Source organism: Thauera sp. SDU_THAU2 (assembly GCF_038260575.1).
Lineage (GTDB): Bacteria > Pseudomonadota > Gammaproteobacteria > Burkholderiales > Rhodocyclaceae > Thauera.
In genome coordinates this window covers 2987081-3042411 of sequence record NZ_JBBWUN010000003.1, presented here as the reverse complement: position 1 = coordinate 3042411, position 55331 = coordinate 2987081, and the positions used below count along the sequence as shown (strand labels likewise).

The 55331-nt window shown below is 67.4% G+C and carries 54 protein-coding genes (2 of these 54 running past the window's edge); 27 read left to right on the top strand and 27 right to left on the bottom strand.

What is annotated here, in order from left to right; all coding sequences use genetic code 11:
* The 5 genes from grxD to AAFL97_RS15885 form a co-directional block, all read left to right on the top strand.
* Window positions 1–178, top strand: the 3' portion of a protein-coding gene (gene grxD / locus AAFL97_RS15905) for a Grx4 family monothiol glutaredoxin (protein ID WP_341645747.1). It extends 152 nt beyond the left edge of the window; only the last 178 of its 330 coding nucleotides appear in the window; the start codon falls outside the window, past its left edge; it ends in the stop codon at window positions 176–178.
* A 257-nt stretch (window positions 179–435) separates the two neighbouring features.
* The gene (locus AAFL97_RS15900) at window positions 436–900 is read left to right on the top strand and encodes a hypothetical protein (RefSeq protein ID WP_341645746.1); all 465 of its coding nucleotides are present in this window, start codon (window positions 436–438) and stop codon (window positions 898–900) included.
* A 51-nt stretch (window positions 901–951) separates the two neighbouring features.
* Window positions 952–1203 carry an HPr-rel-A system PqqD family peptide chaperone gene (locus tag AAFL97_RS15895; RefSeq protein ID WP_341645745.1) on the top strand — a complete coding sequence of 84 codons (252 nt, stop codon included), beginning with the start codon at window positions 952–954 and terminating at the stop codon, window positions 1201–1203.
* Window positions 1204–1350: 147 nt separating this feature from the next.
* On the top strand, window positions 1351–2148 hold the full coding sequence (locus tag AAFL97_RS15890) for an HprK-related kinase A (RefSeq protein WP_341645744.1): 798 nt from the start codon (window positions 1351–1353) through the stop codon (window positions 2146–2148).
* Window positions 2149–2186: 38 nt separating this feature from the next.
* Window positions 2187–3236 carry a nucleotidyltransferase domain-containing protein gene (locus tag AAFL97_RS15885; RefSeq protein WP_341645743.1) on the top strand — a complete coding sequence of 350 codons (1050 nt, stop codon included), beginning with the start codon at window positions 2187–2189 and terminating at the stop codon, window positions 3234–3236.
* 10 nt (window positions 3237–3246) lie between these two features.
* Here AAFL97_RS15885 and AAFL97_RS15880 read toward each other — a convergent pair whose 3' ends face one another.
* The 3 genes from AAFL97_RS15880 to argH are packed head-to-tail and all read right to left on the bottom strand — an operon-like array spanning window position 3247 to window position 6887.
* The gene (locus AAFL97_RS15880; RefSeq protein WP_341645742.1) at window positions 3247–4161 is read right to left on the bottom strand and encodes a fructosamine kinase family protein; all 915 of its coding nucleotides are present in this window, start codon (window positions 4159–4161) and stop codon (window positions 3247–3249) included.
* Window positions 4158–5444, bottom strand: a complete 1287-nt coding sequence (locus AAFL97_RS15875; protein WP_341645741.1) for a serine/threonine protein kinase — start codon at window positions 5442–5444, stop codon at window positions 4158–4160. The genes AAFL97_RS15880 and AAFL97_RS15875 overlap by 4 nt, the downstream gene beginning before the upstream one ends.
* 9 nt (window positions 5445–5453) lie before the next feature.
* Window positions 5454–6887: an argininosuccinate lyase gene (gene argH, locus AAFL97_RS15870; protein ID WP_341645740.1), complete on the bottom strand. Its 1434-nt coding sequence runs from the start codon at window positions 6885–6887 to the stop codon at window positions 5454–5456.
* Window positions 6888–6982: 95 nt separating this feature from the next.
* Between argH and AAFL97_RS15865 the strand changes: the two genes are divergently transcribed.
* Complete coding sequence (locus tag AAFL97_RS15865; RefSeq protein ID WP_341645739.1) at window positions 6983–8008, top strand: sensor histidine kinase; 1026 nt, start codon at window positions 6983–6985, stop codon at window positions 8006–8008.
* A complete protein-coding gene (locus AAFL97_RS15860; RefSeq protein WP_341645738.1) occupies window positions 8005–8790 on the top strand; it encodes a LytR/AlgR family response regulator transcription factor in 786 nt (261 codons plus the stop codon). The genes AAFL97_RS15865 and AAFL97_RS15860 overlap by 4 nt, the downstream gene beginning before the upstream one ends.
* Here the strand turns inward: AAFL97_RS15860 and ppc are convergent, their stop codons facing one another.
* Complete coding sequence (ppc, locus tag AAFL97_RS15855; RefSeq protein WP_341645737.1) at window positions 8791–11541, bottom strand: phosphoenolpyruvate carboxylase; 2751 nt, start codon at window positions 11539–11541, stop codon at window positions 8791–8793.
* A 101-nt stretch (window positions 11542–11642) separates the two neighbouring features.
* On the bottom strand, window positions 11643–12068 hold the full coding sequence (locus AAFL97_RS15850; RefSeq protein ID WP_341645736.1) for a thioredoxin fold domain-containing protein: 426 nt from the start codon (window positions 12066–12068) through the stop codon (window positions 11643–11645).
* A 115-nt stretch (window positions 12069–12183) separates the two neighbouring features.
* Between AAFL97_RS15850 and hemC the strand changes: the two genes are divergently transcribed.
* The 5 genes from hemC to AAFL97_RS15825 are packed head-to-tail and all read left to right on the top strand — an operon-like array spanning window position 12184 to window position 16519.
* Entirely contained in the window at window positions 12184–13116 is a 933-nt protein-coding gene (gene hemC / locus AAFL97_RS15845; protein ID WP_341645735.1) for a hydroxymethylbilane synthase, read from the top strand.
* Between the two features lie 56 nt (window positions 13117–13172).
* Window positions 13173–13970 (top strand): uroporphyrinogen-III synthase, encoded by a 798-nt coding sequence (locus AAFL97_RS15840; RefSeq protein WP_341645734.1) that lies wholly within the window; start codon window positions 13173–13175, stop codon window positions 13968–13970.
* Between the two features lie 11 nt (window positions 13971–13981).
* A complete protein-coding gene (locus AAFL97_RS15835; protein ID WP_341645733.1) occupies window positions 13982–14494 on the top strand; it encodes a hypothetical protein in 513 nt (170 codons plus the stop codon).
* Entirely contained in the window at window positions 14461–15285 is an 825-nt protein-coding gene (locus AAFL97_RS15830; protein ID WP_341645732.1) for a uroporphyrinogen-III C-methyltransferase, read from the top strand. The genes AAFL97_RS15835 and AAFL97_RS15830 overlap by 34 nt, the downstream gene beginning before the upstream one ends.
* A 10-nt stretch (window positions 15286–15295) precedes the next feature.
* Window positions 15296–16519: a heme biosynthesis HemY N-terminal domain-containing protein gene (locus AAFL97_RS15825; protein ID WP_341645731.1), complete on the top strand. Its 1224-nt coding sequence runs from the start codon at window positions 15296–15298 to the stop codon at window positions 16517–16519.
* A 54-nt stretch (window positions 16520–16573) separates the two neighbouring features.
* On the opposite strand, the gene AAFL97_RS15820 is transcribed toward AAFL97_RS15825, so the two are convergent.
* Window positions 16574–16954: a DUF1428 domain-containing protein gene (locus AAFL97_RS15820; RefSeq protein WP_341645730.1), complete on the bottom strand. Its 381-nt coding sequence runs from the start codon at window positions 16952–16954 to the stop codon at window positions 16574–16576.
* Window positions 16955–17038: 84 nt separating this feature from the next.
* Window positions 17039–17476, bottom strand: a complete 438-nt coding sequence (locus AAFL97_RS15815; protein ID WP_341645729.1) for a VOC family protein — start codon at window positions 17474–17476, stop codon at window positions 17039–17041.
* A gap of 169 nt (window positions 17477–17645) precedes the next feature.
* Here AAFL97_RS15815 and AAFL97_RS15810 point away from each other — a divergent pair, with 169 nt between their 5' ends.
* Complete coding sequence (locus tag AAFL97_RS15810) at window positions 17646–18278, top strand: TetR/AcrR family transcriptional regulator (protein WP_341645728.1); 633 nt, start codon at window positions 17646–17648, stop codon at window positions 18276–18278.
* A 39-nt stretch (window positions 18279–18317) separates the two neighbouring features.
* On the opposite strand, the gene arsC is transcribed toward AAFL97_RS15810, so the two are convergent.
* From arsC to AAFL97_RS15770, 8 genes are all read right to left on the bottom strand, one after another.
* Entirely contained in the window at window positions 18318–18683 is a 366-nt protein-coding gene (gene arsC / locus AAFL97_RS15805) for an arsenate reductase (glutaredoxin) (protein WP_341645727.1), read from the bottom strand.
* A gap of 51 nt (window positions 18684–18734) precedes the next feature.
* Entirely contained in the window at window positions 18735–19643 is a 909-nt protein-coding gene (gene hemF, locus AAFL97_RS15800; RefSeq protein ID WP_341645726.1) for an oxygen-dependent coproporphyrinogen oxidase, read from the bottom strand.
* Between the two features lie 6 nt (window positions 19644–19649).
* Entirely contained in the window at window positions 19650–19982 is a 333-nt protein-coding gene (locus AAFL97_RS15795) for a YegP family protein (protein WP_263462145.1), read from the bottom strand.
* Between the two features lie 129 nt (window positions 19983–20111).
* Window positions 20112–21407 (bottom strand): phosphoribosylamine--glycine ligase, encoded by a 1296-nt coding sequence (gene purD / locus AAFL97_RS15790; protein WP_341645725.1) that lies wholly within the window; start codon window positions 21405–21407, stop codon window positions 20112–20114.
* A gap of 141 nt (window positions 21408–21548) precedes the next feature.
* The gene (purH, locus tag AAFL97_RS15785) at window positions 21549–23144 is read right to left on the bottom strand and encodes a bifunctional phosphoribosylaminoimidazolecarboxamide formyltransferase/IMP cyclohydrolase (protein WP_341645724.1); all 1596 of its coding nucleotides are present in this window, start codon (window positions 23142–23144) and stop codon (window positions 21549–21551) included.
* Window positions 23145–23238: 94 nt separating this feature from the next.
* Window positions 23239–23478, bottom strand: a complete 240-nt coding sequence (locus tag AAFL97_RS15780) for a helix-turn-helix domain-containing protein (RefSeq protein WP_263462148.1) — start codon at window positions 23476–23478, stop codon at window positions 23239–23241.
* A complete protein-coding gene (gene dusB, locus AAFL97_RS15775) occupies window positions 23475–24497 on the bottom strand; it encodes a tRNA dihydrouridine synthase DusB (protein ID WP_341647182.1) in 1023 nt (340 codons plus the stop codon). The genes AAFL97_RS15780 and dusB overlap by 4 nt, the downstream gene beginning before the upstream one ends.
* 120 nt (window positions 24498–24617) lie before the next feature.
* Window positions 24618–25556: a LysR substrate-binding domain-containing protein gene (locus tag AAFL97_RS15770; protein ID WP_263462149.1), complete on the bottom strand. Its 939-nt coding sequence runs from the start codon at window positions 25554–25556 to the stop codon at window positions 24618–24620.
* A 139-nt stretch (window positions 25557–25695) separates the two neighbouring features.
* On the opposite strand from AAFL97_RS15770, the gene AAFL97_RS15765 reads away from it, so the two are divergent.
* The 6 genes from AAFL97_RS15765 to AAFL97_RS15740 all read left to right on the top strand — a co-directional run bounded on the left by AAFL97_RS15765 (window position 25696) and on the right by AAFL97_RS15740 (window position 33666).
* Window positions 25696–27075, top strand: coding sequence for an L-serine ammonia-lyase (locus AAFL97_RS15765; RefSeq protein ID WP_341645723.1), 1380 nt, complete (start codon window positions 25696–25698; stop codon window positions 27073–27075).
* 142 nt (window positions 27076–27217) lie between these two features.
* Window positions 27218–28456: a serine/threonine transporter SstT gene (sstT, locus tag AAFL97_RS15760; protein WP_341645722.1), complete on the top strand. Its 1239-nt coding sequence runs from the start codon at window positions 27218–27220 to the stop codon at window positions 28454–28456.
* A 4-nt stretch (window positions 28457–28460) separates the two neighbouring features.
* A complete protein-coding gene (locus AAFL97_RS15755; protein WP_341645721.1) occupies window positions 28461–29486 on the top strand; it encodes a threonine aldolase family protein in 1026 nt (341 codons plus the stop codon).
* 344 nt (window positions 29487–29830) lie between these two features.
* Window positions 29831–30934, top strand: a complete 1104-nt coding sequence (locus AAFL97_RS15750; protein WP_341645720.1) for a sigma-70 family RNA polymerase sigma factor — start codon at window positions 29831–29833, stop codon at window positions 30932–30934.
* Window positions 30931–31161 (top strand): hypothetical protein, encoded by a 231-nt coding sequence (locus AAFL97_RS15745; RefSeq protein WP_341645719.1) that lies wholly within the window; start codon window positions 30931–30933, stop codon window positions 31159–31161. Before AAFL97_RS15750 ends, AAFL97_RS15745 begins: the two co-directional genes overlap by 4 nt.
* 96 nt (window positions 31162–31257) lie before the next feature.
* Window positions 31258–33666, top strand: a complete 2409-nt coding sequence (locus AAFL97_RS15740; protein ID WP_341645718.1) for a TonB-dependent siderophore receptor — start codon at window positions 31258–31260, stop codon at window positions 33664–33666.
* A gap of 54 nt (window positions 33667–33720) precedes the next feature.
* Here AAFL97_RS15740 and AAFL97_RS15735 read toward each other — a convergent pair whose 3' ends face one another.
* Genes AAFL97_RS15735 through AAFL97_RS15720 form a run of 4 tightly spaced genes read right to left on the bottom strand, consistent with a single transcriptional unit; the run spans window position 33721 to window position 38092 of the window.
* The gene (locus AAFL97_RS15735) at window positions 33721–34941 is read right to left on the bottom strand and encodes an FAD-dependent monooxygenase (protein WP_341645717.1); all 1221 of its coding nucleotides are present in this window, start codon (window positions 34939–34941) and stop codon (window positions 33721–33723) included.
* On the bottom strand, window positions 34934–36289 hold the full coding sequence (gene pepP, locus AAFL97_RS15730) for a Xaa-Pro aminopeptidase (RefSeq protein ID WP_341645716.1): 1356 nt from the start codon (window positions 36287–36289) through the stop codon (window positions 34934–34936). Before pepP ends, AAFL97_RS15735 begins: the two co-directional genes overlap by 8 nt.
* The gene (gene murU / locus AAFL97_RS15725) at window positions 36286–37047 is read right to left on the bottom strand and encodes an N-acetylmuramate alpha-1-phosphate uridylyltransferase MurU (RefSeq protein WP_341645715.1); all 762 of its coding nucleotides are present in this window, start codon (window positions 37045–37047) and stop codon (window positions 36286–36288) included. The genes pepP and murU overlap by 4 nt, the downstream gene beginning before the upstream one ends.
* 1 nt (window position 37048) lies before the next feature.
* Window positions 37049–38092 carry an aminoglycoside phosphotransferase family protein gene (locus tag AAFL97_RS15720; protein WP_341645714.1) on the bottom strand — a complete coding sequence of 348 codons (1044 nt, stop codon included), beginning with the start codon at window positions 38090–38092 and terminating at the stop codon, window positions 37049–37051.
* A gap of 118 nt (window positions 38093–38210) precedes the next feature.
* Here AAFL97_RS15720 and AAFL97_RS15715 point away from each other — a divergent pair, with 118 nt between their 5' ends.
* Genes AAFL97_RS15715 through rsmA form a run of 4 tightly spaced genes read left to right on the top strand, consistent with a single transcriptional unit; the run spans window position 38211 to window position 43947 of the window.
* A complete protein-coding gene (locus AAFL97_RS15715) occupies window positions 38211–40739 on the top strand; it encodes an LPS-assembly protein LptD (protein WP_341645713.1) in 2529 nt (842 codons plus the stop codon).
* 31 nt (window positions 40740–40770) lie between these two features.
* Entirely contained in the window at window positions 40771–42087 is a 1317-nt protein-coding gene (locus tag AAFL97_RS15710) for a peptidylprolyl isomerase (protein ID WP_341645712.1), read from the top strand.
* Window positions 42084–43112: a 4-hydroxythreonine-4-phosphate dehydrogenase PdxA gene (gene pdxA, locus AAFL97_RS15705; protein ID WP_341645711.1), complete on the top strand. Its 1029-nt coding sequence runs from the start codon at window positions 42084–42086 to the stop codon at window positions 43110–43112. The genes AAFL97_RS15710 and pdxA overlap by 4 nt, the downstream gene beginning before the upstream one ends.
* Before the next feature lie 31 nt (window positions 43113–43143).
* Window positions 43144–43947 (top strand): 16S rRNA (adenine(1518)-N(6)/adenine(1519)-N(6))-dimethyltransferase RsmA, encoded by an 804-nt coding sequence (rsmA, locus tag AAFL97_RS15700; RefSeq protein WP_341645710.1) that lies wholly within the window; start codon window positions 43144–43146, stop codon window positions 43945–43947.
* A gap of 143 nt (window positions 43948–44090) precedes the next feature.
* On the opposite strand, the gene AAFL97_RS15695 is transcribed toward rsmA, so the two are convergent.
* From AAFL97_RS15695 to xth, 3 genes are all read right to left on the bottom strand, one after another.
* Window positions 44091–44282, bottom strand: coding sequence for a YgaP family membrane protein (locus AAFL97_RS15695; protein WP_263462164.1), 192 nt, complete (start codon window positions 44280–44282; stop codon window positions 44091–44093).
* Window positions 44283–44402: 120 nt separating this feature from the next.
* Window positions 44403–45077 (bottom strand): Crp/Fnr family transcriptional regulator, encoded by a 675-nt coding sequence (locus AAFL97_RS15690; protein ID WP_341645709.1) that lies wholly within the window; start codon window positions 45075–45077, stop codon window positions 44403–44405.
* 4 nt (window positions 45078–45081) lie between these two features.
* Entirely contained in the window at window positions 45082–45846 is a 765-nt protein-coding gene (gene xth, locus AAFL97_RS15685) for an exodeoxyribonuclease III (RefSeq protein ID WP_341645708.1), read from the bottom strand.
* A 317-nt stretch (window positions 45847–46163) separates the two neighbouring features.
* Here xth and AAFL97_RS15680 point away from each other — a divergent pair, with 317 nt between their 5' ends.
* The 3 genes from AAFL97_RS15680 to AAFL97_RS15670 all read left to right on the top strand — a co-directional run bounded on the left by AAFL97_RS15680 (window position 46164) and on the right by AAFL97_RS15670 (window position 48434).
* Complete coding sequence (locus AAFL97_RS15680; protein WP_341645707.1) at window positions 46164–46805, top strand: DUF2325 domain-containing protein; 642 nt, start codon at window positions 46164–46166, stop codon at window positions 46803–46805.
* 71 nt (window positions 46806–46876) lie between these two features.
* Window positions 46877–47500, top strand: coding sequence for a superoxide dismutase (locus AAFL97_RS15675; RefSeq protein WP_341645706.1), 624 nt, complete (start codon window positions 46877–46879; stop codon window positions 47498–47500).
* A gap of 16 nt (window positions 47501–47516) precedes the next feature.
* Window positions 47517–48434, top strand: coding sequence for a ZIP family metal transporter (locus AAFL97_RS15670; protein WP_341645705.1), 918 nt, complete (start codon window positions 47517–47519; stop codon window positions 48432–48434).
* 56 nt (window positions 48435–48490) lie between these two features.
* On the opposite strand, the gene AAFL97_RS15665 is transcribed toward AAFL97_RS15670, so the two are convergent.
* From AAFL97_RS15665 to AAFL97_RS15645, 5 genes are all read right to left on the bottom strand, one after another.
* Window positions 48491–50560 (bottom strand): M3 family metallopeptidase, encoded by a 2070-nt coding sequence (locus AAFL97_RS15665; protein WP_341645704.1) that lies wholly within the window; start codon window positions 50558–50560, stop codon window positions 48491–48493.
* A 113-nt stretch (window positions 50561–50673) separates the two neighbouring features.
* Window positions 50674–51447, bottom strand: coding sequence for a DUF2189 domain-containing protein (locus AAFL97_RS15660; protein ID WP_341645703.1), 774 nt, complete (start codon window positions 51445–51447; stop codon window positions 50674–50676).
* A 170-nt stretch (window positions 51448–51617) separates the two neighbouring features.
* Window positions 51618–52553: a phosphoribosylaminoimidazolesuccinocarboxamide synthase gene (locus tag AAFL97_RS15655; protein WP_341645702.1), complete on the bottom strand. Its 936-nt coding sequence runs from the start codon at window positions 52551–52553 to the stop codon at window positions 51618–51620.
* A gap of 31 nt (window positions 52554–52584) precedes the next feature.
* Window positions 52585–52815, bottom strand: coding sequence for a hypothetical protein (locus tag AAFL97_RS15650; RefSeq protein ID WP_341645701.1), 231 nt, complete (start codon window positions 52813–52815; stop codon window positions 52585–52587).
* Between the two features lie 101 nt (window positions 52816–52916).
* A complete protein-coding gene (locus AAFL97_RS15645; RefSeq protein WP_341645700.1) occupies window positions 52917–54215 on the bottom strand; it encodes a DUF3422 family protein in 1299 nt (432 codons plus the stop codon).
* Between the two features lie 230 nt (window positions 54216–54445).
* Between AAFL97_RS15645 and AAFL97_RS15640 the strand changes: the two genes are divergently transcribed.
* Window positions 54446–55331, top strand: partial view of an NfeD family protein gene (locus tag AAFL97_RS15640; RefSeq protein ID WP_341645699.1) — the 5' portion only. Its footprint extends 530 nt past the window's final position; 886 of the gene's 1416 nt are visible here — the first part of the coding sequence; the start codon lies at window positions 54446–54448; its stop codon lies off the right edge, out of view.

Genomic DNA, 55331 nt, shown 5'->3' with positions numbered 1-55331 from the left:
TGTGCTGGCCGATGACGAGATCCGCCAGGGCATCAAGGAATTCTCCAACTGGCCGACCATTCCGCAGCTCTACATCAAGGGCGAATTCGTCGGCGGTAGCGACATCATGCGCGAGATGTACCAGAACGGCGAGCTGCAGCAGATGCTGAAGGATGCAGGGGTGGCGCGGGACGCCTGATGTAGGCGTGCTTGCGGGCACATTTGCCGATAAAGCCCGGCGGGAATCTGTCGGAACTTTTTACACCGTTGTTCAGACTTTGTCGCCGAATGGCGGGTGCAGACGGACAGGTCGTTGAAAAAAGGACGCTTTGCGGGTGCAGGGCACTGATGGTTTGATTCTTGCTTTGATAGCTCAATGTGATGAAATTCCGGTACTTGGGAACTCTGGCGGATTAAGCTGTGTCCCTCGTCCGATATTGGGCAAAGAGGTTCTTCATGTCAGTTGATGACAAATCCCGCAATGAAGCGCGCAGGCGCCTGATCAAGTCGGCCGCTGCTGCGCCGGTCGTTTTCACGCTGCCGAGTGGGGCTGCGCTTGCCGCGACCAGTTCGAGCTGCGAGGCCAATAGCTCTGGACTGTTCGGCAGGGAGACTCCGCGTGCGGTGGAAATGGGAACTGACAAATGGGTACGCGCCCGAGTCCAAGCGTTGAAATTCAAGGCGGTGAAAGCGGCTGGCAACGGGTCCGAGAACGTGAACGGCTTCATGTATGGCGATAGCTATTACAAGGTGTCGAACGGCGGCGCGGAGGAGGTGACCCTGAAGTTTGGGAGTCAGCCGACCCTTTACCCCAATCAGTATTATTATGTTCTGGTCAACTATCCCGACCGCACGCCGATACTCGATGTCTCGGCAATCGGTGCGACGCCGATGGCGGGGGGTCGTGCTGGAACTCCCTGATGCCGGACAGCGTCTCTGGCGACAACACCCTCATTTCCTGATCACGACGCGGTGCTTCGCCCCCGTTCCATCGTTCGCCCCTTGGGTGAAGCCGCACTTGTGTTCGATCCCCTGACGTGGCAGACGCATCTGCTGCCCGCCGAACTTGCGGCGGTTGCTGCGGTTGCGGAAGAACTCGCACTAGATGGACCGGTTACTGCAACATGGCTTCGGCAGGCGCTTGCCGCCGAGGCAGATGAATCGGAAGCGACGTTCGACGACGTAGTCGCAGCCTTGGCCGATGTCGGCCTGGTGGAGACATGACGAGCGGTGATCCGTTTACCACGGTAGGTGATTGGTCTCAAAAGGAGCTTGTCCGTACACTGCGCGGCGATGGCCTTTACATCGACTACGGTGCTTGCACGGTTCGGGTGTGCAGCCGGGCTTCAGGCTTCGCCGCTGCTTTTCGCCATGTCCTACCGGCATTTCGCACCGGTCCGCCGCGCTGATTTCACGGATTTTCATGTTGATATCGAGCCAGGCAAGGGTGCGCGGCGCTGGTTGAAGCCGCAGTCCCGGTTTCTGATCGACCGCGTCCAGCCTTTCGAGCCCTTTGCGGCAAGCCATGCTTTGCCGCACTACGAATGGGGTCTGAACTGGAGTTTCGGTCAACGCTTCAATCAATATGTGCTGCTGCATGCTGGCGTGCTCGCCCAAGCGGATCGTGCATTGTTGCTTCCTGCCACACCTGGTTCAGGCAAGAGTACGCTGACTGCGGCGATGATGCTTGCCGGCTTTCGGCTGCTGTCGGATGAGTTTGGCGTATTGCGGCCCCAATCTGGCGATCTGCTGCCGATGCTCAAGCCGGTGGCGCTCAAGAATGCATCGATCGGCGTGATCCGCGGTTTCTCGGCGCAAGCCGAACTGGGGCCGACCTTTACTGCCACGCGCAAGGGCGACGTTGCCCATCTTGCGCCGGACGCGGCGAGCGTTGCCTTGGTTCACCGTCCGGCGCGTCCGGGGCTGATCGTCTTTCCGGCCTGGCGTCCGGGCGTACCGTTGCAACTCGAGCCGCAAGCGCCCGAGCAGGCTTTCACCCGGCTTGCCTTCAACAGTTTCAACTACGGCGTGCTCGGAAGGATTTCGTTCGAGGCGGTGGCCGATCTCGCTGCCGCCTGTCCAGCCTACCAACTGGTTTATGGCCGGCTTGATGAGGCTGTGGCCTGCCTGCGGCAATTGCTCGATGCTCAGGGGAGCGGGCCGGCATGAGCGCCAACTTGCAGAACGCTGTATCCTGCCTGCTCGGTGTGCTGCGCGAGCCGGCGAGCGCTCATGCCATGGGCCTGGGCGATTGGGAGGGGGTGATCCGTCTCGCGCGCGCGGCGCGCCTACATGCGACGCTGGGCTGTCGCCTGATGGTCAATCCGGCGCTGTGGGCGGCGGTGCCGGAACAGCCGCGCGGCCACTTGCAGGCGGCGATGAATTTTGCTGCCCACCGTCGCCATCTGCTCGAACTCGAACTGCGTACGCTCGCCGATGTGCTGCCGCCCGGTATCGATGTCGTGCTGCTGAAGGGCGCGGCCTACCAGATGCAGGGCTTGCCGAGCGCCGACGGGCGGATTGCCGCCGACATCGACCTGCTGGTGCGGCGTGCCGATCTCGATGCGGTGGAAGCGGCACTCGCGGCCGAGGGTTGGGCGTCCACGGTCAGCGATGAATACGATCAGCGCTACTATCGCGAGTGGAGCCACGAGTTGCCGCCAATGCGTGCAGAAGGGCATGCGCTCGAACTCGACCTGCATCATGCGATCGCGCCGGTGACCAGCCGGTGTACTCCGGATGTGGAGATGTTGTTTGCTGCTCTGCTGCCTTTGCCGGGTTTGCGTTTCAGCGTCCTGAGCCCGGCGGATCAACTCGTGCATGCAGTCGTGCATTTGTTCCAGGATACGGAGCTCGATGGGCGTCTGCGCGATCTTGTCGATATCGATGGCTTGCTGCGCATGCTGCCTGCCGATGATGGCTCGATGCGTGCCTTGGCCGCGCGCGTGAGGCAGCATGGCGCCGATCGCCTGTTCTGGTACGCCCTGCATTACTGCGAGCGCTGGCTGGGCACGTCCGTGCCGGCCGTGCTCTGGCCCTCGCCGCCGCCGCGGCCGGTTCGACGGGTGATGGACTGGATGGTGGCGCATACCTTGCTGCCGCGTCTGCCGGAAGCCCGCAGCCCCCTGGGCTGGAGAGCGGCGGGCGGACTGGCCCGCCTGCGCTATCACCGCATGCGCATGCCTGTCTCTCTGCTGGCGCGCCATGCGGCAATCAAGACCTGGCGAAATGTGCGGCAGCTGGCACGGAGCCAGTGAGCGCGCTTTCTCAATCGCGCCGCAGCGAAAGCGCCTGATTCAAGCGCGTCGCCAGCCGCAGCGCCTCGCCCAGATACCCCCGTCCGAACAGGTTCAGATGGTTCAGCATGTGGTACAGACCATAGAGCTGCTTGCGGGTCTCGTAGCCTTCGTCGAGTGCCCAGCCGGTACGGTAGCGGGCATAGAAGCTGCCCGGAAAGCCGCCGAACAGCTCGCTCATGGCGAGATCGGACGCGCGGTCGCCGTAATGCACGGCGGGGTCGTAGATCGTCGGTGTGCCATCGGCGAGCATCGCGGCGTTGCCGTGCCAGAGGTCGCCGTGCAGCAGGCTTGCGCGCGGGCGGTAATCGAGGAACAGTGCCGGCACGCGGTCGAACAGGCGTTCGCCCTGCTTCTGGAGTTCGCCGCCGAAGCCTTTGCTGCGGGCGAGGGCGAATTGCGGGCGCAAGCGGTGTTCGGTGAAGAACAGCGCCCAGTTGTCGGCGAAGGGGTTGCGTTGCGGCGTGCTGCCGATGAAGTTGTCGCGCCGCCAGCCGAAGTGCGGGCCGGTGGCCTGGTGCAGTGCGATCAGGGCATCGGCGAAGCGGACGCCGTCCTCGGCAGATTGCAGCGGATGCAATTCGAGATGTTCCAGCACCAGGAAAGCATGTGCGTCGCTGCCGTTGCCGGTGCTGCCGCTGGCGATCGGAGTCGGCGTGCGGAAGCTGCCGGCTGCTGCGAGCGCGAGCAGGCCGTCGATTTCGGCTTCGAACATCGGCAGCCGGTCGGCGCTGGCGAGCTTGACGAAGAAGCGTTCGCTGGCGCCGGCGACGACCATCGTGGTGCTGAGGCCTGTACCGGTCGCCTGGGCGCTGCGGATGCTGAAACGGTTGCCGAAGCGCTGGCGAATTGCGGCCTCGATCGCGGGCAGGGCTGGATGTGTCACAGGTTGGCGATCCGGGCGCTGGCCAGCGACAGGCGGGTGGCCAGGACTTCGAGAAAGGCTTTGTAGAAGTGCATGCGACAGGTGTCGCTGGCACGGCGCAAGGCGCGGGCGCGCAACGTGACGAGGCTGGTCGCCGTGCTTGCCGTGACCGAGGCCGAGCGTATGCCCGCAGCGGCCGAGAAGACGGCGATTTCGCCGAAGCATTCGCCTGCCGTCAGCACGTTGAGCAGGCGGCCGCGTTTCTTGACCTGCGCTTCGCCGTCGATGATGAAGCAGATCGAGTCGCCGCCTTCGTCCTCCTTCATGATCACAGTGCCGGGCTGCACCTGGCTGAACTGCGACAGGCGGAGCACTTCCCACAGCTCGGCGTCCGAGAACTCGCGGAAAAAGCGCATCGCGCGCAAGGCCTCGAAGCGTTCGGCTTCGGGTATCGAGCCGCGTGCGACTTCCACGCTGCGGTTGCGGAAGGCGAGCGCCAGGTCGTGCGAGAACTCGGCCCAGCTCTGGTAGCGGTGATCGACGTCGCGCTCGGTGGCGCGGCGGACGATGGCGTCGAGCGCTTCGGGGACCTCGGGGCGCAGTTCGGACGGGCGCGGCACGAGGTCGTGGGCGATGCGGTACAGCAGGCTGTAGTTGTTGCTGGTTTCGAAGGGCAGGCGGCCGGTCAGCAGTTCGAACATCACCACACCGAGCGAATAGATGTCGGTGCGATGGTCGAGCGGCACTTCCCGAACCTGCTGGGGCGACATGTAGGCCGGCGAGCCGATGCCCGAGATCTGCGTGGTCTCGCGCGCCGTGGCCAGTGCCGAGCCGAAGTCGGAGATGCGGATGTCGCTGCTTTCCGGCGTCATCAGCAGGATGTTGGCCGGCTTGATGTCGCGATGGGTGATGCCCTGGTGGAAAGCGTAGTCCAGCGCGCGGGTGGCCTTGAAGACGATTTCGATGATGCGTTCGAAGCTGGCCAGCGAGCCGGGGCGGGTCAGCTGCTCCAGGGTGCCGCCGGGCACGTAGTCCATGACGACGTAGGCGTTGTCGTCGTCCACCGCGGCGTCGTGGATCTGGACGATGTGCGGATGGTGCAGGCGGCCGGAGAAGGCGGATTCGTTGAGGAAGAGCTGGCGGTAGAGCCGTCCGCGGTTGCGATCGTTGAGCACGTCGCGGCGCAGCTGCTTGATCGCCACTTCCCGCTGGTTGAAGGGGTCCCAGGCCAGGAAGACGACGCTGGTGGCCCCTTCGCCGAGCTGGCGGCGAATCTCGTACTTGCCTATCCGCTCCACCGCCATGGGGTTCGGTCAGCCTCGCAGCTTGCGCGCGCGCGCGATCGCCGCCCGCACCTGCTCCGGCGCGGTGCCGCCGACGTGCTTGCGCGAGGCGAGCGAGCCTTCGACGGTCAGCACGCCGAACACGTCCTCGCCCAGGCGCTCGGCGGCGCCCGGTACGTGCGCCATGGCGATGCGCAGTTCGTCGAGCGAGAACTGCGGCAGGTCGCAGTCCTTGACGTCGGCTGCGCGCACCGCCAGCGCCACGGCTTCGTGGGCGTCGCGGAAAGGCAGGCCTTGCTTCACCAGGTAGTCGGCGAGGTCGGTGGCGGTGGCATAGCCCTGGCTCAGCGCGCCGCGCATGGCCTCGGCCTTGACCCGGATGCCGGTGATCATGTCGGCGTAGATGCGCAGCGTGTCGATGACCGTGTCGGCGGTATCGAACAGCGGTTCCTTGTCTTCCTGGTTGTCCTTGTTGTAGGCCAGCGGCTGGCCCTTCATCAGCGTCAGCAGCGCGATCAGGCTGCCGTTGACGCGGCCGGTCTTGCCGCGCACCAGCTCGGGCACGTCGGGGTTCTTCTTCTGCGGCATGATCGAGCTGCCGGTGCAGAAGCGGTCGGCGAGGTCGATGAAGCCCACGCGCGGGCTCATCCACAGGATCAGCTCTTCCGACAGGCGCGACAGGTGGGACATCAGCAGCGCGGCGGCGGCGCAGAACTCGATGGCGAAGTCGCGGTCGCTGACGGCGTCGAGCGAGTTGAAGCAGACTTCGTCGAAGCCGAGTTCGGCGGCGACGAATTCGCGGTCGATCGGATAGCTGGTGCCGGCCAGCGCGGCGGCGCCGAGCGGCAGGCGGTTGACGCGCTTGCGGCAGTCGGCGAAGCGCTCGGCGTCGCGCCGGCTCATCTCGTAGTAGGCCATCAGGTGGTGGCCGAAGGTGACCGGCTGGGCGACCTGCAGATGGGTGAAGCCGGGCATCGGCGTGTCGGCATTGGCTTCGGCGACGTCGAGCAGCCTGTCCTGGAATTCGGCGATCAGCGCCAGGATCTGGTCGATCGCATCGCGCAGCCACAGGCGGATGTCGGTGGCGACCTGGTCGTTGCGGCTGCGGCCGGTGTGCAGGCGCTTGCCGGCGTCGCCGACCAGCGCGGTCAGGCGCTTCTCGATGTTGAGGTGGACGTCCTCGTCGTCGAGGTTCCAGGCGAATTCGCCGCGCTCGATCTCGCCGGCGATCTGCGCCATGCCGCGTTCGATGTCGGCGAGGTCGGCGGCGGCGATGATGCCCTGCTTGGCCAGCATCCTGGCGTGGGCGAGCGAGCCGCGGATGTCCTGGCGGGCCATGCGCTGGTCGAACATGACCGAGGCGGTGTAGCGTTTGACGAGGTCGGAAACGGGTTCGGTGAAGCGGCCGGACCAGGCCTTGGCGGGTTCGCCATTGCCGGCAGCCGGCATCGTGGTGTCTGTCATAATGCGTGTCGGAGGGTGTCGGCCCGCGTATTCGGCGGGTCTTGCATGGGGACTTGTCTTGCTGGGGAGCGATCGCTGGCGCGGCGCCAAAAACGATGGAAAGTATAAAGCAAAAGCCCGTGCCGCTCGGCGCCCCGGCGCTGCCGGATTTCCGCAATCTGGGCGTCATCCTGCGCCTGCTGGTGCTGGTGAACCTGTTCGCGCTGGCCACGCTGCTGGTTCGCGTCGACGAAGGGGAGCGGCTGCTCGCCGAGGCGGTGCTGATGGCCGGCCGCCTCGAACTTCCGCTGCTGCTGGTCGTGCTGCTGCTGTATCTCGCTTCGCCCCGGCTCAGGACGGTGTCCCCCCGCATCGCGCTGGGCGGCCTGCTGGCGCTGGTGGTGTTCGCGGTGGCGCTCAGCTATCCGCTGACCGAAGGCGGCAGCCTGTTCCGCCGCCTTGCCTGGGCGCTGGCGGCGGCCATGATCTGCCTGACTTACTTCGACTATCGCAGCCGGCGCTATTCCCCGGCGCTGGCCGAGGCGCGGCTGCAGGCGCTGAGCGCGCGCATCCGCCCCCATTTCCTGTTCAACAGCCTGAACGGCGTGCTGGGCGTGATCCGTTCCGACCCCCGGCGGGCCGAACGGGCACTCGAGGAACTGGCCGATCTGTTCCGCGTGCTGATGCGGGAGAACCGCGAACTGGTGCCGCTGGGCGACGAGGTGGCGCTGTGCGAGCGCTACGTCGATCTCGAACGCCTGCGTCTCGACGAGCGCCTGGCCGTGCGCTGGGAGCTGCCGGCGGCGGGAACGCCCGCGCATGCCGAGCTGATGCATGCCCGCGTCCCTGCGCTGCTGCTGCAGCCGCTGCTGGAGAATGCCGTCTACCACGGCATCGAGCCGTCCAGCGAGCCGGGGGAGGTCGTCGTGCGCATCGAGCGCCGCGGAGGCGAACTGAGGCTGGAAGTCGATAACCCGGTGTGCGATGCCGAGCGCCATCGCGCCGGCAATCGCATGGCGCTGGACAACATCCGCGAGCGCCTGATGCTGTTCTTCGATCTGGAGGCGGGGCTGGACAGCGATAGCGACGAGGGCCGCTATCGCGTCCGCATCCGCCTGCCCTACAGGAGCTCGGAAACATGAATCCTGCTGCCGGCCAGGCGGCTGCACTGCGGGTACTGATCGTCGATGACGAAGCGCCCGCCCGTTCCCGCCTGCGCGACCTGCTCGGCGACATCGCCCGGACCTGCCCGAACGCCGTGGCCGGCATGGCCGCCAACGGCGTCGAGGCCTTGCGTCTGCTCGAAACCGAAGAGGCCGACGTGGTGCTCGCCGACATCCGCATGCCGGCGATGGACGGCGTCGAGCTTGCCCGCCATCTGGCCCGCTGCACGCCGCCGCTGCCGGTGATCTTCGTCACCGCCTACGACCAGTACGCGGTCGAGGCTTTCGAGCTGGCGGCGGTGGATTACCTGCTCAAGCCGGTGCGTGCCGAGCGGCTGGCGGCTGCGCTGGGCAAGCTGCGCAGCCGCCAGCCGCCAGCCGATCCGGTGTTGGCGAGCCTGGCGCCGAACGAGCGCCGCCATTTCAGCGTCAGCGAGCGCGGCCGCATCCTGCTGCTGCCGGTGGCCGAAGTGCTCTACCTGAAGGCCGAGCTGAAATACGTCACCGCGCGCACCGCCGAACGCGACTACCTGCTCGACGAATCCCTGGTGCAGCTCGAACAGGAGTTCCCCCGGCGCCTGCTGCGGGTGCACCGCAGCTGCCTGGTGGCGCGCGACGCGGTGCTGGGTGTCGAGCGTGTCGGCGAGGCCGACGGCGAAGGGCGCTGGGAAGTGCTGCTGAGAGGGTTGGAAGGTCCGGACGGTCGCCTGCCGGTCAGCCGCCGGCAATGGCCGGCGGTGAAGCAGGCGCTCGGACGCTGATCAGCCGCTGTTGCGCAGGCCGGCGGCGATGCCGTTGATCGAGATGTGGATGCCGTTGCGGATGCGCGGATCTTCCCCTTGTTCGCGATGGCGGCGCAGCAGTTCGACCTGCACGTGGTTGAGCGGATCGAGATAGGGGAAGCGGTTGCGGATCGAGCGCTTCAGCAGCGGGTTGTCGTCGAGCAGTTCGTTCTGGCCGGTGATCTGCAGCAGCGCGCCGACGGTGGCCTGGTGCTCGGCGCGGATGCGGCCGAAGATTTCTTCCCGTAGCGCGACGTCCTTGACCAGGCCGGCGTAGCGGCTGGCGATCGCCAGGTCGCTCTTGGCCAGCACCATGTCCATGTTCGACAACAGCGTGGCGAAGAAGGACCACTCGCGGTACATGCGCTGCAGCAGTGCCAGGCCGTCGTCCGGATGCTTTTCCAGGAAAGCGCGCACCGCGCTGCCGAAACCGTACCAGCCCGGCAGCATCACCCGGCACTGCGCCCAACTGAATACCCACGGAATCGCGCGCAGATCGTCGATCGCGGTGCTCTTCTTGCGCGAGGCCGGTCGCGAGCCGATGTTCAGCGCGGCGATCTCGCTGATCACGGTGGATTCCCAGAAATAGCGCTCGAAGCCTTCGGTGTCGTAGACCAGGCCGCGATAGGCGGCGAAGGCAGTATCGGACAGTGCCTGCATGGCGCCGAGGAAGGCGGCCGGCGTGGGTTCGGCATCGGCCGGGCGCAGGCTGGTCTCGAGCGTGGCAGCGACCAGCACTTCGAGGTTGCGGCGGCCGACTTCCGGGTTGCCGTACTTGGCGCCGATGACTTCGCCCTGTTCGGTGAGGCGGATCTGGCCCTGCACGGCGCCGTCGGGCTGGGCCAGGATGGCCTGGTAGCTCGGCCCGCCGCCGCGGCCGACCGAGCCGCCGCGGCCGTGGAACAGGCGCAAGCGGACGTCGTGGCGGGCGAACGCGGCGACGAGTTCGCCTTCGGCCTTGTACAGCGCCCAGCCCGAAGTCAGGAAGCCGCCGTCCTTGTTGCTGTCCGAATAACCCAGCATCACTTCCTGGGTCTGACCGCGCGCGGCCAGCAGTTCGCGGTAGATCGGCAGCGAGAACAGCCGGTCCATGACGCCGGCGGCGTTCTCCAGGTCGCCGATGGTCTCGAACAGCGGCACGATGTTGACGTCGAGCGCCTTCTCCAGCGGCCGCAGCAGGCCGGCTTCCTTCAGCAGCACCGCCAGCTCGAGCAGGTCGGAGACGTCGTCGGTCTTGGAGATGATGCAGTTGCGGATCGCTGCCGTGCCGTAGCGCAGGTGGGCGCGGCGGGCAGTGCGGAAGATCGCCAACTCGCCTTCGGTCTCTTCCGAATAGCGCAGGTGCGGCGAGGCCAGCGGGCGGGCGGTGGCCAGTTCCTCGAGCAGCAGCGCACAGCGGCCGGTCTCGTCGAGGGCACGGTAATCGGTGCCGGGGCAGGCGGTTTCGAGCAGTTCGGCGACGACGCGTTCATGCACGTCGGAGTTCTGGCGCAGGTCGATCGGCGCCAGGTGGAAGCCGAACACCTTCACTGCGCGGCGCAACTGGCGCAGGCGGCCGCGGGTGAGCGCAGCGGAGCCGTTGGCGAGCAGCGAGCGGTGCAGGATGTCGAGATCGTCGGCCAGTTCCGCCGCATCGGCATACGGCGCGGCTTCGGCGACGGCGTGGCGGGTGGGCTCATGGCCCAGCAGTGCGCGATAGCTGGCGGCCAGCCGGGCGTAGATGCCCGACACGGCCAGGCGATAGGGTTCGTCGCTGCGGTGCGGCGAGTTGTCCGGCGAGCGTTCGGCCAGCGCCAGCAGCGCGTCCGAGGCGCCGGCGAAACCGTGGCTCATCGACAGTTGCGAGCCCAGGCGGTGCAACTGGTCGAGGTAGTGGTCGAGCACCACGGTGGCCTGCATCGACAAGGCCTTGTCGAGCACTTCGGCAGTGACGAAGGGGTTGCCGTCGCGGTCGCCGCCGATCCAGCTGCCGACCTGCAGGAAGGCGGCGAGTTCGACGCCGTCGAGGCCGGGGCTCGCCGCGGCCAGGCGGTCTTCCAGGCTGGCGTAGAGCCGCGGCAGTTCGTGCAGGAAAGTCGTGTCGAAGTAGGACAGGCCGTTGGTGACCTCGTCGATCACCGACAGCTTGGCGGTGCGCAGCATGCGTGTCTGCCACAGCGTGAGCACGGCGCGGCGCAAGGCTTCGAGGCTGGCTTCGGTTTCCTCGGGGGTCAATTGCATGCGGTCGCGCTCGTCGAGCAGGCGCGCGATCACCGTCTCGCAGTTGAGGATGCTCTTGCGCTGGACTTCGGTGGGGTGGGCGGTCAGCACCGGCGACACCAGCGCGGTGTCGAAGAATTCGGCCAGCCCGGCGGCATCGGCCGCGCCGCTGTCCAGCACGCTGGCCACGGCGTGGGCGAGACTGCCTTCGCGCGGCGCGGAGCCGGCGATCAGGTGGGCCCGCGAGCGGCGGATGTGGTGCTGGTCCTCGGCGATGTTCGCCAGGTGCGAGAAGTAGCTGAAGGCGCGCACGACCTGGATGGTCTGGTCGCGCGACAGGGCGTCGAGGATGTCCTCGAGTTCGCGGCGCGCGGCGGCATCGTCGTCGCGGTGGAAGCGGACCGAATTCTGCCGGATGCGCTCGATCAGCTCGAATGCGGCGGCGCCTTGCTGGTCGCGCACGGTGTCGCCGAGCAGGCGGCCGAGCAGGCGGATGTCTTCGCGCAGCGGTGCGTCTTTGTCCTGGTTCATGTCGTTTCTGCTTGTAGGAGTGGGCGGGGAGGTGGAACGTGCGGCAAGCGGGGAGGGGATCCGCCGCCGCACGGTGCTGCAAAAAGAACGAGCGGCTGCCGTCAGTCTGGCGCACCCAGGCGACGGCGCGCGGCAGCGAGCGCGTCATCGACGTACTGGCCGTAGAAATCTTCCACGCCGATGCCGACGATGTCCTCACCCAGCGCGCGGCCGTCCGCGTCGAAGATCCTGACGGTCGGCGCGAAGCGCACGCCTTGCGCCGCCGCCACCTCGCGGTGGGTCGAGCGGCGGCCGGAGAAATCCACCAGGACTGCGCCGGAGTCGATGTCGATCTGGCGGAACAGGGCGTGCCGCTCCGCGGCCGACATCGGCACCAGGTAGCGGCGCGCGGTATCGCAGTAGCTGCAGTCGGCCTGGCTGAACAGCACCACCATCGGCACCTGCCTGCTGCGCATCGCGGCCTTGTCCCGCGCCAGGTCGTTTGCCGCCGGCAGCGCGCCGGGCGCCGCCGGGAGTGCAAGTGGCACGCATGCTAGAATCGCGGCCAATCCACGCACCATTGGTGCGAACCCTGATGCTGCGGTGCGGCGAAAATCGAGTTTCCCCGGCATCGTCGAATCCTGTTCTTGAGTGATCCCAACCGTGAGCCAAGCGAACCCCGAGCGCATCGTCATCGCCACCCGTGAAAGCCGCCTCGCCCTGTGGCAGGCCGAACATATCAAGGCCCGTCTCGAAGGATTGTATCCCGGCTGTCGCGTCGAACTGCTGGGCATGACCACCCGCGGCGACCAGATCCTCGACCGGCCGCTGGCCAAGGTGGGCGGCAAGGGCCTGTTCGTCAAGGAGCTCGAAACCGCCCTGCTCGACGGCCGCGCCGACATCGCCGTGCATTCGATGAAGGACGTGCCGATGGAAATGGGCGAAGAGTTCGTGCTGCCCTGCATCACCGAGCGCGAAGTTCCGCTGGATGCCTTCGTCTCCAACCGCTACGCGAGCCTGGACGACATGCCGCCGGGCACGATCGTCGGCACTTCGTCGCTGCGGCGTGAGTCGCAGATCCACGCCCAATACCCCTTCCTCGGCGTGACCAGCCTGCGCGGCAACCTCGACACCCGCCTGCGCAAGCTCGACGAGGGCCAGTACGACGCCATCATCCTCGCCGCGGCGGGCCTGACCCGGCTGGGATTGGGCGAACGCATCCGCTCGGTGATGCCGGCCGAAGTCTCGCTGCCCGCCGCAGGGCAGGGCGCGCTCGGCATCGAGTGCCTGGCTTCGCGCGCGGACGTGATCGGCTGGCTGCAGCCGCTGGTCGATGCCGATACCTCCGCCTGCGTGCGCGCCGAGCGTGCGGTGGCCCGTGCGCTGGCCGGCAGCTGCGAAGTGCCGCTCGGTGCCTATGCGCTGATGCGCGAAGGCAAGGTCCGGCTGCGCGGCTTCGTCGCCCGCCCCGACGGCAGCGAAATCGTGCGTGCCGAGCGCGAAGGCCTGCCGGCCGAGGCCGAAGCACTGGGCTGGGCGCTGGCCGAGGAGCTGCGCGCCCAGGGTGCCGAAGCGATCCTCGCCGACATCGGTTGATGTTCGGCTGAATGCGCGGCCGAACGAGTGGCTCAACGGCAGATGCGGCAGCCGTCATGACGCAGGATCTGCAGACCAAGGACTGTGCCCTGCCGCTGGCCGGGCGCCTGCTGGCCGTCACCCGCCCGCTGGAGCAGGCCGACGGCCTGTGCCGCCGCATCGAGGCCGCCGGCGGCAAGGCGATCCGCTTCCCGGTGCTGGGCATCGGACCGGCGCCGGATCCGGCGCAGCTCGAAGCGATCGTGCCGCGGCTGGACGAATTCGATCTCGCCTTCTTCGTCAGCCCGAACGCCATTCACCATGCGCTCGAATTCATCCTCGCGCGCCGTGCCTGGCCCGCGACGCTGCGCGTGTCGACCGTCGGCAAGGGCAGCGGGAAAGTGCTGCGCCAGCGCGGCTTCGGCGACCCGATCGTGCCCGAGCACGGCTTCGACAGCGAGTCCGTGCTGGCCCTGGCGGAATTCGCGGCCGAAGCCGTGCGCGGCCGCAAGGTCGTGATCTTCCGCGGCGACGGCGGGCGCGACCTGATCCGGAACACCTTGCGCGAACGCGGCGCGCAGGCCGAGTACGTGACCTGCTACCGGCGCTACTGCCCGACGCCGGATCCTGCGCTGTTGCTGGAGCCTGCCGCCCGGGGCGAACTTGCCGGGCTGCTGCTGACCAGCAGCGAGGGGGTACGCAATCTGGTGGCCATCCTCGGTGACGAGGGGATGCGTGCGCTGGCGGCGATCCCGGTGTTCGCATCGCATGCGCGCATCGCGTCACAGGCGCGCGAGGCCGGTTTCGGCACGGTAATCGAGACTGCGGCCGGCGATGAAGGCCTGTTGCAGGCGCTGGCAGGATACTTTGGTTAAACTCTCCGGTCATGAATACTGAACTCCCTGCCCTGACCCAGCCGCCCGGGGCGGCCAAATCCTCCAGCAAGGACGGCGCCATGCCCGAACAATCGACCGAACAGACATCGCCGCCGCCGGCTGGATCGGCAGCCCCCCGCCAGACCGTCGCCTGGTGGGCGCTGCTGCTGGCGCTTGCCGCCTGTGGCGGCGCGGGCTGGTCGGCCTGGCAGGCGCGCGATGTCCATGGGCAGTCGGCGCAACTGCGCGAGACGCTGGCCAGCCGCCTCGCCGAAACCGAAGGCCTCGCCAACGAGGCGCGGGGCATCGTCCGCCAGCAGCAGGAGACGCTTGCCGCCTTGCAGGGCAAGCTGGGGGGCTCGAATCCAAGGTCGAGGCCACCGAAGGCCAGGCCGCCGCGCTGGAAGCCCTGTACCAGGAGTTTTCCCGCTCGCGCGAGGACCGTGTCGTTGCCGAAGTCGAGCAGGCCGTTGCCCTGGCGGCGCAGCAGTTGCAGCTCGCCGGCAATGTCGAGGCGGCGCTGATCGCGCTGAACCAGGCCGATGCCCGCCTCGCGCTTTACGATCGCGGCCAGTATGCGCCGCTGCGCCGCGCCCTGGCACGCGACATCGAAGCGCTGAAGCTGCAGCCGGTGGTCGACGTGCCCGGGCTCGGCCTGCGCCTGGAACGCCTGCTCGAGCGCGCGGACGTGATGCCGCTGGCCTTCGAGGGCCAATTGCCGGCGCCGCAGCTTCCGCCCGAGGACGACACTGCCGTCCCCTCCGGCGACGACTGGATGGCCAAGGGGCTCGGCTACGCGCGCGAGCTTGCCGCCGACGTCTGGCGCGAGATTCGCGGCCTGGTCCGCATGGAGCGGCTCGACCAGGACGATCCCGTACTGCTGGCACCGGCGCAGAACACTTTCCTGCGGGAAAATCTGAAGATCCGGCTGCTCACCGCGCGTCTTGGACTGCTGGCGCGGGATGCGCGCACCTATGCCGCCGATCTCGCTCAGGCGCGTGCGTGGGTCGAGCGCTTCTTCGATCTGAGCGACGAACGTGTGAAGCTGGTACTGGAAGAACTGAAGGCGCTGGAATCGGTTTCCATCCGTACCGAGCTGCCCACGCTGACCGAGACTTTCGCTGCCTTGCGCGTGATGCAGGCGCGCGGCGAGCGTCCGGCGGCCCAGGAGCCGGCCGCTGCGCAACCGCCTTCGCCGCCGGCGTCTGCCGAGCCAGCCGCCGCCGAACCACCGGCTGCCGCTGAACCGGCCACGGCCGAGCCTGCTTCCGACCCCGTAGCGGAGGACGCGCCGGCCGCGTCTCCGGCGCAGTGAGGGGACGACGATGCGGACCCTGATCTGGATGATCGGCATCTTCGCCATCGCAGTGGGCGTGGCGATGGTGGCCGGCCTCAACGATGGCTACCTGCTGCTGGTGGCGCCGCCGTGGCGCGTGCAGCTGTCCCTGAACCTGCTGGTGGTCATCGTCGTCGTCGGTTTTGCCCTCGGTTATGCGCTGATCCGCCTCGTCAGCCGGACCCTGCAATTGCCCACCCGGGTGGCGCAGTGGCGCGAGCGGCGCCGGCGCGAACGTGCCGGGCGGGCGCTGACGGACTCCGTCAATGCATTGTTCGAAGGCCGCTTCTCGCAGTCGCTCAAGTCGGCATCGCGCGCCTACGAGACGGGCGAGGGAGCGTCGATGGCAGCGCTGGTCGCGGCGCGCGCCGCCCATGCGATGCAGGACGAACCGCGCTACCGCGAATGGCTCGGCAATGCGGCGAAGAAGGAAGCGAACGGCGATGTCGCGCGCCTGATGACCGAAGCGGAGCTGGCCGTGGATGCCGGCCGCTTCGACGAGGCCGCGGCGCGACTGGCGACGCTGCGCGAAGGCGGCCACCGCCACATCGCCATGCTGCGGCTGGAGGCGCGTGTGGCGTCGGCGCTGCGGCGCTGGGAAGAGCTGATCGGCACCGTCCGCCAGTTGCGCAAGCACAAGGCATTGACCGATGAGCAGGCCGTGCCGCTGCTGCGCCGTGGCCATGTCGAGCGCATGCGCGAACTCGCCGGCGACAGCGAGGCGCTGGTCGATTACTGGAAGAACATTCCCGCCGGCGAACTGCAGGATCGCGGCCTGATCGAACGCGTGCTGCCGCTGCTGGCGAAAGCCGGGCGCGGCGAGCTCGCACGCAAGCAGGTGGAGCATCTGCTCGACGAGCACTGGGATTCCGACCTGGCACGGCAATATGCGCATTGCGCCGAGAACGAAGGCGAAAGCAGCGTGCGCGCCTGCCTGCAGAAGGCCGAAAGCTGGCTGCAGCAGCAGCCGCGTGACGCCGGGCTGCTGTTCGCGCTCGGCCAGCTTTGCGTTCGTGCGCAGTTGTGGGGCAAGGCGCAGAGCTACCTCGAATCGTCGGTGAAGTACGGCCCGAGCGTCGATGCCTATCTCGCCCTGGCGCACCTGCTGGAAAACCTCGAACGCAATGCCGAGGCCCAGCCCTACTATCGCGCAGCGGCCGAAATCGTTGCCGCCGGCGGGCAGAAGAACGCCGTGGCGCTGCTGCCCGCCTGAGGAGGCCGCGCCGCCGGCGCGGCTTGCCTGCAGCGGCGGTGCGGCCGGTGGCTTTCAGGCGGAAGCCGGAGGGCAGGCACCCATCTCGACCAGGCCGCTGAAGCCGCCCCAGAACATCCGCATGCCGTCGAAAGGCATGTCTTCCGGCTTGGTGCAGGTGATGCGGGGATCCTCCATCACCAGTGCGTTGATGCGGTCGCGCTCGGCGCGCGAAGCGTAGACGATCCACGAGAACACGGCCACTTCGTCGTCCTTGAGCTGTACGGCCTGCGGAAACGAAGTGATCTTGCCGGGCTGCACGTCGTCGCCCACGCATTCCCAATACTGCAGTGCGCCGTGTTCCATCCAGACCTCGCCGGCCTGCTGCGCGAGTACGCGATAGGCATCCAGCTTGGCGCGGGGTACGGGCAGCACGAATCCATCGACATAGTGCATGAGTCTCTCCTTTGGGGTTGGGAAGACGGCTTCAGCATGGGGCGGAGAGGCTGCAAGCGCCCTCCGCCGCAAGCGCTTCGGCCGTCAGGCCTGCATGGCGACGTTGACCATCCAGGGTGTTCCGAAGCGGTCTCTGACCATGCCGAAGCCGGGTGACCAGAAAGTCTCGGCGAAAGGCATCACGCACTGTCCCCCTTGCGCCAGGGCATCGAAAAAGCGCCGGCCTTCCGCCACGTCGGCGGCCTGGATCGATATCCACAGGCCCTGGGCCGGCTGGTAGCCGCCGCAGTCGCCATCGGCGCCGGACATGGCATCGGAGCCCATCAGCGACTGTTGCCCGATCTGCAGGTGCACATGCATGATCCCGTTCCTGGCCGATTCGGGAATCGGCGGCATGCCTTCCATGGCGGGCATTTCGCCGAAGGTGGATTGGTGGACGATGCTGCCGCCGAACAGGTCGGCGTAGAAGGCGAAGGCTTCGGCGCAGTTGCCGTCGAAATTGAGATAAGGCGTGAACTCCATTGCTGTCTCCCGGGGCGAGGCTGGGGCAGGGGCTGCCCAAGCGCGTGGTGGGCCGCCGCAAAGAGCGTGTGGACGGCGTGCACATAGGTTAGAATTCGATGTGAACGATGTCCACATGAATCGTGCTTCGCGCTTGTAAATAAATATTCCCTGCTGCCGAGAATTGCCCATGTCCATCGCTGCCCGCTCGACCTATCACCATGGCGACCTGAGGACGGCACTGGTCGAGGCCGGCATGGCGCTGGTGCGTGAGGGCGGGCCGCAGGCGCTGGTGTTGCGCGAGGCGACGCGCCGTGCAGGGGTGACGCCCAATGCGGCCTATCGCCATTTCGCCAACCACCAGGCCTTGTTCGAGGCGGTGCGCGCAGCGGTGCTGGGCGTGCTGGCGGCGGCGATGGAAGCCGAACTGCGGCAGGCGGAGAGGCTGCGGGATCCCGCCGAGCGTGCCCGCGGCATGCTGGCGGCCGTGGGGCGCGGCTACCTGGGTTTCGCGCAGGCCGAGACGGGATGGTTCCGCACCGCGTTCGCCTTCGGCGTGCACGACGTCGAAGTGCCTGCCGACCCGGCGCGCACTGCTGCCAAGGGGCTCAATCCCTTCGAATTGCTGGGCCATGCGCTGGATGCGATGGTGCATGCCGGCGTGCTGCCTGCCGAGCGGCGGCCCGGTGCGGAGTATCTGGCCTGGTCGGCAGTGCATGGCATGGCACTGCTGATCATCGATGGGCCGCTGCGGAACGCATCGGCCGAGCAGCAGCAGGCGCTGGGCGCCCGGCTGCTGCGCATGGTCGAGCTGGGTTTGTGAGTCCTGCAGCTAGGGAGCGGAGGTCCGGGCGGTTCAGGATCACGCCGCGGCGCCGGGCAGCAATGCCTCGACCAGTTCGGCCGGGCGGCATAGCCGCACACCGCACGGCGTGACGACGATGGGCCGGTTGATCAGTACGGGCGTGGCCACCATGGCGGCGGCCAACTGGGCATCGGTGAGTGAAGGCTCGTCCAGGCCTTGTTCGAGATATTCGGGCTGCTTGGTGCGCAGCAGCGCACGCAGCGGTTCGCCGGTGGCCTGCGCCAGTGCCAGCAGTTCGTCGGCGGACGGCGGCGTCTTCAGGTATTCGACGATGTCCGGTTCGGCGCCGCTGGCCCGGATCATCTCCAGCACGGTGCGCGAAGTGCCGCAGCGCGGGTTGTGGAAGATCGTGATGTCACTCATGCCGTTTCCAATGAATCGAAGTCTGCGCGGGGACTGTTCAGGCCCTGGCCTTTACGCCCACTCGCGCGGTTTGAGGAATTCGTCGTACAGACGTGCCTCGGCCGAACCGGGTTCGGGCTGCCAGTCGTAGCGCCATTTGACGATCGGCGGCATCGACATCAGGATGGATTCGGTGCGTCCGCCCGACTGCAGCCCGAACAGCGTGCCACGGTCGAACACCAGGTTGAATTCCACGTAGCGCCCCCGGCGATAGGCCTGGAAGTCGCGTTCGCGCTCGCCCCAGGGCGTGTTCCGGCGGCGCTCGACGATCGGCATGTAGGCGTCGAGGAAGGCGTCGCCGACCGCGCGGGTGAGGCCGAAGGCGGTGTCGAAGTCGGTGTTGCCGTCGGCACCGAGGTCGTCGAAGAACAGCCCGCCGACGCCGCGCGGTTCGTTGCGGTGCTTGAGGAAGAAGTAGCGGTCGCACCACTCCTTCAGGCGGATATATTCCGCCTCGCCGCCGAAGGGCAGCACCGCCGCCTTGCAGGTGGCGTGGAAGTGGCGCACGTCCTCTTCCACCGGATAGTAGGGCGTCAGGTCCATGCCGCCGCCGAACCACCATACCGGCGCCTTGCCTTCGGCCAGGGCGACGAAGCAGCGCACGTTCATGTGCACCGTCGGGCAGTGGGGATTGCGCGGATGCAGCACCAGCGACACACCCATCGCCTCGAAGCGCCGGCCGGCCAGTTCGGGGCGGTGGGCGGTGGCCGAGGCCGGCATGCCGTCGCCCATCACATGGGAGAAATTGACCCCGCCGCGCTCGAAGAAGTCGCCGTCCTCGATGACGCGGGTCAGGCCGCCACCGCCGCCGGGCCGCTCCCAGCCGTCCGCTGCGAAAGCCTTGCCGTCGAAGGCTTCCAGGCGGCTGACGATGCCTTGCTGGAGATCGGTGAACCAGGGTTTGACGGTGGCGGGATTCATCGTGGCTCAGCTCTTGTCGTCGATCGGTGCCTCGGCGGCGCCGGCCTTGGTGGCGGCGACGGCGGCTGCGCAGGCGGCAGCATCGGCGAACATCGGGCTGGTGCCGACGATCTGGCCGTTGCTGGCCTTCAGGTTGAAGTAGGGACGGCCGTCGGAAGCCGTCTTGAGTTCGTAGCGCTTGTCGTCGCCGGCGTTCTTGCGCACCGACTCGATGCCGTTGGTGCAACTGGCCTTGGCGTTGTAGCCCTCGCTGCGAACCAGCGTCTTGCCGTCCGCGTTGAGCAGCTTGAAGTAGAACTCGCCCTTGTCGTTCTTGGTGATCTCGAATCTGACGGACATCTGCGCCTCCATGGCATCGGGTTTGGTGGTGAGCGCCGGGCTGGCGCGTGCCTAGGATAGCCGGGGTTTACGCCTCTGTCCGTGGCAGATGGCACGGGCGCGGAGGGCCGCGCCTCGTGCCGGGTACGATCAAGCCTTGCGGGCGAGCGCGCGGTGGCCGATGTCGCGGCGATACTGGCGGCCGTCGAAGGCGATGCCGTCGGCCACCTGGTAGGCGTTTTTCTGCGCGGTGCGCACGCTGTCGCCCAGCGCGGTCACGCACAGCACGCGGCCGCCGGCGGTGACGACCGTGCCATCGCGTTCGGCGGTGCCGGCGTGGAAGACGTGCGTGTCCTCGGCGCCGTTCCCGGGCAGGCCGCTGATCGGGTCGCCCTTGCGCGGACTGGCGGGGTAGCCGGCCGCAGCCAGCACGACGCCGAGGGCGAAGCGCCGGTCCCATTCGGCTTCGACCTGGTCGAGCTTGCCGGCGATGGCGGCTTCGACCAGATCGGACAGATCGGTCTTCAGCCGCATCATGATCGGCTGGGTTTCGGGATCGCCCATGCGGCAGTTGAATTCCACCACGCGCGGCCGGCCTTCGTCGTCGATCATCAGACCGGCGTACAGGAAACCGGTGTAGGGCAGGCCGTCGGCGGCCATGCCGGCCAGCGTCGGGTCGATGATCTCGCGCATCACCCGCGCGTGGACTTCGGGGGTGACGACGGGGGCGGGCGAATAGGCGCCCATGCCGCCGGTGTTCGGGCCTTCGTCGCCGTCCTTCAGGCGCTTGTGGTCCTGGCTGGTTGCCAGCGCCAGGGCATTCCTGCCGTCGGCCAGAACGATGAAGCTGGCTTCCTCGCCGCTCATGAATTCCTCGATCACCACGCGGGCGCCGGCTTCGCCGTAATCCACGTCCAGCTGGTTGTCCAGCAGCATCGTGTCGATCGCGGCGTGCGCTTCGTCCGCGCTCATCGCCACCACCACGCCCTTGCCGGCGGCGAGGCCGTCGGCCTTGATCACGATCGGCGCGCCTTCGGCGTCGATGTAGGCGTGGGCCGCGGCGGCGTCGGAGAAGGTCTGGTACTTCGCCGTCGGGATGCCGTGGCGGACCAGGAACTGCTTGGCGAAGTCCTTCGAGCTTTCGAGCTGGGCCGCGGCCTTGGTCGGGCCGAAGATCGCCAGCCCGGCGGCGCGGAAGGCGTCGACGACGCCGGCCGCCAGCGGCGCTTCGGGGCCGACCACGGTGAACGCGACCTGTTCGCGGCGCGCCAGCTCGACCAGTTCGGCCACGGCGGTGGCGCCGACGTCGGCGTTCTGCACCTTGGGCTCGCGCGCGGTGCCGGGGTTGCCCGGCGCCACCAGCACGCGGGTGACCTTGGGCGACTGGGCGAGCTTCCAGGCCAGCGCGTGTTCGCGACCGCCGGAACCGATGACGAGGACTTTCATGGAGTACTCCGAGTTTCTGCTGGGTTGATGCTTTGCCGGCTTGCCTTCAAAGCGATAACGGCCTTGCTCATCCTTGCCGTGCTACGAGCATTGTGTGCGGCTTCGCGTCGTGTTCCCGCTTCGAATGCAAACCGGTATGCATTAGTGGCGGAAGTGGCGGAAACCAGTGAACACCATCGCGATGTTCTGCTCGTCGGCCGCGGCGATCACTTCGGCATCGCGCATCGAGCCGCCCGGCTGGATCACCGCGGTGGCGCCGGCCTGGGCGAGCACGTCGAGGCCGTCGCGGAAGGGGAAGAAGGCGTCCGAAGCGACCACGCAGCCCGAAATCACCAGGCCGGCGTTCTCGGCCTTGATCCTGGCGATGCGGGCGGAATCGACGCGGCTCATCTGGCCGGCGCCGACGCCGATGGTCATGCCGCCCTTGCAATAGACGATGGCGTTGGACTTGACGTACTTGGCCACGCGCCAGGCGAACAGCATGTCGCGCAGTTCGGTTTCGGTCGGTGCGCGCCTGGTGACGATCTTCAGGTCGGCGAGCTGGATGCGGGCTTCGTCGGCGCTCTGCACCAGCAGGCCGCCGCCGACGCGCTTGTAGTCGAAGGCGCCGGCGGGCTGGCCGAGCGGGCAGCTCAACACGCGCACGTTCTGCTTGGCGCGCAGCAGTTCCAGCGCCTCGTCGGTATAGGACGGTGCGATCAGCACCTCGAGGAACTGCGCCGACACCGCTTCGGCGGCGGCCCGGTCGATTTCGCCGTTGAAGGCGATGATGCCGCCGAAGGCCGAAGTGGGGTCGGTGGAGAAGGCCTTCTTGTAGGCTTCCAGCGGGTTCGCGCCCAGCGCCACGCCGCAGGGGTTGGCGTGCTTGACGATGACGCAGGCGGAGGCCGCGGTGTCGCGGTCGAAGGCCTTGACGCATTCCCAGGCGGCGTCGGCGTCGGCGATGTTGTTGTACGACAGCTCCTTGCCCTGCAGCTGGGTGTAGCCGGCGATGCCGCCTTCGGCCGCGCCCGGCTGGCGGTAGAAGGCCGCGCTCTGGTGCGGGTTCTCGCCGTAGCGCAGGTCCTGCACCTTGTCGAAAGCCAGTTGCAGACGCTCGGGATAGCTCTGCAGCGAGACGTCGCCGGCCTCGTTGGTGACCAGCGCGGTCAGGTAGTTGGAGATCGCCGAGTCGTAGCGCGCGGTGTGGGTGAAGGCCTTCACCGCCAGCGCGAAGCGGGTCTTGTGGCCGAGCTTGCCGCCGTTCGACTTCAGCTCGGCGACGATGCCGGCGTAGTCCTCGGGGTCGGTGACGATGCCGACGCCGCCTTCCTCGTTGCCGTGGTTCTTGGCCGCGGCGCGGACCATGGTCGGGCCGCCGATGTCGATGTTCTCGATCGCGTCTTCCAGCGTGCAGTCGGGCTTGGCGACGGTCTGCTGGAAGGGGTAAAGGTTCACCACCACCAGGTCGATGCGGCCGATGTCGTGCGCGGCGATGGTGTCCATGTGTTCGGCCAGGTCGCGGCGGGCGAGGATGCCGCCATGCACTTTCGGATGCAGGGTCTTGACGCGGCCGTCGAGCATTTCCGGGAAGCCGGTGTGCTCGGACACGTCGGTGACATCGAGGCCGGCGTCGCGCAGCAGGCTGGCGGTGCCGCCGGTCGACAGCAGCTTGATGCCGAGGCCGGCGAGTTCGCGCGCAAAGTCGAGCACGCCGCGTTTGTCGGAGACACTGATCAGGGCTTGGGTGACGTTCATCGTGGGATCGGAAGCGAAGAGGGGAAACGTGGGAAGGGACGCCGGCTGAGCGGGGGAGGCGGGCGGCCATCGTGGTCCATGGCGGCCATGCCCCTCACAGCAGTTCGTAGTCGGTCAGCTTGCGGCGCAGCGTGTTGCGGTTGATGCCGAGCATCTCGGCGGCGACGGTCTGGTTGCCGCCGGCCTGCTGCAGCACGAACTGCAGCATCGGGCGCTCGACGTTGCGGATCACCATGTCGTGGATGGCGGCCGGTTTCTCGCCGTCGAGGTCGCGGAAGTATTGATCCAGCGTGCGGACGACGGCGTCCGCGATCTCGTTGCTGCGGCCGGTCATGCTGCGAGTTCCTGCGGAAGTTCGGCCTCGTAGCTCAGGCGGGCGTCGGCTTCGGCGAGCTGGCCGAAGAACTCGTCGACCGCGGCGAGCTGCGCGGGGATGTCGGGAATCTGGTTCATCGTGCGGCGGAAGGCGGCGGAACCGACCAGGCCCTTGGTGTACCAGGAGATGTGCTTGCGGGCGATCTTGACGCCGCGGTCCTCGCCGTAGAAACCGTACAGGTCGACCAGGTGCTCGCGGCAGACGCGGTGGATTTCGCTGACGAGCGGCGGCGGCAGCAGCTCGCCGGTGTTCAGGTAGTGCTCGATCTCGCGGAAGATCCACGGCCGGCCCTGCGCGGCGCGGCCGATCATGACGCCGTCGGCACCGGTGTAGTCGAGCACGAACTTCGCCTTCTCGGGCGTGGTGATGTCGCCGTTGGCGATCACCGGGATCTTCACCAGCGTCTTGACCTGGGCGATGGTGTCGTATTCGGCTTCGCCCATGTACTGGTCGGCGCGCGTGCGGCCGTGGATGGCGATGGCGCGGATGCCGGATTCCTCGGCGATGCGGGCGACCACCGGGGCGTTCTTGTTCTGCCGGTTCCAGCCGGTGCGGAACTTCAGCGTCACCGGCGTGTGCGGCACGGCCTCGACCACGGCTTCGAGGATGCGCGCGACCAGCGGTTCGTCCTGCATCAGCGCCGAGCCGGCCATCACGTTGCACACCTTCTTGGCCGGGCAACCCATGTTGATGTCGATGATCTGCGCACCGCGGTCGGCGTTGTAGCGCGCGGCCTCGGCCATCATCGCCGGGTCGGCGCCAGCGATCTGTACCGAGATCGGATCGACTTCGCCGTCATGGTTGGTGCGGCGCTGGGTCTTCTCGCTGCCGTAGAGCAGGGAGTTGGAGGTGACCATCTCGGACACGGCGACGCCTGCGCCGAGCTTCTTGCACAACTGGCGGAAAGGGCGATCCGTCACTCCGGCCATCGGAGCGACGAAAAGATTGTTACGCAGAGTGAAGCCGGCGAACTGCATGCTGGGATCGAGCGGGGGGAAACGGCGCATTTTACCCCATCGCTCAAGGCTCTGGCGCGTCGGTATCGCATATGCGCGCACGGGCGCGAGGCCTGGGCCGGGGTTCGCCGTGCCCGCGCATCAGGTGCCGCGCGGCAGGGGCTCGGCCGATCCGCGCGCTTCGCGGACGACCCAGTCGTGTACGGAGGCGATGCGCGGGTCGGCCAGCGCGCCGCTCGAGTAGACCAGGCAGTAGCGCTTGCCGGTGGGCACGGATTGCCGGAACGGCGCCACCAGGCGGCCGCTGTCGAGTTCGTCGGTGATCAGCGTGCGCCGGGCGATCGCCACGCCCATGCCGGCAATCGCACATTGCATGGTGATGTGGTTGCGATTGAACATGTAGCCGCGGCGAACCTCGACCTGCGGCGCACCGATCGCTCTGAGGTAGCGCTCCCATTCGGCATAGGGCGGGCTGCCGCGCCAGGCGGTCATGTCGTGCAGCAGCGGATAGTGGCGCAGATCTTCGGGCGAGACGAGCGGAGGGCGGCCGTCGAGCAGGCGCGGCGAGCACACCGGGAAGATTTCTTCCTCGAGCAGCACCGTGCTCTGGAAACCGGGGTAGATGCCGTCGTTGAGATCAATGGCGAGATCGAAGTCGCCGTCGCGCAGTGAATGCGTGCTGTCCTCGGCTTCCGCCTGCAGTTCGATCTGCGGGAAGCTTTTCATCAGCCCGGGCAGGCGGGGAACCAGCCAGGTGGTGAGAAAGGACGGCAGGGCGCGCAGGCGGACCACGCCGCTCAGTGCGCCGTTGCGCAGGCGGCCGATGGCCAGATCCACTGCCGAATAGGCAGGGTCGACGGCGGCGAGCAGGCGATTGCCGGCGTCGGTCAGTTCGATGCGCCGCGGCAGGCGGCGGAACAGCCGCTGTCCCAGCCAGTTCTCCAGCAGCTTGATCTGCTGGCTCACGGCGCCGGTCGTGATGTGCAGCTCTTCGCCTGCGCGGGTGAACGAAAGATGGCGCGCCGTGGCCAGGAACACGCGCAGGCGGGTGTGGAGCTGTGCTGGTGGAGTCGATGTCATGATTTAGAAAACCTAAACCAGAAGTCAAAAACAATCGATTGAGTCGCCTGTATCGAGCGTAGAAAATGCGCTCATGTAGCAATAAGAATTTTATTGCTTAGGTCGATTAAACAGCTTGTGCATTCTATCCGGAGCAGTCATGTCCATCAGTGTTCTCGATTTGTTCAAGATCGGTATCGGGCCGTCGAGCTCGCACACCGTCGGGCCGATGCGTGCTGCCCATGATTTCGCCGCTGCGCTGGCAGGGCAGGGGCGACTCGGCGACGTGACACGCATCGAAGTGAAGCTCTACGGTTCCTTGTCGGCGACCGGCGTCGGCCACGGCACCGACCGCGCGGTCGTCGCCGGGTTGATGGGGGCCCGGCCGGACGAAGTCGATCCCGATTTCGTCATCGAGGCGGTCGATCTCGTGCGCCTCGACGAGGAGCTGCCGCTCGCCGGTACGCACGCCATACCGTTCGTGTGGAGCCGCGACATGCGCCTGCTGCCGGTCAGCCTGCCCTACCACCCGAACGCGATGCGCCTCGCCGCCCATGGCGAGGCAGGCGTGGTGTACGAGAACACCTATTATTCGATCGGCGGCGGCTTCGTCGTCGATGAGGCGCAGGTGCAGTCCGGGCTGTCGGCCGAGGCCGAGCTCGCGCTGCCCCATCCTTTCGACACCGGGGCGGAGCTGCTGGCACAGTGCCGTCGGCACGGCCTGAGCATCAGCGAACTGATGCTCGCCAACGAGACCGCGTGGCGCAGCGAGGCGGACACCCGTGCCGCGCTGCAGCGTATCTGGGCGGTGATGCGCGGCTGCGTCGCGCGCGGCATCACCCAGGAAGGCGTGCTGCCGGGTGGCCTGAACGTGCGCCGCCGCGCACCGGCCCTGCACCGCAAGCTCAGCGAGCGCACCGCCGGCCGCAACCTGATCAGCGACACCATGGCGGCGCTCGACTGGGTGAACCTGTATGCGCTGGCGGTCAATGAGGAGAACGCCGGCGGCGGGCGTGTCGTCACCGCACCGACCAATGGCGCCGCCGGCATCATTCCGGCCGTGCTGCACTACTACATGGAATTCATGCCCGGCAGCAGCGACCGGGATGTCGATCGTTTCCTGCTTGCCGCCGCTGCAGTCGGCGTGCTGTGCAAGAAGAACGCCTCCATCTCCGGCGCTGAAGTCGGCTGCCAGGGCGAAGTCGGCTCGGCCTGTGCGATGGCGGCGGCGGGCTTGACCGAAGTGCTCGGCGGCACGCCGGAGCAGGTCGAGAATGCTGCCGAGATCGGCCTGGAGCACAACCTCGGCCTGACCTGCGATCCGGTCGGCGGCCTCGTGCAGGTGCCCTGCATCGAGCGCAACGCGATGGCTTCGATCAAGGCGATCAATGCTGCCCAGCTCGCCTTGCGCGGCGACGGCGCGCATACGATCTCGCTCGACCAGGCGATCCGCACGATGCGGGATACCGGCCGCGACATGCTGGACAAATACAAGGAAACTTCACGCGGGGGACTTGCCGTCAGCTTCCCCGAGTGCTGAACGCGCCGGCCTCGCGCTCAGCAGAATGCCGCTTCAGGCCCGCCGGCGGCCATGCCCGCCGTGAGGGCTCTTCGCCCGTCCGGGTACCCCACGACCAATCCGCACGATACATGCAATCCGTCAAACACGAGGAGACACTTCGATGACAACCGCAACTCCAACGGCTTTCCAGCGCCTGAAGCGCATGAGCCTCATTTCCCAGATCGCGATCGGCCTGGTCCTCGGCGTCGTGCTGGCGCTGGTCGCGCCGGGCGCGACCGGTTCGGTCGCCTTGCTCGGCGACATCTTCATCACGGCACTGAAGGCCGTGGCGCCGGTGCTGGTCTTCGTGCTGGTTACTGCGGCGATCGCCGGCCACAAGAGGGGCCAGCCCACCCACATTCGTCCGGTGCTGATGCTCTATCTGCTCGGCACCTTCGCCGCCGCACTGGTCGCGGTAATGGCCAGCTTTGCCTTTCCGACCACGCTGGTGCTCGACACTGCGGCGGCAAGCGGCAACCCGCCGAGCAGCATCATCGGCGTGCTCAGAAATCTGCTGCTGAGTGCGGTGTCGAATCCGGTCAAGGCACTGATGGAAGCCAACTTCATCGGCATCCTGGCCTGGGCGATCGCGCTGGGCATCGCCCTGCGCCATGCCAGCGAAAGCACGCGCACGGTGCTCAACGATGCCGCCAACGCGGTGTCCTGGGTCGTGGGCGTGGTGATCCGTTTCGCTCCGATCGGCATCTTCGGTCTGGTCGCCGCCACGCTCGGTGACTCGGGCTTCGACGCGCTGATCGGCTACGGCCGTCTGCTGCTGATCATCGTCGGCTGCATGCTGTTCGTCGCCCTCGTCGTCAATCCGGCATTCGTGTTCTGGAAGCTGCGCTGCAATCCTTATCCGCTGGTGTTCACCTGCCTGCGCGAAAGCGCCATCACCGCCTTCTTCACCCGCAGCTCGGCAGCCAACATCCCGGTCAACATGGCGCTGTGCAAGCGCCTGGGGCTGCACGAAGATACCTACTCGATCTCGATTCCGCTCGGTGCCACGATCAACATGGCCGGCGCCGCGATCACGATTTCGGTGATGACGCTGGCCGCCACGCACACGCTCGGCATCCCGGTCGACATGCCGACCGCAGTGTTGCTGTGCATCGTCTCGTCGCTTGCCGCGGCCGGGGTGTCGGGTGTGGCGGGCGGCTCGCTGCTGCTGATTCCGATGGCCTGCGCGTTGTTCGGCATCGAAGCCGACGTGGCGATGCAGGTGGTGGCGATCGGCTTCGTCATCAGCGTGGTGCAGGACTCGGCCGAAACCGCGCTCAATTCGTCGACCGACGTGCTATTCACCGCTGCCGCCTGCGCGGCCGAAAGCGGCGAGCCGCTCAACCTGGAACGTGTCTGAGGCCATGCAGAATTTCGCCAGCGACAATTACGCCGGAGTCTGCCCCGAAGCCATGGCCGCCTTCGCGGCGGCCAACACCGGCCATGCGCCCGCCTACGGCGAGGACGACTGGACGCGCAGGGTGTCGGACCGCCTGCGCACGCTGTTCGACACCGACTGCGACGTCTATTTCGTCTTCAACGGTACCGCGGCCAACTCGCTCGCGCTCGCCGCACTGTGCCAGAGCTACCACAGCGTGGTGTGCCACGAACTGGCCCATGTCGAGACCGACGAATGCGGCGGGCCGGAGTTTTTCTCCAACGGTTCCAAGCTGCTGCCGGCACGCGGCGGGAACGGCAAGCTCACGCCCGCCGCGATGCTGGAAGTGGTCTCGCGCCGCAGCGACGTCCATTATCCGAAGCCGCGCGTGGTGACGCTGACGCAGAGCACCGAGGTCGGTACCGTGTATCGTCCGCAGGAGATCGCGGCCATTTCGGCCAGCGCGCACGAGCATGGCCTGAGGGTGCACATGGATGGCGCACGTTTCGCCAACGCAGTGGCCGCGCTCGGTGTGGCGCCCGCCGACATCACCTGGCGCGCCGGCGTGGATGTGCTGTGCTTCGGCGGCACCAAGATGGGTTTGCCGGTGGGCGAGGCGGTGGTGTTCTTCGACCGCGGCTTGTCCGAGGATTTCGCCTATCGCTGCAAGCAGGCCGGGCAGCTTGCCTCGAAGATGCGCTTCCTGTCCGCGCCCTGGCTCGGCATCCTGGAGGACGAGGTCTGGCTGCGCCATGCCCGCCATGCCAATGCGATGGCGCAGCGTCTGGCGGCCGGCCTGCAGCAGGTGCCGGAGGCGAAGCTGATGTTCCCGGTCGAGGCCAACGGCGTGTTCTGCGAACTGCCGGAGCACGTGCTCGCCGGCCTGCGCGCGCGCGGCTGGCGCTTCTACACCTTCATCGGTGCCGGCGGCGCGCGCTTCATGTGCGGCTGGGACACGCTGCCGGAGAGTGTCGATGCGCTGCTCGCCGATCTGCGCGTGCTGTTGGCGTGAAGATCGTAGTGCCCGCATCGTCGATTCCAGGCAAGCCGTTCCCTGGAGTGGCATGCGGGCCATTTCGCAATGGGGTGGGGTGCTCGGCGAAGATGAATTGAAATGAGAATCGGTCGCACATAGGATCCGGTGTTTTCTCGTTCGCCGCAGGGTGGGCCGCATGTCCGGTTTTGCTTCCAACCCCTTGCTCGCCTGCTACCAGGGACATTACGCAGGACTGCTGCGCTTTCTCACCCGGCGCACCCGCTGCGCCGATGCGGCACAGGATCCGATGCAGGAGACCTGGCTGTGCCTGGCGGAAAAGGACGGCGCCGCGCTGTCCCAGGAGCATGGCCGGGGCTTGAGTGCCTACGTCCACCGTCGCCGCCAACCTGGAGATCGACCGCTACCGCAAGGCGGGCCGCAGCGCCGAACGCTTCGTGCATGTCGACGATCCGGCCCGGCTCGATGGCCTTTCCAGCACCCCCGACGTCGGCGAAATCTATCTTGCTCGCGACACCCTGCGCCACATCGATGCTGCACTGGCACGACTGCCGCAGCGCACGCGCGAAGTCTTCCTTGCCAGCCGGCTCGAGGGCATGCGCCGTGCCGAACTGGCCGAGCGTTTCGGCATCTCGCTGAAAACCGTCGAGCGCGACATCACCACCGCGATGGAATCGCTGGAGCGCGCGCTGCATGCCCAGCGCGGTGAGTGCCCGCCCGCAGCCTCCGCCAACGGCAAGCCGCGCCGCAAGAATCTCGCCCGCCTGCTGTCGCTGCTCGGCGGCCTGCTCGCATTGCCCGCCGCCTGGCAGGGCTGGCGCCACTTCGTGCCCGTCTGGCGCGGCGAATGGACGACCGCCGGCGCCCGCTTCCACGGCCAGGCCTTGCCCGACGGCAGCACCGTGCTGCTCGACAGCGCCAGCGCCATCGAGATCGCCTACTACGCCACCCGCCGCATTGCCACGCTGCGCCGGGGCGCGGCTTTCTTCCAGGTCGCCCACGACCTGGAGCGTCCCTTCACCGTGCATGCGCTGGATGCGCGCATCATCGTGCTCGGCACCCGCTTCGGCGTGGACGTCGAAGCAGGGCTGGTGCGCGTCGACGTCGAATCCGGCCGCGTGCGGGTGCAGGCCGCCGACGGCAGCGAACGCGAACTTGGCGCCGGCGAAAGCCTGCTCGTGCGCGAAGCCGGCGGTTTCATCGGCCACGCCGCCGATGCGCCGTCCGCGCCCTGGCGCGAGGGCTGGCTGAACTTCGACGACGTGCCGCTCGGCCAGGCCGCGCAGCGCCTGTCCCGCTACACCGCCACCCCCGTCCGGGTGGACGCCAAGGCCGCCGGCCTGCGCGTCTATGGCCGCGTCAGCATCGCCGACAGCCAGGCCTGGCTGCGTCAACTGCCGCGCATCCTGCCGGTCCTGCTGATGGACGACGCCGAGGGCGGGCTGCACATCGTCGGGCGCACATGACACCGATCAAGCGGCTCGATGCCGCGGTCGCCGAGCATTCCTGCCGCATCCTGGATTTCGACCTCGGCTGCGTCCGGCTCCGGGGCTGCCTGCCGTCATCCAGCCCTCCGCATCCGATCGACGAGCAGATCGCTGCCATCAGCCTCATTCATGACCTTACCGTGGCCACGCGCAACACGACGGACTTTGCCGGCAGGGGTGCGCACCTGCACGATCCTGCTGCCTGAAGGCGAAATTTCTTTGGGGGGACTTTCGCGGCTGGCGCGTTCTAGCGGTTGAAGCAGCAACACCCTTCCTTCGACCCGCTACAGGAACATCGCATCATGGCCCCACGCACCATCCTGCTCGCAGCAGCCCTGTTCGCCCTCGGCAGTCCCGTCGCCACCGTCCACGCCGCCCCGCTGGATCAACCTGCCCAGCCGCTCGCGCAGGCGCTCGACCGTTTCTCCCGCCAGGCCGGTTTGCAGGTACTGGCTGCACCGGAGCTGCTTCGCGGCCGGCAGGCCCAGGCCGTCAGCGGCGCGCGGGATGCGGGTGATGCGCTGGAGCAGATGCTGCGCGGAACGGGTCTGCGTGGGCGCATCGAAGGCAGGACGTTGGTTATCGAGTCGGCTGCTACGGACGCACCGGTCACCTTGTCTGCGGTCACGGTGACTGCCCAGGACGGCTCTGGCGGTATGACCGAAGGCACGGGCAGCTATTCCACCACGGGCGCCAGCACGGCAACCAGGCTTGCACTGTCACTACGCGAGACGCCGCAATCCGTCACCGTCATCACGCGTCAACAGATGGACGACCAGGGGTTGACCGATATCGCAGATGTGCTCAGGCAAGCCCCGGGAATCACGGTGAATCGCGACAATACGGAGGGCTACAGCTTCTACTCGCGGGGTTTCCTGGTCGAAAACTACCAGTTCGATGGCGTGCCCAGCCTGTCCAGCGCGGGCGGCAACGTGCGCGACAACTACAGCATCACCGATTCCACCATTTACGATCGCGTCGAAATCCTCAAGGGGGCCACCGGCCTCGTCAATGGCGCGGGCAATCCGTCAGGGGTCATCAACCTGATACGCAAGCGCCCGACGGCGGATTTCCGCGGGCATGCATCGATCGGCGCGGGTTCATGGGACGACTACCGCGGGGAAGTCGATGTCTCCGGCCGCTTGACCGAGGATGGCCGCCTCCGCGGCCGCCTCGTCGCCGCGGCGCAGGACAGCCGCAGCTTCATCGATCATCTGAAAACCCGCAAGGACGTGCTGTATGCCATCGTCGAAGCCGACCTGAGCGATTCGACCGTGCTGTCGCTGGGGGTCAATGTGCAGAAGAACAAGGGCGATGCGACGACCAATGCCCACTTGCCTGCGTTCTATTCGGATGGAACGGTCGCCCGTCTTTCCCGTTCGACGAACGCGGCCGACATCTGGTCGTACCGCAATCAGGACACACAGCATCTGTTCGCTACGCTGGAGCATGAGCTCGGCAGCGGCTGGAGCCTCAAGGCGCACCTCGGACGGCGCAAGTACGAATCGCGTGAACTCATCTCGGGCATGAGCAGCGCACCGATCGATGTCGACACGCACAGCATTGCACATGGCTACTTCGCTGGTACGGCAGCCCGCTTCGATACGGACACGACCGAAGACAATCTCGACGTGCAGATCTCCGGCCCGTACCTGCTCTGGGGCCGGGAGCACAAGCTCGTGCTGGGTTACACCGCGGCGCGCACCAAGGCCGTGTCGAGCCGGTGGGACGGCGCAACCGACGCCTTGATCCCGGATGTCTTCCAGTGGAACAACAATGCGACCGAGCCCGCTGAATACGAATGGTGGTGGACGCCCCATGTCGAAGCCCGCCAGAAAATCGCCTCTGCCGCCACGGTACTCCGGCCCACAGACAGGCTGTCCCTGATTCTGGGAGGGCGCGTCACCGACTACTCGTGGAGCCTCGACAGTGTTTTTGCCAGCAATGCACGCAGCAACTTCTCGACCAGGATCAATGGCAAGCTCATTCCCTATGCGGGCGTGAGCTTCGACATCGACCGCCACCACACCCTCTATGCTTCGTATACCGATGTTTTCAAGCCGCAGGCATACGAGTACGACGCCAACGACCGGCAACTGGATCCGCTGACGGGCAAAAGCTACGAGCTTGGCGTGAAGGGCAGCTACCTCGGCGGCAAGCTCAATGCCAGTGCGGCCCTGTTCCAGCTCAAGCAGGACAACTACGCCATCAACGATCCGAGCGGTGCGACCCGCCCCGGCGGCGGCGTCGCACGCGTGGCGATCCAGGGGGTGACGACCAAGGGCGCGGAACTGGAACTCTTCGGCGAACTGCTGCCGGGATGGCAGCTGGGGGCCGGCCTCACTTACATCCAGCCACGCGATGCAGATGACAGGCGCGTCAGCACCACGCAGCCGGAAAAGACCTTCAAGCTTTCCACCATGTACCGGCTGCCGGGGGAATGGCGCCATCTGAGCATCGGCGGCAGCGTCCAGTGGCAGAGCGAAACCTATTTCACGCAGACGGTTGCGGGTGCGCCCAGGCGCTTCGAGCAGGACGGCCATGCAATCGTGGGACTGGTTGCCGGCATGGAATTGAGCCGCCAGCTCAAGGCCACGCTGAATATCGACAATCTGTCCGACAGGAAGTATTACGCGGGTATCGGCAACTACAACACCGTCTATTGGGGAACGCCGCGCAGCCTCAAGCTGAACCTGCGTTATGACTTTTGATCTCTTGGTGTTCCCCGACGTCTTTCATGCATTCCCGCACGCTTGCCCAAGAATTCAAGGCCAGGCGCGGGCGCCGAACATCATGCGGCGAGCGACGAAGTTGCGCAGCGGCGGGAAGACGTCGAGGGCGAACAGCGCCGCGCCGCGGGCGTGGCGCAGCGGGGCGAAGTCGTTGCTGAACACGCGCACCAGGGTGTCGGTGAAGCGGATCGTGCCGAGGCGGTCGAGGCCGCGGCTGCGGGCGTAGGCGGCCAGCACGGCGGGGTCACCGAGGTCGCATGGCGACGGGGTGGCCGAAGCGGCGCGAGCGCTTTCGTCCTTATGGCGCAGCAGGGTGTCGGCCAGCGCCCAGACGTCGCGCAGGGCGAGGTTGAAACCCTGGCCGGCGACCGGGTGCAGGGTCTGGGCGGCATTGCCGAGCCACACGGTGCGTGGGCCGACCGCGGATTCGCGGTAGCGCAGCAGCAGCGGATAGCGCAGGCGCTTGCTCACGCTTTCCAGCCGCACGCGGTTGCCGATGTGGGCCTGCAGGCGGGCGAGGTAGGCGTCGTCGTCCAGCGCCAGTAGCGCATCGGCGGTGTCGGGGCGGGCGACGTGCACCAGCGCGTAACCTTCGCCCCTGGGCAGCAGCGCGAGCGGGCCTTCGCGGGTGAAGCGCTCGAAGGCGGTGCCGCGATGGCCGCCGGCAACGGCGACCTGGGCGATCAGGGCGTGCTGGCGATAGTCGTGCTCGACCACGTTCGGGTCGCCGGCCTTCAGCCCGCCTTCGGCGCAGGCGGCGAGGCGGGCGCGCAGCGTGGACCGGCTTCCTCCGGGGCCGGCCAGGCTGGCGATGATGTCGTCGTCGCCGGGGGCCAAGTTGGCGACTTCGGTTTCGTCCAGCACCGGAATGCCGGCGGCGTCGACGGCGGCGCGCAACGCGGCGGCCAGTGCGCCGGCCGAGGCGACGTAGCCGAGTGCGGGCAGGCCGTGCTCGTCGGCGTCGATCAGGGTGCGGCCGAGGCCGCCTTGCTGGGAGACGTGGATGTGCTCGATCGGCGTGGCCGACAGCGCATCCCACACGCCCAGGCGTTCCAGTGTCAGGCGGCTGCCGTGCGCCAGCGCGAGGTCGCGCGGATCGCCGGCGACGGCTTCGCGGGAACGGGCATCGGCCAGCACGATGTCGAGGCCGGCGTCCTTCAGCGCGAGCGCGAGCGCCAGGCCGACCGGGCCGGCGCCGACGATCAGCAGATCGTGGACAGTGACGGAGGCGGGGGTAGGGGCTTCGTCAGCCATGGCTGGCCTCCCGCATCAGGGCTTCGATGTCGGTGACGGCCTTGGGAACGTCGCTCGTGATCAGTTCGCAGCCGTCGGCCGTCACCACCGCGTCGTCCTCGATGCGGATACCGATGTTCCAGAAGCGTTCGGGAACGTCGTCGGCGGGACGGATGTAGCAGCCCGGCTCGATCGTCAGCACCATGCCTTCGGCCAGCGGGCGCCATTCGCCGTCGAGCTTGTATTCGCCGGCGTCATGCACGTCCATGCCCAGCCAGTGGCCGGTGCGGTGCATGTAGAAACGGCTGTAGGCGTTGCTTTCGATCACGCCGTCCAGGCTGCCCTTGAGCAGGCCGAGGTCGATCAAGCCTTGTGCGAGCACTTTCACCGCGGCTTCGTGAGGTGCATTCCAGTGCGCGCCGGGGCGGGTGGCGTCGCGGGTGGCGTGCTGCGCGGCGAGCACGATTTCATACACTTCGCGCTGCGCGGCGCTGAAGCGGCCATTGACCGGGAAGGTACGGGTGATGTCCGAGGCGTAGCCGTCGAGCTCGCAGCCGGCGTCGATCAGCAGCAGGTCGCCGTCGCGCAGCCGGCAGTCGTTCTCGATGTAGTGCAGCACGCAGGCGTTGGCGCCGCCGGCGACGATCGAGGTGTAGGCGGGCGCCTGGCTGCCGGCGCTGCGAAAGGCGTGCAGCAGTTCTGCTTCGATCTCGTATTCGAAGCGGCCGGGCCGGGTCGCGCGCATCGCGCGGCAGTGGGCTGCTGCCGAGATCTGCGCGGCGCGGCGCATGGTGGCGAGTTCGGCGGCATCCTTGACCAGGCGCATCTCGTCGAGTTCCGCGCGCAGGTCGCGGATCGAATGCGGCGGCGTGACGCCGGCGCGGGCCTTGCCGCGCACCGTGTTCAGCGCCTTGAGCACGGTGGCATCCCAGGCCTCGTCGTAGCCCAGGCTGGCCCATACCAGCGGCTGGCCGGCGAGATAGTCGGGCAGGCGTTTTTCCAGGTCGCCGATGGTCCAGGCTTCGTCGAAGCCGAAGGTTTCGCGTGCCGCGTCGGGGCCGTGGCGATGGCCGTCCCAGATTTCGCGCTCCTCGTTCTTCTCGCGGCAGAACAGGATCTGCTTCGGCTCCTCGCCGGCAACCAGCACGACGACGGCCTCGGGCTCGCGGAAGGCGGTGAGGTAGTAGAAATAGCTGTCGTGGCGATAAGGATAGTGGGTGTCGCGGTTGCGGATGCGCTCGGGCGCGGTCGGCAGGACGGCGACGCCGCCGCCGGCGGCCTGCATGCGTGCGAGCAGGCGTTCGCGGCGGGCACGGAAGGGCGCGAGATCGGGCGACGGGACGGTAGTGGGCGGAGTCGGTGCGTTCATGGCGCGATTATCTCATTGTCTGCCGCGGCAGCCGGCTTCCGTCCCGTTCGCAGGTGGTGATCGAGTGCCGCGAGCTGGGCCGGCGTGCCGACGTTTTCCCAATGGCCGTCGTGGCGCTCGCCGGAAGCGTGGCCGGCGGCGATGCTGCGGCGGTAATAAGGCGTCATCGCCAGCTTCTCGCCGGGGCTGATGCCCTCGAACAGGCGGGTGTCGTAGAGGCCGATGTTGCCGAAGGTGAGGCGCGTGCCCTTGTCCGGGCCATCCAGCGACAGCAGGCCGCTTTCGTCGAGCGCGAAGTCGCCGGCCGGATGAAAGGGCGGATTGGGCACCATGACCAGGTGCATGCGCGGTTCGGCGCTGCCGGCCATCGCGGCGGCGCGCGGCAGCAGGCGGCGGTAGTCGTAGTCGGTGTGGATGTCGCCGGAGACGGCGAGGAAGATTTCACCGTCTGTGTTTGCCGGCCGCCCGGTCAGCAGCGGAAGTGCCTGGGCGATGCCGCCGGCCGTCTCCAGCGCGGTCGTCTCCGGCGAATAGCGCAGGCGCACGCCGTAGCGGCTGCCGTCGCCCAGTGCGGCTTCGATCCGGTCGCCGAGCCAGGCGTGGTTGATGACGATGTCGACGATGCCGGCGCGGGCGAGGGCTTCGATCTGCCACACGATCAGCGGCTTGCCGCCGGCTTCGAGCAGCGGCTTGGGGCAGTGGTCGGTCAGCGGCCGCATGCGCTCGCCGCGGCCGGCGGCGAAGATCATCGCTTTCATGTCAGAAGGTGTAGCCGACCCGGGTTTCCTCGGGTTCGAGGCGGTCGAGCAGCTTCAGCAGCGGGCCGAGGTCGCGCCAGCGCTTGCAGGCGCGGCGCAGATGGTCCATCACCAGCGGCATGTCGGCCAGGTAGCCGTCCTTGCCGTCGCGGTGGCAGAGGCGGGCGAAGATGCCGAGCACCTTCAGGTGGCGCTGCACGCCCATCCATTCGAAGTCGCGGTGGAAGTCGGCGAACTCCTCGCGCACCGGCAGGCCGAGCTTCTTCGCGGTTTCCCAGTAGCGGATCAGCAGATCGAGGACGAACTCCTCGTCCCAGCGGATGTAGGCGTCCTTGAACAACGACACCAGGTCGTAGCTGATCGGGCCGTAGACCGCGTCCTGGAAGTCGATGATGCCGGGGTTGGTACCGAGGCCGTCGCCGGCTTCGAGCAGCATCAGGTTGCGCGAGTGGTAGTCGCGGTGCACGAAGACCTTGGGTTCGGCCAGGTTGACCGCGAGGATGCGCTCGAAGGCGGTGTTCAGCAGCGCCGTTTCGGCCTCGCTCAGCGTGACGCCCTTGTGGCGGGCGACGTACCACTCGGGGAACAGCATCATCTCGCGCAGCAGCAGGGCACGGTCGTACTCCGGCAGCACACCGGGGCGGCTGGCGTGCTGGATGGCGGCGAGCGAGCCGAGCGCATCGGCGTACAGATGGGCGGCGCGATGCGGGTCGGTGCCGCCTTCTCCCCCCTCCGCCTTCAGCGCGGCCAGGTAGGTCGTCGAGCCGAGATCGGACAGCAGCAGGAATCCCTGCTCGAGATCCTGCGCCAGCACCTCGGGCACGTGGGCGCCTGCGGCGCGGAACAGTTCGGCCACCTGCAGCCAGGGGCGCACGTCTTCCTTGCCGGGTGGGGCGTCCATGACGATGCGGGAAGGGCTGCCGTCGGCGAAGCTGGCGCGGAAGTAGCGGCGGAAGCTGGCGTCGGCCGAGGCCGGCGCGAGATCGAAGGACTGGCCGGGCAGGGTGGCGGCGAGCCAGGCACGCAGTTGTTCGAGGCGTTGCAAGAGGAGGTTCTCCACGGGCGTTCGTGTACAATTCGCAAGTTTATCAACACGGTCGTGCGACAGGGGATCGCCCTGCGAACGATGGAAAGCGTTTGCCTTCATGCCTCTGAATACGCGCATGCGTCTGATCCCCTTCCTGCTGTGCTGGCTGTCCGGCACGGCGCTCGCGGCCGGCCTGCCGCCGCTGATCGTATCGCCCGACCTGGTACGAAGCCCGGAGCCCGTTGCCGGCCCCGCCGGTTCGGCGACCGGCGCCACTACCGGTCCGACGGCTAGGCCGGCCGGATCCGCTGCCGATGCGGCTTCCCGGCCTGCTGCGGCAGTACCGGCCGCCCCCGCAGCAAGGACCGGGGCGCGCGTTTCGTCGACGCTGCAGCCGGTCCCTGCCGGCGCTGAAGCAGCGGAGCAGGAGCGGGCGGCTGTCGGAGCCGCGGCCGAAGAGGAAATCGCCCTGCCGGCAGGTAGCACTTCGGTGAAGGCGCTGAGAATCCTCGGCGCGCGCAGCATCGAGCTGGTTGCCGATGGCGAGGCCGAGCTGCAGCGCGACGACATGATCCTCACCGCCGATCGTGTCACCTATCGCGAGCCGATCGACGAGGCCGTGGCCGAAGGCAACGTGGAACTGCAGCAGGGCGAGGACACCATCGCCGGCCCCAGGGCGACGATGGTGATCGGCGACAGCACCGGTACCTTCGAGTCGCCGGCCTACCGGATTTCGCGTCAGCGCCAGCCCAGCTTCACCGGTGAAGCGCCGCGCATGGTTTCGGGCAGCGGCGAAGCCGACCTGCTGCGGCTCGAAGGCGAGAACCAGTACCACCTGCAGAACGCGACCTGGTCGACCTGCGAGGCCCGCGACCCCGACTGGTACATCCGCGCGGGCGAGCTCGACCTGGACTACGACCGCGAGGTCGGCACCGCGCGCGACGCCTCGATCGTGTTCAAGGACGTGCCGATCTTCTGGATGCCGTGGGCGGAGTTCCCGCTTACCGCCCGCCGCCAGTCCGGCCTGCTGCCGCCGACCTTCGGTTCGTCGAACAAGACCGGCGTGGATCTCGCGCTGCCGTATTACTGGAACATCGCGCCCAACTACGATGCCACGATCACGCCGCGCTTCATGAGCCGGCGCGGCGTCCAGTTCGGCGGCGAGTTCCGCTACCTGGGCGAAAGCTACCGGGGCGAGTCGCGCGTCGAATGGATGCCGAAGGACAGGCTGACGGGCGAGGACCGCACGTTGGCATCCATCCAGCATCAGCAGCGGATCACGTCGAGCCTGTACGGCTCGCTCGATTTCAACTCGGTATCGGACGATCGTTATTTCGAGGATCTGTCGTCCCGTATCGGCGTCGCCTCGCGGATCAACCTGCTGCGGCAGGGGCAGCTCACCTACCGGAGCTCGAGCTGGTGGAGTGCGATCGTTCGTGCGCAGAGTTACCAGACCCTGAACCCGGACGAGGAGTCGCGGAACGTCTCGCCCTATCGCCGGCTGCCGCAGGTCCTGGTGGAGGGCAAGCGTCCCGATCTGCCGGGCGGGCTGACCGGGGCCCTCACCACCGAATTCGTCAGATTCGAGCATCCCGACGCCGACAAGAACAAGGACGAAGGCACGCGTTTCGTCGCCTATCCGCAGCTCTCGCTGCCGCTGACCGGCGCCGCATGGTTCGTGACGCCCAAGGCGGGCCTGCACTACACCAGCTACGACCTCGATCGTTCGCCGCTGCCGCAGAATGCCGCCAAGCCCAATTCGATGACGCGTTCGGTGCCGATCTTCTCGGTGGACTCCGGGCTGTTCTTCGAGCGCGAGACGACGATCTTCGGCGGCAGCTATCTGCAGACGCTGGAGCCGCGCCTGTACTACCTGAGGGTGCCGTCGCGGGACCAGCAGGACATCCCGAATTTCGACAGCAGCCGCTTCGACGTCGGCTTCGCCCAGATGTTCTCCGAGAACCGCTACTCGGGCAGCGACCGGATCGGCGACGCCAACGACCTCACCGCCGCGCTGACGACGCGCTTCATCGATGCCGAGACCGGCGTCGAGCGCCTGCGTGCGATGGTCGGCCAGCGCTATTACTTCTCCGACCAGGACGTCTACCTGTTCAATCGGGACGAATTGCGCGACGCCGGCCGCGGCACCGAAATCCTGCTCGGCCTGGGCGGACGCCTGTCCCGCGAGTTCTCGCTGAACTCCTATCTGCAGTACAACACCGAGACCAGCCGCACCGAACGGGCGAACTTCAACCTGCGCTACCAGCCCGACTACGCCAAGGTGCTGAACTTCAGCTATCGCTACGCTCCCGAGCTGCGCATCGCCGAGAACCTGGTCGGCCTCGAGGACATCGACGTGTCGGGCCAGTGGCCGCTGGGCGGCGGCTGGTACGGCGTCGGCCGCGTCACCCATTCGCTGCTCGACAACCGCATCACCGAAGCGATCGGCGGCCTCGAATACAACGGCGGCTGCTGGGTGCTGCGCGTCGCCGTGCATCGCTTCGCGCTCGAGCGCGACGACGTTTCGAAAGCCATCTACGTGCAGCTCGAACTGAACGACCTGGCCGGCATCGGCTCCAATCCGATCAACCTGCTGACGCGCAGCGTGCCCGGCTATGGCAAGATCAACGATTCTTCGGCCGACCGTGTGTTCGGCATGGATTGAAACCCCGCGAGCAACCCATCAGATAATGATCATGAATCGTCCCCTGTCCCGTTCCCGTTCGCTGCTCGCCGTTGGCATCGCCAGCCTGGTCCTGAGTTTTCCGCTGCATGCCGCGCCGCAGGCGGTGGCGGTCGATCGCATCGTCGCCGTCGTCAATGACGAAGTGATCACCGCGCTGCAACTGCGGGCGCGCGTCGACCAGGTCGTGCGCCAGCTCCAGCGCCAGGGCGTCGAACTGCCGCCTCGGGAAGTGCTGGAGCAGCAGTTGCTGGAGCGCCTGATCATCGAGCGTGCGCAGCTGCAACTGGCGCGCGAGACTTCGCTGCGGGTGGATGACGCCACGCTGGAGCGTGCGATCGAGCGCATCGCCTCGAACAACCAGTTGAGCATCGACCAGTTGCGCGGGACGCTGGAGCAGGACGGCGTGTCGTGGTCGCGCTTCCGCGACGAGATTCGCACCGAGATCCTGCTGACCCGGCTGCGCGAGCGCGAGGTGGAAAGCAAGATCGTCGTCACCGACGCCGAAATCGACAACTTCCTTGCCAGCAATCCGGATGCCTTTTCGGGCGAGGAGTTCGAGGTCGCCCACATCCTGCTGCGCGTGCCGGAGCAGGCTTCGCCGGAGCAGATCGAAGCGCTGCGCGGGCGCGCCGAAAGCGTGATGGCCCGTCTGCGTTCGGGCGAGGATTTCGCCCGCGTTGCCGCCGAAGTGTCGGATGCGCCCGATGGCCTGTCGGGCGGCAGCCTGGGCTGGCGTCCGCTCGACCGCCTGCCGGCGCTGTTCGCCGACGTCGTGCGCGAAATGCGCCCCGGCGAGACTTCGCCCGTCCTGCGCAGCGCCTCCGGCCTGCACATCGTGCGCCTGGTCGATCGCCGCGGTGGCGGCGACACCGCCGTGGCCCAGATGGAGCAGACGCGCGCCCGCCACATCCTGATCAAGACTTCCGAAGTGCTGTCCGACGCCGATGCCGAGGCGCGCCTGCTGGGCATCCGCGAGCGCGTCGTCAATGGCGCCGACTTCGCCGAGCTGGCCAGGGCGAACTCGGCGGACCTGTCCGCAGCCAAGGGCGGCGACCTCGGCTGGCTCAACCCGGGCGACACCGTGCCCGAATTCGAACGCGCGATGGACGCGCTGCAGCCGGGCGAAGTCAGCATGCCGGTGGAGTCGCCGTTCGGCTGGCATCTGATCCAGGTCGTCGACCGCCGCGTGCAGGACGTCACCGACGAACGCAAGCGCAATGCCGCGCGCGCCGCGCTGCGCGAACGCAAGGCCGACGAGGCCTACGACGACTGGCTGCGCCAGTTGCGCGACAGCACCTACGTCGATCTGCGCCTGGACCGCGAGTGAGCGCTGCCGGGGCTTCCAGGCCGGTCGTCGCCATCACCAGCGGCGAGCCGGCCGGCATCGGGCCGGAGCTGTGCGCCCGCCTGGCCGAGTGCCAATGGCCGGTCCGGCCGGTCGTGCTCGGTGACCTCGACCTGCTGCGCGAGCGTGCCGGCACCTTCGGCAGCGCGGCGGTGTTCCGGCCCTGGCAGCCCGGCACGCAGTCGGATGCGCTGGACGGGGCCATCGACGTGCTGCATGTGCCGCTCGCCCGGCCGGCCGTCCCCGGCGTGCTCGATGCGGCCAATGGCGCCTACGTGCTCGGCCTGCTCGACCGCGCGATCGCCGGCTGCGTCAGCGGCGAGTTCGCCGCCATGGTCACCGCGCCGGTGCATAAGGGCGTCATCTGCGAGAGCCTGGGTGCGGCCGAGGCGCTGCCTTTCAGCGGCCATACCGAATACCTGGCCGAGCACACCAAGACGCCGCGGGTGGTGATGATGCTGGTCGGCGGCGGCTTGCGTGTGGCGCTCGTCACCACCCATCTGCCGCTGGCCCGGGTGCCGGCGGCGATCACGCCGCAGGCGCTGGACGAAACGCTGCGCATCCTGCACGCCGACTTGGTGCGCCACTTCGGCCTTGCCGCGCCGCGCATCCTCGTCGCCGGCCTCAACCCGCATGCGGGTGAAGGCGGGCACATGGGGCGCGAGGAAATCGACGTCATCGAGCCGGTGCTGGCGCGGCTGCGCGCCGAAGGCATGCAGCTCGTCGGCCCGCTGCCGGCGGATACGCTGTTCGTGCCGCACACGCTGGCGCAGGGCGACGCGGTGCTGGCGATGTACCACGACCAGGGGCTGCCGGTGCTGAAGCATGCGAGCTTCGGCGGCGGCGTCAATGTCACGCTTGGCCTGCCGATCATCCGCACCTCGGTCGATCACGGTACCGCGCTCGACCTTGCCGGCAGCGGCCGGGCCGACCCCGGCAGCCTGTTCGCCGCGCTGGAGCTGGCGGCGACGATGGTCGCTGCCCGCGCAGCCCACGCTGCAGCCTGAGCAGCGCCGGCGCACGACGACGAGGACCCCGATGCAAGACCGTGAAACCGACGGCCACCGCGCACGCAAGCGCTTCGGCCAGAACTTCCTGTCCGACCCCAACATCATCCGCCGCATCATCGACGCCATCCGTCCGCAGGCGGGCGAGACGATGGTCGAGATCGGCCCCGGCCTGGGGGCGATGACCGCACCGCTGATCGAGCGTCTCGGCCACCTGCACGTGGTCGAGATCGACCGCGACCTTATCGCGCGCCTGCACGAGCGCTATACGCCGGACCAGCTCACGGTGCATGAAGGCGATGCGCTGAAGTTCGATTTCGGCAGCCTGTGTACCGACGGCGAGCGCTCGCTGCACATCGTCGGCAACCTGCCGTACAACATCTCCACGCCGATCCTGTTCCACCTCGCCGGCTTCGCCGACCAGGTCAAGGACATGAGCTTCATGCTGCAGAAGGAAGTCGTCATGCGCATGGTCGCCGAGCCGGGCACCGAGGAATACGGCCGCCTGTCGGTGATGCTGCAATACCGCTTCCGCATGGGCCGGATGTTCGACGTGCCGCCCGGCGCCTTCCGTCCGGCGCCCAAGGTCATGTCCAGCATCGTGCGCATGGCGCCGCTGCCCAGGGAACAGCTCGGAGCGCAGGACGAGGCGCTGCTCGGCCAGATCGTCACCGCCGCTTTCGGCCAGCGCCGCAAGACGCTGAAGAACACGCTGCGCGAGTTCATGGGCGATGCCGATTTCGACGCCCTGGGCATCGATGCCGGCCTGCGCGGCGAGAAGCTGTCGGTCGCGCAGTTCGTCGCGATCGCCAATCACTGCAGCGCGCGGGGATGAGGGCAGGGCCTTCAGGATTGGCGTAGGCTGGATGGGCCGTCTTTCGGCAGAAATGAAAACGGCAGGGCTCCAGTGGTGGAAGCCTGCCGTTTTTTCTTGCCGCGGTGCCCCGGGATGTTCGAACTGTCGCGTCGCGCCTCAGCTCACTTCTTGCTCAGCGGGCAGGTATTGAGGCCGAGCAGCGGATAGAGCGGGCACCAGCCCATGGCGCCGGTGGCCAGCGGCACGATGCCGATCCAGGCCCAGACCGGCCCGCCCATCAGGGCCCAGGCGATCAGCGCGATGCCGGCCACGATACGCAGGATCCTGTCGATACCGCCTACGTTCTTCTTCATGATGTTCTCCTTGCAAGGATGGGATAGCGCTTCGATTGGAGCACGCCATTCCATTCGCGGTCTGTAACCACGGTTACAGAGCGGGCTGGTAAAGGAGAAGCTGCCGGGGGCTCGGCCGCCTCAGGCCTTGGTCGAGCCTTCCGCCGCCAGTTTGCGCAGGCCGGCCGGATCGAGGATTTCCACCTGTTCGCGCGCCAGCCGCACCAGGCCCTGGTCGGCGAAGCTCTTCAGCAGGCGGCTGACGATCTCGCGCACGCTGCCCAGTTCGTCGGCCAGTTGCTGATGGGTGACGTGCAGCATGCGGCCCTTGCCCAGCAGCAAGGCGGCCAGGCGCTGGTCGAGCTTGCGGAAAGCCACTTCCTCGATCAACTGCATCAGGTCGGCGATGCGTTCGGCAAACAGATGGAAGATGAAGTCGCGGAACGGGCGTTCGTTCATCATGTCGTCGAACACCGTCTTCGGCAGCAGCATCAGCAGCGTGTCGGTTTCGGTGACGCCGCGGGCCTTGTAGTCCTCGTGGCCGAGCAGGCAGGACGAGGAGATGATGCAGGTTTCGCCCGGCGCGACGCGGTACAGCGGCAGTTCGCGCCCGTTCGGCGCGCACTTGCTGACGCGCACCGAGCCTTCGACGATGAAGGGAAAGCCTTCGCAGGCCTGGCGATCGTCGAACAGCATCGCGCCGGCCGGAACACGCATCCAGCGGGCGTTCCGCAGGACGCGCAGGCGCGCGTCCGCGGACAGCCTGTCCAGGATCGGATAGCAGGCCGAGAGGCGATCGGCTTCGGTGGCGTCCATGGTCTCAAGCAAGTTCGAGCACGACCGGGGCGTGGTCGGAAGGCCGTTCCAGGCGGCGGGGCGCCTTGTCCACCGTGCAACTGCGGCAGGCCTCGCGCAGCGCCGGGGATACCAGCAGATGATCGATGCGCAGGCCGAAATTGCGCCGGAAAGCCATCATGCGGTAGTCCCACCACGAGAAGGCGCGCTCGGGCTGCTCGAACAGGCGGAAGGCATCGACCAGTCCCAGATCGAGCAGGGCGCGGAAGGCCTCGCGTTCCGGCACGGAAACGTGGATCTCGTCCTTCCAGTCCGGATGGGCGTCGCGGTCCTCGGGAGCGATGTTGAAGTCGCCCGCCAGCACCAGGCGCTCGTGCGCCTTCAGTTCCTCGCGCAGCCAGCCGGTCAGCGCGGCCAGCCATTTCAGCTTGTATTCGAACTTGTCCGAACCCACCGCCTGGCCGTTGGGGAAATAACCGCAGACCACCCGCAGGCCATCGATGGTGGCGGCGATGATGCGCTTCTGCTCGTCCTCGAAGCCGGGGATGTTGCGCACCACCGTCGCTTCGTCGATCGGCCGCGGGCTGAGGATGGCGACGCCGTTGTAGGTCTTCTGGCCGATGAACACCGCGTGGTAGCCGGCGGCTTCGAGTTCGGCGGCAGGAAAGGCCTTGTCTTCGAGTTTCAGTTCCTGCAGGCACAGCGCGTCGGGCGTGTTGGCAGCCAGCCAGTCGAGGACCTGCGGCAGGCGGACCTTGAGGGAGTTGACGTTCCACGTAACGATTTTCATCTGATCGGCATTTCGTTTCGATAGGAGCCCGTTGGCGGCTCCGTGTGAGCGTGACGGTGCGGCCGCAAGTCGCGGAGAGCATCCCGGCAGCCTCGCGGCAGCAGACCATTCAGCCACGACTTGCCGCATAACACAACCCGCACGGCAGATGCGGCACCGCAGGCGATTTGATCATGGCCGGAGAGGATCATTACTGTTTGCTACTTGAACAAAAATCATTCTCATTTATAGTGTCGTCTTATCTTCTTTGTCACTCGCTATGACGAAGCGTCCCGATCATCGCATCCTCCGTATGCGCAAGACTTGTGAGGCCGACCATGGAATACGCCAGCCATGACTTCGATCAACTCGCCGAGGAACATCGTGCGCTGATGCACGACTATGGCCGTACGCAACGGCGCTGCACCGAACAGTTGCACGCGCAGGCGCGCGAGCTGGAGCGCCTGCAGGCGCAGGTGATGCGTCTGCAGGCCGAGGTCATCAGGCGTGAAACCGCGCTGGCCTGGGAGCGGGAAGATCGTGCCGCGCTGGAAGCGGCGATTCCCGGCCTGCCCAAGCGCGTCACGCTGGCGCGCCATGTGGAGACGCTGGTCGCGCGCATCCAGGTGCTGATGCGCGAACGCCTGCAGTGGGAAAAAAGGCCGCGAGGCAGAGCGGTCGGCCAATGGGATGGCAATGATGCGTCGACTGTCGCCGAGGAGCCAGCAGCGCCCGGGACGGTGCTGGACCCCGAGGCGCTGGAAGCGAGCCTGCGTGCAGCCGACCTGGTGATCTGCCAGACCGGCTGCCTGAGCCACGGCGACTACTGGCGGGTGCAGGACTACTGCAAGCGGACCAACAAGACCTGCGTGTTCGTCGAACAGGCCGAGGTGCCGAACATCGCCGGTGCACAGAAGATCGGTGCCGGGGAGTTGCGGGTGCTGAGTCTCGCCGGCGACGTACCGGGCAAGCGCACATGAGCGGCCGGTCCTGTCGTTTCCCGTCCTGTAGCTGTTTCCCCCTGTTCCCCCAATTTTTCCGGTAGATCGACATGCCCCATACCCTGCCTGCTTTGCCCTACGCCTACGACGCTCTGGAGCCGCACATCGATGCGCAGACGATGGAGATCCATTACAGCAAGCACCACCAGACCTATGTGAACAACCTCAACGCGGCGCTGGAAGGCACGGAATATGCCGCGCTCCCGATCGAACAACTGATCGCGCAGGTCGAATCGCTGCCGGAAGCCCTGCGCGCGCCGGTGCGCAACAACGGCGGCGGGCACGCCAATCACAGCCTGTTCTGGACGGTGATGTCGCCCACCGGCGGCGGCAAGCCGGACGGTGAGCTGGTGCGTGCCATCGATGCCGATCTCGGAGGCTTCGATGCCTTCAAGGAGGCTTTCACGAAAGCCGCGGTGAGCCGCTTCGGCAGCGGCTGGGCCTGGCTGACGGTGGACGAGGCCGGCAGGCTGGCGGTCGAGAGCAGCGCCAACCAGGACAATCCGGCGATGAAAGGGATCGGTTCGGGCAACACCGCGATCCTCGGGCTGGATGTCTGGGAACACGCCTACTATCTTAAGTATCAGAACCGGCGGCCCGAATACATCGCTGCGTTCTACAACGTCATCGATTGGGCCGAGGTCGCCCGTCGCCATGCCGTGGCGCGGGGATAAGCGGGACGATCATCATATGGACGAGACGCCTACTCTGGATTCTCCACCCCCCTGGTGGCGCGGCTGGCGGCCGAGGCAATGGCTCGGCCTGGCCATCTACGTGGCGGGCGCGCTCGTCCTGCTCGTGCACAGCTGGCGCTTCGTCCAGGGCAATCCGGTGGTGCTGAGCGCGCTGATCGGCGGTTCGGTGGCAGCGCTGGCGACGGCGCTCGGCACGCTGCCGGTGCTGTTCTCGCAGCGCCTGTCCGATCGCGTGCAGGACAGCCTGTTCGGCTTCGGTGCCGGCGTCATGCTGGCGGCCAGCGCGTTTTCGCTGGTCATTCCCGGCTTGCAGGCGGCGCAGGACGCCGGCAGCTTCGGCGGCGGGCCATGGGCGGCCGGTGCCGTCGTCGGCATTGCCATTCTGCTGGGCGGTGTCGTGCTGCTGGTGATGGATCGCCTGCTGCCGCACGAACACTTCATCAAGGGGCGCGAAGGCGCGGTGGCGCAGAAGCTGCGCCGCACCTGGCTGTTCGTTTTCGCGATTGCGCTGCACAACCTGCCCGAAGGGGTGGCGATCGGGGTTGGTTACGCCGGCAATGAAGGCATGCGCGCCAACGCCCTGGCGATGGGCATCGCGATCCAGGACGTGCCGGAAGGGCTGGTGGTGGCCGTCGCGCTGCTGGCGGCGGGCTATCGGCGCGCGGTCGCGGTCGGGCTGGGGATCGCGTCCGGCCTGGTCGAGCCGGTCGGCGCCGTACTGGGCGCCGCGGTGGTCGGCTACTCGGCGGCGCTGTTGCCGTGGGGGCTGGGTTTCGCGGCCGGTGCGATGCTGTTCGTGATCAGCCACGAGATCATCCCCGAATCACACCGCAAGGGGCACGAGGCTTATGCCACGGCGGGACTGATGATCGGCTTCGTGCTGATGATGGTGCTGGACACCGCGCTGGGCTGATGTTGCCGATGCCGCCGCCCGGTCATGGGCGGCGGCATCGGCCATCAGGCTTTCATTCAGACATCCACCATGCCGCTGTGGCGCAGCAGGGCGTCGACTTTCGGCTCGCGGCCGCGGAAAGCCTTGAAGGACTCCAGTGCCGGGCGGCTGCCGCCCACGGCCAGGATCTCGCGCCAGAAGCGCGCGCCGGTTTCGGGGTCGAGCAGGCTGCCCTTGCCGGTGCCGGCCTCCTCGAAGGCCTCGAAGGCATCGGCCGACAGCACTTCCGCCCACTTGTAGCTGTAATAGCCCGCCGCGTAGCCGCCGGCGAAGATGTGCGAGAAGCTGTGCGGGAAGCGGTGCCAGGCGGGCGGAATCAGTACCGCCACTTCCTTGCGCACTTCGTCGAGCAGCGCCATCACGCGCTCGATCGGCACCGGCCCGGCGGTGGCGTCCAGCTCGCTGTGCAGGCGCAGGTCGAACATCGAGAATTCGAGCTGGCGCACGGTCTGCATGCCGCTCTGGAAGTTCTTCGCCGCGATCATCTTGTCGTACAGCGCACGCGGCAGCGGTTCGCCGCTGTCGACATGGGTGGTCATGCCTTGCAGCACGTCCCACTCCCAGCAGAAGTTCTCCATGAACTGGCTGGGCAGTTCGACCGCGTCCCACTCCACGCCGTTGATGCCGGACACCGCCAGTTCGTCCACCTGGGTCAGCAGGTGGTGCAGGCCGTGGCCGCATTCGTGGAACAGGGTCAGTACGTCGTCGTGGGTGAAGGTGGCCGGTTTGCCGCCGACCGGGCCGGGGAAGTTGCACACCAGATAGGCGACCGGCGTGCTGCTGCCCCAGGTGTCGCGATGGCGGCTGCGCGCCGAGTCCATCCAGGCGCCGCCGCGCTTGGTCGGGCGCGCATGCAGGTCGAGGTAGAAGTGACCGAGGAGCTCGCCTTCCTTCTCGATGTGGAAGAAGCGCACGTCCGGATCCCAGGCCGGCGCCTCGTCGGGCAGGATGTCGACGCGGTACAGGGCGCGGATCACACCGAACAGGCCGTCCAGCACCTTGGGTTCGGGGAAGTACTGCTTCACTTCCTGGTCGGAGTAGGCGTAGCGCTGCTGGCGCAGCTTTTCCGAGGCGTAGGCGACGTCCCAGGGCTGCAGGTCGGCGAGGCCGAGCTCCTGCGCCGCGAAGGCGCGCAGTTCGTCCAGATCGCGCTCGGCGAAAGGCTTGGCCTTGGCGGCGAGATCGCGCAGGAAGGCGAGCACCTGTTCGGGCGTGTCGGCCATCTTCGGCACCAGCGACACTTCGGCGAAGCTGCGGTAGCCGAGCATGCGCGCTTCTTCGTCGCGCAGCGCGAGGATGCGGCCGATCAGCGGGCCATTGTCGAGTTCGGGGGCGCCGAGTTCGGAGGCGCGGGTGGCGTAGGCGCGGTACATGCGCGCGCGCAGCTCGCGGTCGTCGGCGTATTGCTGCACCGGCAGGTAGGACGGCATCTGCAGCGTGAATTTCCAGCCGGGCTTGCCGTCGGTTTCGGCGCTGGCGCGGGCGGCTTCGCGCGCATCGTCGGGAATGCCGGCGAGCTGGCTTTCGTCATCGATCCACTCCGCGTGGGCGTTGGTGGCGTCGAGCAGGTTCTCGGAGAACTTCGCCGCGAGCTGCGACTGTTCTTCCTGAATCTCCTGGAAGCGCGGCTTCTGTTCGTCCGGCAGTTCGGCGCCGGACAGGCGGAAGTCGCGCAGGCCGTGTTCGAGGATGAGCTGGCGCACCGGCGACAAGGTGGAGAATTCCGGGCTGTTGCGCAGTGCCTTGTATTTCTCGAACAAGGCCAGGTTCTGGCCGGCTTCGGCATAGAAGCGCGAGATGTCCGGCAGCATGGCGTTGTAGGCTTCGCGCCACTCGGGCACGTCGAACACGCTGTGCAGGTGGCCGACCACGCCCCAGGCGCGGCCCAGGCGTTCGCCGGCTTCGTCCATCGGACCGACGAAGCCGTCCCAGGTCGGTGTCGTCGGGTCGGCGGTGAGGCGCTCGATCAGGCGGCGGTTCTCATCGATCAGGTGCTCGATGGCGGGTTTGACGTGTTCCGGCTTGATGTCGGCAAAGCGCGGCATGCCGGAAAAGTCGAGCAGGGGATTGGCGACGGCATCGTTCATTGGGCTGAATCTCGGTGGCGGTTGTGGGTTGCTGGCCAGGGCGGGCTATTGTGCCGCAAAAAAATGTCACGGCGCCGCGGCCGGCGCCCGTGAGGGTATTGCCGATATGGCAGTCAGCCGACCATGTCGCGATAGGCATGCCAGGTGGCATGGCCGAGCAGCGGCAGCAGGACGATCATGCCGATCATCATCGTGGCGAAGCCGAGCGCGACCAGCACGACGATCAGCGCTGCCCACAGCGCCATGGCGCCGAGGTTGACGGCCACCGCACGCAGGCTGGTCATGGCTGCGGTGATCGCGTCGGTGTCGCGGTCCATCATCATCGGAATCGCGATCGCCGACAGCGCGAACACCACGGCTGCCAGCACGCCGCCCGCCACCATGTAGGCCAGGACGAAGGAGAGATGATCGCCGGACAGGAAGACGTCGCCGAAGAAGTTCGTCACTTCGGGTAGGTTGCCGCCGTAAAACAGCGCGAACAGGATGGCCGACATGCGTTCCCAGCCGATCAGGGTGATGGCGAGGAAGGCGCCGAAATAGGCCATGCCGTCGGCGTGCTGCCACAGGCCGCGCAGGGAGCCGGCCAGCGAGACGGGCTCACCGCGTTCGTGACGGCGGGATATCTCGTACAGCCCCGCCGCCGCGAGCGGGCCGATCAGCAGAAAGCCCGAGATTGCCGCGGTAAACAGATAGGGCATGGTCGCGGCGTAGGACAGGATGGCATAGCCGATCGCGGCGAGAATGAAGCCGTAGGCAAGGCTGGTGCCCAGGTTCGCGCGCATGTCGCTCCAGCCCATGTGCAGCCAATGGAAGGGACGCGATGCATTGACTTGGCGTATGCGGGGAAGGTGGAAATGCTGTTCCAGCGAGCTGAGCGGCTTGTCCATGGCAACCTCCGGTGATTTGACGTGGGTCGAACACACCACACCGCCATGCCGTACACGACGGTGTCGGGCTGCCTCTGAGACCAGGAAAAAAACCGCGAGTTCGGAAATGCGAGTCGTTTGCGTTGCCGGTGGCAGCGCCGATGCCGGCCGGGCATCGGCGCCGGCGAGCATCAGTCGAGTTTGTAGCCCGTCAGGCGCTGGTAGGCGTCGCGATACTTGTCCGCCGTATGCTCGATGACGTCGGCCGGCAGCCTCGGGCCGGGCGCGGTCTTGTTCCAGTCGAGTGTTTCCAGGTAGTCGCGCACGTACTGCTTGTCGAAGGAGGGCGGGCTGATGCCCTCGCGATAGCTGTTGGCAGGCCAGAAGCGCGAGGAATCCGGCGTCAGCGCTTCGTCGATCAGGTGCAGGGTGCCGGCGTCGTCGATGCCGAACTCGAACTTGGTGTCGGCGATGATGATGCCGCGGCCGGCGGCATAGCTGGCCGCTTCCGAGTACAGCGCGATCGCGGCCTTGCGGGCCTCTTCGGCGAGCTGGGCGCCGGTCTTGCCGGTGCCGGCGAGCGCGTCCTTCAGCATCGTGTCGCAGCGTTGCTGGGCCTGCTCGAAGGAGATGTTCTCGTCGTGCTCGCCCGCCTCGGCCTTGGACGAGGGCGTGAAGATCGGCGCCGGCAGCTTCGCCGCCTGCTGCAGGCCGGGAGGCAGGGCAATGCCGCAGATGGTGCCGGTGGCCTGGTAGTCCTTCCAGCCGGAGCCGATCACGTAGCCGCGCACCACGGCCTCGATCGGCAGCGGCTTCAGGCGCTTGACCACCAGCGCGCGCTCGCGCACCTGGTCGCGCTCGTCGGCGGCGACCACGGTCTCGGGGTCGATGCCGGTGAGCTGGTTGGGCAGGATGTGGCCGAGCCGTTCGAACCAGAAGTTGGCCAGCGCCACCAGCACGCGGCCCTTGTCCGGGATCGGGTCGGGCAGGATCACGTCGAAGGCCGACAGGCGATCGCTGGTGACGATCAACAGCTTGTCGTCGTCGATGGCGTAGATGTCGCGCACCTTGCCGCGGCCGAGCAGCGGCAGGCTGGTGATGGAAGTTTCGAAGAGGGGAGTCGCCACGGTCTGGCCTCGCTTGCTGGCAAAGCGGGAATTATAGGGGAGTGCCGAACGCTGCGCGCCGTTGTCCGCAGCGTTCGGCTTGCTGGTGCTGGCCTGCCGCGGTCGGGGGCACCGGGGCTGAGGTGCCGCGCTCGGCCGGCCTGCCGTCGTTCCTCGCGAGTTGCCAGCTCAGGCAGAGCAGGAAAGTGATGCCGCTCCGGCGCGGCAGTTGTGCCATCACCGCGGCGAACGCGGGCATGGGAAGGATGAGCGCAAGGCCCATGCGCGCGCCTCCGGATACATGGAGGCTGCGCATGGTGGCGGAGCAACTGTCGTCCGCGGTATTGAACGGAATGGATGCCGCAGGCGGATGTGCGGCCGTGCTCAGTGCCCGCCGCTGCCTTCCTCCTTGGCGAGCGCCTTGCGCATGCGGCGCAGGCCCATGAAGACGAAGCTCGCGATCACCGGGATGGACAGTGCGGTGATGATTTCCGGCGTGAGCGGGGCGATCAGGTCCTTGGCGCCCTTGGCGACGTAGTTCACCAGTTGCGAAGCGTAGTAGGTGATCGCCACCACGGACAGGCCTTCCACCGTTTCCTGCAGGTGGAGCTGGATCTTGGCGCGGCGGTTCATCTGCGCCAGCAGTTCCTGGTTCTGGCGTTCCAGCTCGATGTCCACCCGGGTGCGCAGCAGTTGCGAGTTGCGCGCGATCCGTGCCGACAGGTCGTCCTGCCGGCGGGCGATCGAGCTACAGGTGTCGATCGCCGGCACCAGGCGGCGGTCCATGAACTCGCTGATCGGCGAGAAGCCGGGCAGGCGTTCTTCGCGCAAATCCTCGATGCGCTGGCGCACCAGCCGGTAGTAGGCAGCGGCGGCGCCGAAGCGGAAGGTGGTGAGTGCCACCGAGCGCTCGACTTCGGCAGCGAGCCGCGACAGGCGGGCGAGCAGCGCGCGGTCGTCCTCTGCGCTGCGCGCCTGATCCATGCCATCCATCAGGTCCGCCAGTTCGTCCTCGGCGCGCGACACCAGGCGGCCGACCTGCTTTGCCACCGGAAAGGCGAGCAGGGCCATCACGCGATAAGTCTCGATCTCCACCAGGCGCTGGGCGATGCGGCCGGCCTGGCGCGGGGTGAAATGCTCGTCCAGCACCAGGAAGTGCGAGAAGCCGTCGTGCAGGTGGAAGTCGGTCAGCACCCAGCCGGCGCCACCGGCCACTTTCGAGGCGATCAGTGCCTGGCCGCCGGGTGACTGCTGGTGCAGCACGGATTGCGGCGGCAGCTCGGCGGTGCTGCGCACCTCGATGTGGGTGGCTGCGATCAGCAGGCCGGGGATCGCTTCGCGCCAGGCCTGGGGTACGTGGCGCAACGCATGGTCCTTGCTGTCGGTGTCGTCGGCACTGCCGCGGGAGAAGAAACAGTAGCTGGAAAACTCGTTGTGCCTTTCCCACTTCAACTGGAAGCCGCCGGCGTCGAGCAGCAGATAGCCGGAGCCGGTGGTGGGCACAGGCAGGCCGAGCTGCGTGGCCAGGGCCTGCAGATGAATGGCTTCGCGCTCCGCGCTGCCTTCGTGGTGGGTGAAGGCGAGATAGGTGACGCAAGCCGGCGTGTCGAGCGCGACGGGCGGCCGAGCATGGATTTCGTCGCTGAGGATCCGGCGCAGGGGATGTTGTTCGAATGGGGGCATGGCATCTGGCGCCTGGTTTCGCCGGGCTGCGGGGCTGGAGACAGCATCTTGCCGATCGGCGCAGGGTGTGACAAGCGGGCCTGCCCGGCATGCGATGCTGCGATTGCTCGCCTATGCTTGAACTTCGGCACCGGCCTGCCTTTCAAACAGGCACGTACATGCAGACGGCAGTGGCCGGCAGCGGAGGTCATGGCATGCGGGAACCCGGGGTTTCATCGTTCGGATGGCTGATGTGGGGATTGCTGGTGGCGCTCGCGATCGCACTGGGCGGCGCCGTGGCCAGCGCCCAGGACAAGCGGGTGGTGGTGCTGCGTGTGGACGGCGTGATCGGTCCGGCCGTTGCCGACTATCTGCACCGTGGGCTGGCACGCGCGGCCGAGCAGGGAGCGGAGCTGGCGGTGATCGAGATGGACACCCCCGGCGGGCTCGATACTTCGATGCGCCTGATCATCAAGGACATCCTGGCTTCGCCGGTGCCGGTGGCGACCTTCGTCGCGCCCGAAGGCGCCCGGGCCGCCAGCGCAGGCACTTACATCCTCTATGCCAGCCATGTGGCGGCGATGGCGCCGGCGACCAACCTCGGTGCGGCCACGCCGGTGGCGATCGGCATCGGCGGTGCGCAGCCGAGGCCGCCGGACGCCGAACCGGACAACGGAGCGGATGCCGCCAAGCCGACCGGCAAGAACGATGAAGCCGGTGCCGCGCCGGCGCGGAAGCCATTGTCCGGCGGCGATGCGATGAGCGCGAAGTCGGTGGCCGATGCCGCCGCCTACATCCGCAGCCTGGCGCAGCTGCGCGGGCGCGATGCCGACTTCGCCGAGCGGGCGGTACGCGAGGCGGCCAGCCTGTCGGCGGACGAAGCCTTGCAGCAGGGCGTGATCGATCTGGTCGCCGCGGACCTGCCCGATCTGCTGGCCCGCCTCGATGGCCGCGAAGTCGGGCTCGGCAGCGGCACCGTCACGCTGGCGACGCGCAACGCGGTGATCGAGCACCACGAGGCCGATCTGCGCAATCGCGTGCTGGCCGTGCTCGCCCATCCGCAGGTGGCGCTGATCCTGATGATGATCGGCATCTACGGGCTGTTCTTCGAAGCCACTTCGCCCGGCTTCGGCGTGC

Bases quoted from the DNA above. Each gene is read 5' to 3' on its own strand.
- AAFL97_RS15670 (WP_341645705.1), top strand. From the start codon at position 47,517: ATGGACGAGACGCCTACTCTGGATTCTCCACCCCCCTGGTGGCGCGGC.
- AAFL97_RS15890 (WP_341645744.1), top strand. From the start codon at position 1,351: ATGTCCTACCGGCATTTCGCACCGGTCCGCCGCGCTGATTTCACGGAT.
- AAFL97_RS15835 (WP_341645733.1), top strand. From the start codon at position 13,982: ATGAATACTGAACTCCCTGCCCTGACCCAGCCGCCCGGGGCGGCCAAA.
- AAFL97_RS15680 (WP_341645707.1), top strand. From the start codon at position 46,164: ATGGAATACGCCAGCCATGACTTCGATCAACTCGCCGAGGAACATCGT.
- argH (WP_341645740.1), bottom strand. From the start codon at position 6,887: ATGACAGACACCACGATGCCGGCTGCCGGCAATGGCGAACCCGCCAAG.
- xth (WP_341645708.1), bottom strand. From the start codon at position 45,846: ATGAAAATCGTTACGTGGAACGTCAACTCCCTCAAGGTCCGCCTGCCG.
- ppc (WP_341645737.1), bottom strand. From the start codon at position 11,541: ATGAACCAGGACAAAGACGCACCGCTGCGCGAAGACATCCGCCTGCTC.
- AAFL97_RS15675 (WP_341645706.1), top strand. From the start codon at position 46,877: ATGCCCCATACCCTGCCTGCTTTGCCCTACGCCTACGACGCTCTGGAG.
- AAFL97_RS15735 (WP_341645717.1), bottom strand. From the start codon at position 34,941: ATGGCTGACGAAGCCCCTACCCCCGCCTCCGTCACTGTCCACGATCTG.
- arsC (WP_341645727.1), bottom strand. From the start codon at position 18,683: ATGAGTGACATCACGATCTTCCACAACCCGCGCTGCGGCACTTCGCGC.
- AAFL97_RS15825 (WP_341645731.1), top strand. From the start codon at position 15,296: ATGCGGACCCTGATCTGGATGATCGGCATCTTCGCCATCGCAGTGGGC.
- AAFL97_RS15660 (WP_341645703.1), bottom strand. From the start codon at position 51,447: ATGGACAAGCCGCTCAGCTCGCTGGAACAGCATTTCCACCTTCCCCGC.
- AAFL97_RS15765 (WP_341645723.1), top strand. From the start codon at position 25,696: ATGTCCATCAGTGTTCTCGATTTGTTCAAGATCGGTATCGGGCCGTCG.
- AAFL97_RS15770 (WP_263462149.1), bottom strand. From the start codon at position 25,556: ATGACATCGACTCCACCAGCACAGCTCCACACCCGCCTGCGCGTGTTC.
- AAFL97_RS15650 (WP_341645701.1), bottom strand. From the start codon at position 52,815: ATGGGCCTTGCGCTCATCCTTCCCATGCCCGCGTTCGCCGCGGTGATG.
- AAFL97_RS15665 (WP_341645704.1), bottom strand. From the start codon at position 50,560: ATGAACGATGCCGTCGCCAATCCCCTGCTCGACTTTTCCGGCATGCCG.
- sstT (WP_341645722.1), top strand. From the start codon at position 27,218: ATGACAACCGCAACTCCAACGGCTTTCCAGCGCCTGAAGCGCATGAGC.
- AAFL97_RS15875 (WP_341645741.1), bottom strand. From the start codon at position 5,444: ATGGCGGTGGAGCGGATAGGCAAGTACGAGATTCGCCGCCAGCTCGGC.
- AAFL97_RS15645 (WP_341645700.1), bottom strand. From the start codon at position 54,215: ATGCCCCCATTCGAACAACATCCCCTGCGCCGGATCCTCAGCGACGAA.
- pepP (WP_341645716.1), bottom strand. From the start codon at position 36,289: ATGAACGCACCGACTCCGCCCACTACCGTCCCGTCGCCCGATCTCGCG.
- purD (WP_341645725.1), bottom strand. From the start codon at position 21,407: ATGAAAGTCCTCGTCATCGGTTCCGGCGGTCGCGAACACGCGCTGGCC.
- AAFL97_RS15810 (WP_341645728.1), top strand. From the start codon at position 17,646: ATGTCCATCGCTGCCCGCTCGACCTATCACCATGGCGACCTGAGGACG.
- AAFL97_RS15690 (WP_341645709.1), bottom strand. From the start codon at position 45,077: ATGGACGCCACCGAAGCCGATCGCCTCTCGGCCTGCTATCCGATCCTG.
- rsmA (WP_341645710.1), top strand. From the start codon at position 43,144: ATGCAAGACCGTGAAACCGACGGCCACCGCGCACGCAAGCGCTTCGGC.
- AAFL97_RS15715 (WP_341645713.1), top strand. From the start codon at position 38,211: ATGCGTCTGATCCCCTTCCTGCTGTGCTGGCTGTCCGGCACGGCGCTC.
- AAFL97_RS15820 (WP_341645730.1), bottom strand. From the start codon at position 16,954: ATGCACTATGTCGATGGATTCGTGCTGCCCGTACCCCGCGCCAAGCTG.
- murU (WP_341645715.1), bottom strand. From the start codon at position 37,047: ATGAAAGCGATGATCTTCGCCGCCGGCCGCGGCGAGCGCATGCGGCCG.
- AAFL97_RS15840 (WP_341645734.1), top strand. From the start codon at position 13,173: ATGACGCAGGATCTGCAGACCAAGGACTGTGCCCTGCCGCTGGCCGGG.
- AAFL97_RS15865 (WP_341645739.1), top strand. From the start codon at position 6,983: ATGGAAAGTATAAAGCAAAAGCCCGTGCCGCTCGGCGCCCCGGCGCTG.
- dusB (WP_341647182.1), bottom strand. From the start codon at position 24,497: ATGCAGTTCGCCGGCTTCACTCTGCGTAACAATCTTTTCGTCGCTCCG.
- hemF (WP_341645726.1), bottom strand. From the start codon at position 19,643: ATGAATCCCGCCACCGTCAAACCCTGGTTCACCGATCTCCAGCAAGGC.
- AAFL97_RS15695 (WP_263462164.1), bottom strand. From the start codon at position 44,282: ATGAAGAAGAACGTAGGCGGTATCGACAGGATCCTGCGTATCGTGGCC.
- AAFL97_RS15900 (WP_341645746.1), top strand. From the start codon at position 436: ATGTCAGTTGATGACAAATCCCGCAATGAAGCGCGCAGGCGCCTGATC.
- AAFL97_RS15755 (WP_341645721.1), top strand. From the start codon at position 28,461: ATGCAGAATTTCGCCAGCGACAATTACGCCGGAGTCTGCCCCGAAGCC.
- AAFL97_RS15780 (WP_263462148.1), bottom strand. From the start codon at position 23,478: ATGACCGGCCGCAGCAACGAGATCGCGGACGCCGTCGTCCGCACGCTG.
- AAFL97_RS15740 (WP_341645718.1), top strand. From the start codon at position 31,258: ATGGCCCCACGCACCATCCTGCTCGCAGCAGCCCTGTTCGCCCTCGGC.
- AAFL97_RS15815 (WP_341645729.1), bottom strand. From the start codon at position 17,476: ATGGAGTTCACGCCTTATCTCAATTTCGACGGCAACTGCGCCGAAGCC.
- purH (WP_341645724.1), bottom strand. From the start codon at position 23,144: ATGAACGTCACCCAAGCCCTGATCAGTGTCTCCGACAAACGCGGCGTG.
- AAFL97_RS15710 (WP_341645712.1), top strand. From the start codon at position 40,771: ATGAATCGTCCCCTGTCCCGTTCCCGTTCGCTGCTCGCCGTTGGCATC.
- AAFL97_RS15795 (WP_263462145.1), bottom strand. From the start codon at position 19,982: ATGTCCGTCAGATTCGAGATCACCAAGAACGACAAGGGCGAGTTCTAC.
- AAFL97_RS15745 (WP_341645719.1), top strand. From the start codon at position 30,931: ATGACACCGATCAAGCGGCTCGATGCCGCGGTCGCCGAGCATTCCTGC.
- AAFL97_RS15860 (WP_341645738.1), top strand. From the start codon at position 8,005: ATGAATCCTGCTGCCGGCCAGGCGGCTGCACTGCGGGTACTGATCGTC.